Genomic DNA, 57,671 nt, shown 5'->3' on the forward strand with positions numbered 1-57,671 from the left:
TGCATCTGGACGCAGTTGCAACGCGCTAGTCTTTGCCATCCAGCATCATCCCGCCCCAGCCCCAGTTCTCTTCTTTGGTCTCATCAAAATTCACCACCACATACTGGCGCGGCTTGTGGGTCAGCCGCTCCATCGTGCCGGTGATTTCCTCGACGATTTGTTTCTTTTGATCGCGACTCAACACTCCGGCGATCTTGATATTGACTAACGGCATGACAGTTGCTCCTTGATGAAAAGGGAATTCAAACCAGCCAGCGATGCGCCGTTACGACGCGTTCAAACAGACGTTTCAAACTTGTCACAATAGGGTCACACAGGCGCTATAAGCTTGCCCGCTTACAAAAAACCGATAAGGCCAAGGGTCATGTTATTGCGCGCACTTATGCTAACCCTGTCGCTTGTTACCGTCTCAGCGCACGCTGAAATTGTAGTAGGCATTCTGGCGGGACGCGGCACCGAAGAAGCCCAGGCCGACTGGCAGCCCATTGTGGACGATCTGGCCAAAGCCACCGGGCAAAGCGCCCGGCTGGTCGCGGTAAAGACCGAACAAGAGCTGCTCAGCGAATTTGCGCAAAACCATATCCAGATTGCGCGTCTGGGCACCCAGGCGGCACTGAGTACTGTGGAACAGAACCAAGGCGAGATTTTTGCCCGTTTGGCGCTCACTGGTGGTGTGTCGGAGTTCCGCTCGGTACTGCTGACCCGCAAAGACGGCCCGGCCTCGCTGGATGAAGTGCTGCGCTCGCCCAAACGCTGGCGTTATGCCACCGGCACACGGGACTCGACGGCCGGATATCTGATTCCGCAGTACTACGCCTTTGCCAAGAACAACGTGCTGATTGAGCCATTCTTCAAGGACGTCACTTACGGCGCAAGCGAAGATAATTTCCGGGCACTGGTCGACAAGCGCACGGATGTGGCTGCAACCAATAGCGACGATCTGGAAAAGCTGCACGACAAATATCCGCGCGATTACCAGAATCTGCGCGTGATCTGGGAATCCCCGCCGTTCTCGTACGATCCGCTGATCATGCGCAAAGATTTGTCGGCCGGGCTCAAACAGAAGATCAGTAACTTTTTCTTGAACTATGGCCGCACTGGCGCCAATGCCATGCATGAAAAAGAGAAGCTGTATTACGCCGATGAGTTGTCCGGTTTTTTGCCTTCATCCAACCGCCAGTTGCGTGAAGTCACCGATCTGCAATTGTTCTACGATCTGTTCCGGCTGACGCTGGACAAGCAATCCAGCCCCGACGCCTCGGCCGGTAAAGAAAAAGCCCTCTACAAGCGCTACAACCAACTGGTTGGCGTGCTGGGCGGCGCGCGCTAGGCATCGGCGATCTGCCTCCGTCAGCTGACAAGCCCCGTTGGGGCTTGTTTTGTTTTGTGCACACAACAAGACCATCCATTACTTGAGCAGACCTGCGCCCCGCCACTCAACGGCTGTCATGGGCAAATGGCGGCCACAGTGGCAAAATCGCCCCCCGTGACTCAAGACACCTATTCTTTCGCCCCCATTGGCTATCTGCGCACGCCGTTTGCCGACAAGTTCGGCATTCCGCGCCAGCCCAGCCTGGCCCCGCACGCCACCGGTGAACTGCAACTGATCGCCCCTTATGATCGCGCAGAGGCCGTGCGCGGGCTGGAGGCCTTTAGCCACGTGTGGCTGACCTTTGTGTTTCACCAGACAGCAGGCCAGTGGAGCCCAACCGTGCGCCCACCGCGACTGGGTGGCAATCAGCGCGTTGGCGTATTTGCCTGCCGTTCACCATTTCGGCCCAACCCGATTGGCTTGTCGCTGGTTGAACTGGCTGCCATCGATACCGACGCCGGGGTGAAGCTGACTTTTCGAGGGGTGGATCTGGTTGACGGCACACCTATCCTCGATATCAAACCCTATATTCCGTACGTCGAAAGCCAACCCGATGCGCGCAGCGGCTTTGTCGGTGGCGAACCCGAACGCCTGGCCGTCGCCTTCAGTGAGCAGGCCGACCAGCAGTGCCTGGCTGCGCAGCCTAAATATCCCGACCTGCGCGAACTGATTATTGAAGTGCTTGCCCAAGACCCGCGCCCGGCGTATGCCGATGATCCGCAACGGGTTTACGGCATCCGGCTGTACCAACTCGATGTGAAATGGCGGTGCGATGGTCGTACTGCGTTTGTTGAATCCCTGGAATACCTATGAAATTGCAGCACCCGTTCAAATCCCCGACCGCCATTCTGGCTGTCACCGCGCTGCTGGCCGCTTGTGGCGCCACGCCACCGCCCGCCGTAGTCGCCCCGCTGCCGCCATTGCCACCGGTGAAGGTTCGTGTGGGTCTGGCGCTGGGTGGTGGTGCGGCCAAGGGCTTTGCCCATATCGGCGTCATCAAGATGCTGGAAGCCAATGGCATTTCGCCGGATGTCGTCTCCGGCACCAGTGCGGGTAGCGTGGTCGGCAGCCTGTACGCCAGCGGTATGGATGCTTTCGCCCTGCAGGAACGTGCTTTCTCGCTGGATCAATCGTCAGTGCGCGATGTGAGTCTATTATCCGGCGGGTTGGTCAAAGGCCAGAAGCTGCAGGACTTTGTGAACCAACTGGTTAACAACCGGCCACTGGAAAAACTCAACAAACCGTTTGCCGCCGTATCGACCGAACTGGAAACCGGTAATCGGGCCGTGTTTGTACGCGGCAATACCGGCCAGGCCGTGCGCGCATCCAGCAGCATTCCGGGCGTGTTCGAGCCAGTGCTGATCTCCGGCAAGCATTATGTGGATGGTGGCGTGGTTAGCCCGGTGCCGGTCGATGCCGCCAAACAACTGGGCGCGGACTTTGTGATTGCGGTGGATATCTCGGCCAAAGCCAACGGCAAAGCCCCGGGCAGCATGGTCAGTATCGTTACCCAGTCGATTGCCATCATGGGCCAGAAACTGGGCGAACAAGAACTGGCACGCGCCGATGTCATCATTCGCCCCAAGGTCGGGCAAATTGGCCCGAGCGACTTTGACCAGAAAAACCAGGCCATCCTCGAAGGCGAGCGCGCCACTCTGGCGGCCATGCCGGAAATCAAAAAACGCCTGGAAGAAAAACGCCAGCAGTTGATCTACAAACAACTTTCCGCCAGAACCCCGGCAGTAAAGGTGCAGTAACAGGGAAACAGCCCATCCGATAACACGCGTAGGGTGCGCATTAATGCGCACCGCACTGGACGCGTTCGCAGACAAAGTCTGCAAACCCTACGCTTTGTCGTGCTGTTTGAACGGTTTTGTTTGCGGCGCAACCCGCAAACCCGCTACAGTAGCGCCCAATAGAACGAGCGTTCACGCCCACCCGTTATGGATTTTGCGCAACTCGCCCCTGCCCTGAAAGCAAAGCTGGCCAAGCTGGGCCTGACGCGTGCTTTCGACCTGGTTTTGCATTTGCCGCTGCGTTATGAAGACGAAACGCAGTTATTCGCTATTGCCGAAGCCCCGTTTGGCGCGCCCGCGCTGGTGGAAGGCGAAGTACAAAGTTGCGATATCCAGTTCCGCCCGCGCAAACAACTGGTCGCCCGCGTCAGCGATGCCAGCGGTGTGCTGGTGGTGCGGTTGATCCACTTTTATCCCAGCCAGGCCAAACAACTCACCGTTGGCAAAAAAGTACGGCTGTATGGCGAGGTGCGCCATGGTTTTTGGGGGGATGAAATGGTCCACCCAAAAATCCGCAGTATTTCAGATCGCACCCAATTGAACGAGGCACTCAGCCCGGTTTATCCCACCACGGCCGGGCTGGCGCAGCACCAGATCACCAAGCTGATCCATCAGGCGCTGGCGGGCTGCACTCTGCGTGACACGCTACCCGAGGCCATTTACGATCCGCTGGGTCTGCCCGACTTTCGCAGCAGTGTGCTGTTACTGCACAACCCGACGCCTGACATCCCCAATATCCAGCTCACCGAACGCATCCATCCGGCGTGGCGGCGGCTGAAGTTTGATGAGTTGCTGGCCCAGCAACTGAGCCTGCGCATGGCTCGCGCGGCGCGGCGTGAGAAAGACGCGCCTGTGCTGCGCCCCAAAGGCAAACTGGCCAAACAGTTGATGGCCAGTTTGCCGTTTGGCCTGACTGGCGCGCAGAGCAAAGTACTCAACGAAATCTATACGGATCTGGGCCAGTCGCATCCGATGCAGCGTTTGCTGCAAGGTGACGTTGGCGCCGGTAAAACCGTGGTGGCCGCGCTGGCCGCCTGCCAAGCCATTGAATGCGGCTACCAGGTGGCGTTTCTCGCCCCCACTGAAATTCTGGCCGAGCAGCATTATCGCAAGCTGGCCGCCTGGTTTGAGCCGCTCAATGTCCGCGTAGCGTGGCTGACCGGCAGCCTTAAAGCCAAAGCCAAACGCGCCGCACTGGAAGATGCCGCACTCGGTACCGCACCGTTGATTGTCGGTACGCATGCGCTGTTTCAGAACCAGGTGGAATTCGCCAATCTGGGGCTGGCGATTGTCGATGAACAGCATCGCTTTGGTGTGGCGCAACGGCTGGCACTGCGCGAAAAAGGCAATAGCCCACATCAACTGATGATGTCGGCCACGCCGATCCCGCGCACGCTGGCCATGAGCTTTTACGCTGATCTGGATGTGAGCGTGATCGACGAGTTGCCGCCTGGCCGCACGCCAATTGTCACCAAACTGATCTCCGACTCGCGTCGTGATGAAGTCATCGAGCGCATCGCCGCCAAGGTCGATGAAGGCCGCCAGGTGTATTGGGTGTGCCCGCTGATTGAAGAATCCGAAGCCATCCAGCTGCAAACCGCCGTTGATACCCACGCGACGCTCACCGAAGAACTCAATGGCATTGCGGTCGGCCTGATTCACGGCCGTATGAAGACCGAGGAAAAAGCAGCGGTGATGGAGGACTTTCTCGCTAACAAAATCCAGGTACTGGTCGCCACCACGGTGATTGAAGTTGGCGTGGACGTGCCCAATGCCAGCCTGATGGTGATTGAACACGCCGAGCGCATGGGCTTGTCGCAACTGCACCAATTGCGCGGCCGTGTAGGCCGGGGTGCGCACGCCTCGCTGTGCGTGTTGCTGTACAGCGGCCCGCTATCGGAAAACGCCAAGGCGCGGCTGCGAGTGATCTACGAAAACACCGATGGCTTCGAAATCGCCCGCCAGGATATGGAATTGCGCGGCCCAGGTGAATTGGCAGGGGTGCGTCAGTCCGGCGTGCCCATGCTGCGCTTTGCCGATCTGGAACGCGATGCCGACTTGCTCGACGCCGCCCGCGAAGCCGCAGAAACGCTGCTGGCCGGGCAAAAAGGAATCGCTGAGGCTCATCTGGAACGCTGGCTGCCGGGGCGCGAGGCACTACTGAAAGTCTGAGACCCGGCGACCGCTTATCACTTGAATTTGCAAAAACCACTGACAAAGCGGGACTAAAACAGACCAATCGTTACAATAAGATGATTGGATTCAAGGAGTTCCGGCCGTGGCCAACACCGCGCCAGTGACACCAACCGCCCCGACCGTAGTCGCTGCACCGATCCTGGCGGCCAGCCTGCGTGCTCCGCTTGCGTCTGAACATGTGGCGCCGACCGGCAGCGGGACCGCTGGTGATACCCGCCAAGCCGAGGGCGAACGAGGACAGGCACGCGCCAGCCGCGACGACTCTGGCGTTGAAGCCGATGGGCACTCACAACGGCGCCAGCAAGAACACCCGTCGCGATCACCGCACGCCGACGATATCCCGCAAGAACCAAAACCCATGGCAGTGTTGCCTGGGGCACCGCGCTATCAACTGACCGTTGAGCCCGACGGCATGCGCTCGGTGGTGTTTGGCCGCAGAAAAATTGATTTGCTACGGGGGCGCACGCCAGAAGAGACGCTGCGCAAAGCCCGCATCATTATGGCCGCTACCTTAGGACCGGCAACGCCGTCACCCGAAGAACTGAGCGTGGCCGCCGAGGCGCAGGCAATGGAAGACGAAGCCATGAATAAAATTGCGGCCCGCCACACGCTGGCGGAGCGGCAAGTCAGTGCTTACCAGCCGGATTTGCCAGCCAGCTCTGCTTTTGAAGAATTGGCCTGATCTTGCTGCCGACTGCTCATGCCAGCAAAGCAAGAATCAGCGGTAGCAGTAAAGAAGTCAGCACCCCATTCAAACCCATCGCCAGCCCGGCAAACGCCCCGGCTGTTTCTGAGAGCTGAAAAGCCCGCGCCGTGCCAATGCCATGCCCGGCAACACCCACGGCCACGCCGTACACGACCTCATCGTGAATGCGCAACACTCGTAGCAGTGGCACCAACAAGATTGCAGCACAAATGCCAGTGACGATTACGATGCCTGCCGTCAGCGACGGCAAACCGCCCGCTTTGGCCGACAGCGCCATAGCAATAGGAGTGGTAACGGACTTGGGGCCGAACGATATCAGCACCTGATGTGACAAGCCAAACCACTGGCCCAACAACAATGCAGAGAGTATCCCCACCACACTGCCCACGCCAACGGCAATCAGCAGCGGCCCGGCAATGGCTTTCATGCGCTGAATATTGACGTACAGCGGAATAGCCAGCGCCACTGTGGCTGGCGCCAGCAAGAAATGAATTAACTTGGCCTGTTCGAAATACATGCGATACGACACGCCGCAGGCGAGCAGCGTTGCCATCACCAGCACAATGCCGATCAACACCGGATTAAGTAGTGGGAAACGACCGGATTTGAGATAGAGAAATTCCGCCAGCAGGTACGCCGCGCAGGTCAGCGCGATCCAGGTGGCCGGGAAGGTCTGCAGCGCTTGCCAGCCATTCATCATGCGTCGCCCTCGCCAGATGAGGGGTAATCACCCTGAGGGTTGCGTCGGCGCAGCAACCACGCCAGCACCAATGCAGTAACCAGCAAGGTGATCGCGGTGGACAACACCAGCACCGCAGCCATGGCAGCGCCCTGCTCGCGCAGCAAACCAGATAGCTCGAGCAAGCCTGCGCCTGCAGGCAAGAAGAACAGTCCGAGATAACGCAGCAGACCGGTAGCCGCTTGGGCCACTCGCTGATCGGCGCCTTTGCGTAGCAGGCACCAGACCAGCAACAGAATCATGCCTGAGACGGTGCCCGGCAGCGGCAAGTGCAGAAAGTTACTGGCAGCTTCACCGGCGACCAGAAACCCGAGAATGATCGCCAGCCCGTATAGCATGGCGGCCCGGTATCAGGCGGCCAGCGGGGTGGAAGCGGCGGCCTCGCGGCGACGGGCAGCGGCGTCAGCGCGACGATCCAGCGCGGCCTTGCCAGCCACCAGCAAACCGAGGCCAATGAATGCGCCCGGTGGCAGGATCATGAACAGGAATTGATAGTTCCAGTCTGCCGGAATGATGTGCAGCACCCAGGCTTTGGCCGAGGCACCAAACACCAGATCAATGCCCGAGAACAGCGTGCCTTTGCCGAGAATTTCACGCGCGCCGCCCAGCATTGCCAGCACTACGGTGCCGCCTATCCCCATCATGAAACCATCCATGGTGGACTGGATCACGCCGTTCTTGGAGGCAAACGCCTCAGCCCGGGCCAGCACAATGCAGTTGGTCACGATCAGCGGAATAAAAATGCCCAGCACGTTGTACAGCGCATGCATATAGGCATTCATGGCCAGCTGCACCACGGTCACCACGGCGGCAATGATCAGGATGTAGATCGGGTTGCGCAGTTCGTTCGGCACAAACTGGCGTAACAGCGCTACGGCGCCGCCGGAACATGCCATGACCAGCGCAGTGGCAATGCCCAGACTGGTGCCATTGACGAAGGAAGTCGTCATCGCCAGCGTTGGACACATACCCAGAATCTGCACTACGCCGGGGTTTTGCTTCCACACCCCGTTGTTGGTGATCGCACGGACTTCGTCGCGGGTAATCATGATGCAGCGCCTCCAAACAACTGCGCTTTGTGCGCAGTGACGTAAACCAGGGTTTTGCCCAGCGCTTTAACGACCGCGCGCGGGCTGATTGTTGCACCGGCGTGACTATCAAAGTCACCACCATCTTTTTTCACTTTCCAGCGTTCCAGCGGGGGATTACCCAAGCCTTTGCCATTGAACTGGTCTATCCAGTTCGAAATCTTGGAATCAATATAATCGCCCAGACCGGGTGTTTCTTTGTGATCTACCACGCGCACACCCAGGACCTGGCCATCAGGTGCCACGCCGATCAGCAATTTGATCTTGCCGGCATAACCATCCGGGGCGGTGGCTTCAACTACGGCACCTACTGTTTTCCCGGCTTTTTTGGCCAGATAAATCGGGGACGCGTCGGCGTTACCCAATTCGGCCGCTTCAGCCTTGGGCACCATGGTTTTATCGGCTAGCAGATTATTGTCGTACGACCCGGCCGGAAGTACCTGGGCAATCAAGGCGCGTTCTGCATCCGCCTGGTTCTTGTCCACAATGTCTTTGGTCAGCGCGTAGGTTCCCGCCATCAAGGCCGTGAACACACTCGTAAACGCCAGCAAAGTCAGCGCGCCACGCACGCCATTGGCAACCATCGTCTTCATGATTTGGCCCCGGCGTTTTTCTGTTTGCCTTTGCGACCAAACACAGCAGGTTGGGTGTATTGGTCAATAAACGGTGCGGCCAGGTTCATGATCAGCACGGCAAACGCCACGCCGTCCGGATAACCACCAAACACGCGAATCAGATACGTCAGCAAGCCAATCAGCGCTGCAAAAATAACGCGTCCCAGCGGCGTAGTCGGGCCTGTTACCGGATCGGTCACAATGAAAAACGCGCCGAGCATGGCCGCACCGCTGAACCAGTGGAACATCGGCGAAGTGTAGTGCGTCGGGTCAACCAGGTGGAAAATCCCCGCCATGCCGCCCAGCACCGCCAGGAAAGTCACCGGAATCTGCCAAGGGATCAGCTTTTGCCACAACAGGTACAAACCACCCAGCAAGTACGCGGCGGTAATCCATTCTGTACCCACGCCGCCGATCATGCCAAACAGCGGCTCGTGAAAGATATTGCTCATGCTGGCGTGTTGCATCAGCTGAGTCTTGACGGTATCCAGCGGCGTGGCCGAGGCCACGGCATCAAACGTCAAACCGGCAGGCAACTGGCCGGAGAAAATCCACGACAATTGCGCGGACCAATCCATGCTCTGCGGTGCCACACCCAATGGCGCGGCCCAGCGCGACATCTGCGCCGGGAAAGACACGATCATGATGGCAAAACCAACCATGGCCGGATTGAAGGTGTTCTGGCCCAAGCCACCGTACATGTGCTTGGCCAGACTGATCGACAACGCAGCAGCCACCACAATCATCCACCATGGAGCCAGCGGCGGGAACGACAACGCCATCAACCATGCAGTGACAATGGCCGAGCCATCAGTCACAAACGGCTTGATCGGATAGCCGCGCAGCTTCAGGCAGAACGCTTCAGTCGCCAGCGCAGTGGCCGTCGCCAGTGCAATTTGCACCAGAATGCCAATGCCGAAGGACCATGCGTAAACCACAATCGCCGGGACCAGCGCGGCGGCGACCTTGAACATGACCACTTGCAGTGGCGTGGGTTTGATAAAGAACGGGGATGTGTTCATCGTCGGTTGAGCTTTTCTTTATGTTTTGGGCTGCGTGCGGACATCAGGCATCAAGCGGTTACTCGCTCTTGTCTTGCTGTGCTTGCGCTGCGGCTTTTTCCGCTTTCCTGGCGGCAGCAGCCGCCATCGCAGCTTCAATTTTTGCTTTCTTTTCAGCGTCACGCGCCGCTTTTTCTTCCGGGCTCAAGGCGTCCAGTGCAGCTTTTTCGGCGGCGCGTTTTTCCATGGCCAGACGAATGCGTTCGGCTTTTTCCGGATCAAGCTGGCTGACTACCGGTTCTGGCGCAGGTGCGGCAACGGCTTCGCTCACCGGTACACTCACGGCATCCGGATCAACCGGCGTCAGCGGATCAGCCCCCGCTTGCGCGGCAGCGGCTTCTACCTTCTTGGCTGCAGCGCGTTCCATGGCGGCTTTGATCTTGGCAGCGCGTTCGGCATCGGCCGGATCGCTGGAAGCTGCGGCTGCATCATGCTTCTGTGCAGCTTTTGCGGCCAGGCGTTCGGCCTTTTCACGCTTCTCGCGTTCTTCACGGAAGATGCGGAATTCGTGGCGTTCACGCGCTTGATCGGCGGATTTCTTCAGTTTCTCGGCGGACCAGATTTCCGACTTGGAAAAGCGGAAGTAATCCACCAACTGGATATTGGACGGGCATACATACGCGCAAGCACCGCACTCGATGCAATCAAACAAATTGCGTTCTTGCGCCTTGCCAAAGTTCTTGCTCTTGCCGAACCAGTAAAGATCCATTGGCTGCAATTCTGCCGGGCATGCATCAGCGCATTTACCGCAGCGTATGCATGGCATTTCCACCGGCTTGGGCGGGAATAGCGCGCCACTCTTGGCGATGATGCAGTTACCGGCCTTGGACAGACCGACATCTGTACCGGGAATCTCGAAGCCCATCATCGGGCCGCCGTAGATATAGGCATCCGAATCAGCTTTGTTACCGGCAAAGGCCAGCAAGTCATCAATCGGCGTACCGATCAGCGCCTCGACATTGCCCGGACGCTCGACATTGCCGGTCAGCGTTACCACGCGGCTAATGACCGGTTCGGCGTGTTCCATGGCGCGATAAATGGTGTAGATCGTCGCCACGTTGAAACACTGCACGCCCAGATCGGTAGAGCGCACACCGGACGGGACTTCTTTGTTGGTCAGCAACTTGATCAGTTGCTTAGCGCCACCGGACGGGTACAGCGTCGGCACCACAACCACTTGAATCGGGAATTCGCACACCGCAATGGCCGCGCGCATGGCGTCGACAGCTTCGGGCTTGTTGTCTTCCACGCCAATCAGCACCTGCCGCGCTTGCAGCAGTTGCTGAACAATCTTGATGCCTTCGACAATCTGCACAGCGCGTTCGCGCATCAGCATGTCGTCGCAGGTAATGAAGGGTTCGCATTCGGCCGCGTTGATGACCAGCGTATCCAGGCCTTCTTTGGCCCCGCCAATTTTCAGGTGCGACGGAAATACCGCGCCGCCAAGACCCACCACGCCCATATCGCGCAAATAATCGCGAATCGCCCGGCCATCGGCATTGCGCCAGTCAAAGCGGTTGCGTTCAATCCAGCGGTCTTCACCATCGCTTTCGATGGTGATGCAATGCTCCAGCAAGCCGGATGGATGTGGCACCAGTTGCGGACCAACCGCTACTACTTTGCCGGATGTGGGCGCATGCACGGCGGCGGAGACAGAGCCATCCGCTGCGGCAATCATCTGCCCTTTCAGCACCAGATCACCCACCGCCACCAGGCTCTTGGCGATATTGCCAATGCTTTGATGCAGCGGCACCACCAGTTGCTTGGGGATTGGCCCTGCCACAATTGGCGTGCCGGTGGATTCATTTTTGTGTTCCGGTGGATGTACGCCACCGTGAAACGGAAAGAAATTATTGGCCAGTTCAGCGCGGGCGTTCATGCGGCGGCCTTTACAGTCAATGGAATGACGGGATAACGCCATTTCCAGGTCGTCACGGTTTCGCCAACGGTTTGCATGGAGATGCAATCCACCGGGCATGGCGCGATACACAGCTCGCAACCAGTGCACTCGCTTGAAACAATGGTATGCAGATGCTTGGCGGCGCCAACAATTGCGTCCACCGGGCAAGCCTGGATGCACAAAGTGCAGCCAATACAGGTGGCTTCGTCAATGATCGCCACTGCGCGGGGTTTTTCTTCGCCGTTTTCTGCGTTCAGCGGTTTGAATTCTTTGCCGAGCAAATCGGCCAGCTTGCGAATACCGTCTTCGCCACCCGGCGGGCAGCGGTTGATGTCTGCTTCGTCATTGGCAATGGCGGTGGCATACGGTTTGCAGCCAGGAAAACCACACTGACCGCACTGCGTTTGCGGCAGCACGGCGTCGATTTTATCAACCAGCGGGTCTTCGTCGACCTTGTAACGAATGGCAGCCCAGCCCAGCACTGCGCCAAGCAGTACCGCCAAAGCCGCCATGATGGCGAGAGCAAGAGTAAAGGTAAGCATAGATAGACGTTACTTCACCAGGCCTGCGAAGCCCATGAACGCCAGGCTCATAAAGCCGGCGGTAATAAATGCGATTGGCGTGCCCTTGAACGGCGCAGGCACGTCAGCGCCATCCAGTCGTTCGCGAATTGCCGCAAACAAGATCAGGATCAGGCTGAAACCGAAGGAGGAACCAAAGCCGAAAACCAGTGACTCAGTGAAGCTGTAACGTTGCGCCGAGTTGATCAGCGGCACGCCCAGCACTGCGCAGTTGGTGGTGATCAGCGGCAGGTAAATGCCCAGCACTTGGTACAGCACCGGGCTGGTTTTGTGGATGAACATCTCGGTGAACTGCACGATCGCGGCAATCACCACAATGAAAGACAGTGTGCGCAGGTATTCCAGATGCCAGCTCACCAGGAGTTGGTCAATCAGCCAGGATGAGCCCGAGCCCAGTGTCAGCACAAATGCGGTGGCAATGCCCATGCCGATAGAGGCTTCCAGTTTTTTGGAAACCCCCATAAACGGGCACAGGCCAAGAATACGCACCAGCACCACGTTGTTCACCAGCACGGCACCGACCAGCAATAACAGGTAATGATTCAATGCCATCGTCAGAATGGTCGCTATATCGATAAATCAGTCATTCGAGGCCCGGATTATCTAACTTCAGCATATACCGGGCAAGCTTTATATCCTGCTATTCATATAACCGATATGGCTTATCGAGTAAGCCAATTAAGCTATATGAATCAATGAGAAAGCGCCAGCGCTTGAATCCGGCCTGCTTTGGCCGGAAATTGAATCTGGCGCGGCGCCTTGGCCAAGGCGCGGCAAACCGCGCTTAATAACGGATTGAAGCGATCGCCTCAGCGCACTCTTCAACCAATACCGGCCCGCGATAAACCATCCCGCTATAGAGTTGCACCAGCGCGGCGCCCGCGTGAATTTTCTCGACCGCATCGTCACCCGACAAAATACCGCCCACGCCAATAATCGGCAGCGCGCCATCCAGCGCTTCGGCCAGTTCGCGAATCACCGAGGTCGACTTGGCCCGCACCGGCGCGCCAGACAAACCACCCGCCTCGGCCCCGTTCTTGTGATGCTCGACGCCCACACGAGACAAGGTGGTGTTGGTGGCGATCACGGCATCAATCTTGTGGGTGATCAAACGTTCGGCCACTTCCTGAATCTGATGTGAATCCAGATCAGGTGCGATCTTCAACGCCAGCGGCACATAGCGGCCATGTTTGTCGGCCAGTTCTTGCTGACGTTGTTTCAGCGCGGCCAGCAAGCTGGACAACTCATCGGCCTGCTGCAATTGCCGCAAGTTCTTGGTATTGGGTGAAGAGATATTCACCGCGACATAACTGGCGTGCTCGTACACCTTGTCGAGGCAAATCAGGTAGTCCTCAACCGCACGCTCAATCGGCGTATCAAAGTTTTTGCCGATGTTGATCCCGAGAATGCCCTTGTATTGTGACTTGCGAACATTCTCGACCAGCTTGTCGACACCTTCGTTATTGAAGCCCATGCGGTTGATGATGGCTTCTGAATCCGCCAGCCGGAACATGCGCGGCTTGGGATTACCCGGTTGCGGGCGCGGCGTTACGGTGCCGATTTCAATAAACCCGAAACCCAGATCGGCCAAGGCGTCGATGCAATCACCGTTTTTGTCCAGACCAGCCGCCAGCCCCACCGGATTGGGAAACTCGATCCCCATTACTGTGGTCGGGCAAGACACCTGCCCCGGCAAAAAGGCACGCAGCAAACCCAGGTCATGCATGAAGTTCAGACCGCCCATAGTGAAATGGTGCGCCGTCTCGGGCTTGAGCATGAATAACAGGGGACGAACGAGAGGATAAGGCATCAGGTTTCGATTTTATTAGTAAGTCGGTTTGCAGCAGCGCCAGCCCGCATCAGTCATAAGACTCGGGCCGACAGGTCATCAATCAGGGCTTGCGATTCACGGCAGCATCAAAGGTATTCTGCATCAATGTGGCGACCGTCATCAGGCCAACACCGCCCGGCACTGGCGTAATCCACGCCGCGTGTTGTTTTGCGACATCAAATTCGACATCGCCGCACAATTTGCCATCGGGCAGACGGTTGATACCGACGTCAATCACAATTGCGCCGGGCTTGATCCACTCGCCCTTCACAAAATTGGGAATACCGACACCGGCCACCACCACATCAGCACCGCGCACCTTGCCGGCCAGATCTTTGGTCTTGCTATGGCACACCGTCACCGTGGCCCGCGCGAGCAATAGTTCGAGCGCTTGCGGGCGACCGACAATATTGGATGCGCCAACCACCACGGCGTCCTTACCGATCAGATCAATACCGGTTCTTTCCAGCAAGGTCATTACGCCACGCGGAGTGCACGGGCGCAGCAACGGCATCTTCAGCGCCAGGCGACCAATGTTGTATGGATGAAAACCGTCGACGTCTTTAATCGGGTCGATCAATTCAATAATCTTTTCGGCATTGATATGTGCTGGCAGCGGCAATTGCACCAGGATGCCATCCACCGCGTCGTCTGCATTCAGTCTGGCTACCAGCGCCACCAGTTCAGCTTCGGTCGTGCTTGCCGGCAAATCAAACGCCAGCGAGGTAATACCCGCGTTTTCCGACTGGCGCTTTTTATTGCCAACATACACTTGCGAGGCTGGATCACTCCCCACCAGCACCACGGCCAGCGCCGGGGCGCGATGACCGGCGGCCTTGCGTGCTTCAACCTGAGCCCGGACTCCCTGAATGATTTCTTGCGAAATAACTTTTCCGTCGAGAATTTGCGCTGTCATGGGGCGGGCTCCGGCACTGTTTTTTAAGTTAAGGAGCGCATTCTCTCATTTTTCCTGCAATTCTCTCAATCTTCGGCTTGACGCCTCGAAACAAGGTCGTTATAGTCTCGCTCTCTTGTTCGGGGCGTAGCGCAGTCTGGTAGCGCACCTGGTTTGGGACCAGGTGGTCGTGAGTTCGAATCCCACCGCCCCGACCCGACTTCCATGCTAACTGCATGATAAAAAGAAAATGTAGCCTTATCTTGGCGCCCGTAGCTCAACCGGATAGAGCAACGGCCTTCTAAGCCGTAGGTTACAGGTTCGATTCCTGTCGGGTGCGCCAACTAATATTAATTAGGTGGCATATTCCGGACTAGATATCTGTTCAGTTAGTTAGTACTTGTTTCAATGGTGGCTGTAGCTCAGTTGGTAGAGTCCAGGATTGTGATTCCTGTTGTCGTGGGTTCGAGCCCCATCAGCCACCCCAAGCAATTCAAGCATTTAGCCCAGCTCTTCGAGTTGGGCTTTTTGTTTTCTGCTGCGTGCAAAGTCGCTTTGCAGAAACCGGTTGGCACTTTGCCATCTTGGTAAATTTGCGACAACGAATCAAATTCCTTTTGTTCCTCTTCTGTATTAAAAGCTCCCACCGCGCACAAAGCCAGCATGATGCCCTGCCCTCGCGCCCTTCCCGGCTCGCCCCTCTCTCTTGTCCACTGTTTTGCCTGCCAGCGCCCACATTCCTTTCGTTCCAGTTATGCCTGCGAATCGCCTGCACCTTTGCAACGTTAGCCGGCTTTAACGATTTTTAGCCCATCGTGCGACGGCTTTCCAGTAATTCACCAGCCTGTTTCTGAGTCGCTGCAGCAAGAAATGCCTTTGTTTTTAAACGTCTTGTGCTCCTGTCATAACTCGCCATGTTCATAAGAAGCCAGGCGATCCGGGCAGGTGTTGCATATGGCTGGATCAATTATCACGGTCTGGAAAGCCGCTCCCCAATGCCGGTACCTACCGATGTTTTCTTGCGCCAAGCCTACGGTTCAACATCTGTCATGCTGAGGTATTGGCGCCGTGAACCAAGGGCTGTTGCGGATTCGCATCCTATTTGTACGACAAGATACGGTCCCCCGAGCAACGAGCAAGCATCAATTGCTACTCCCGTCGCACCGTCGACCGTTCGACGAATTCCATATCACCGGGATGCCAATTTGCCTGGCCGCTTACCAGGAGAAAAGCGCGGCCGGAGCCTTGGGTTTCGGGGCATTCCGTTTCAGCTTGCTGTCAGCCATAGCAAGCAACAACTGGTCGACGTCGTAACCGGACAATAAATAGTGTTTATTCCAGAGCGGCCGCTGTTTACAACATACAACACTATTCAAGAGTGCTGGATATGACATGTGAAATACGAAATCATGGCGTCACGACGACCGTCCACCAAGGGACCAGATAGTTTATATGCAGCTCAAACCCCGCACTGGATTCGCATTCAGTCGTCTTTCGATTCCGCTGCGGGTTGCCATCGCTTTGCCGGTGGCGCTCATCCTGGCGGCGTCCGTGGGTTTGCAGGCCATTACCCAACATGACAACACCACCCGCCTGATCGACACCACCAGCATCCGCATCGTGGATGCGCTGACGGTCACCACCAGCAATCGCCTGGCCAATTTTCTGGAAGTCCCCTTCGCTGCGCAGCGTGCCGTTGCCGATAGCATCGTCCGGTACAACCTCTACACGCCCGGCGATATGCAGCCGATTTATCGCCATATCTACGGCACGTTTCACAATCTCTATCAGGACCAGACCCAGATCAGCGTGCTGGCGTTTGGGGGCGAGAACACCGATTTTGTCGGCATTCGCCGCAAGGATGAGCATTACAACCTGATGCTCAAAGACGCATCGACCCACGGCGACCTGCGCATCTACAAAGAAGAAATTCCCGGCGCCACCGCTGCGGCCTATCCGCAATACGACCCTCGCACGCGCCCGTGGTATGCGCCGTTTGCCAAATCCGGGCAGCCGGGCTGGTCGGATATTTATGCCAATTACGACGAATATGCTGAAGTCACCATCAGCGCCGCCAGCCCGGTCAAGCAAGGCGACAAACTGATCGGCGTTACCGTGGCCGATGTAAAACTGACCGATTTGAACAAATTTCTGCGCGAGGAATCCTTGCGCGGCTCAGGCCAGGTTGCCATTACCGACGCCGCCGGACTGCTGGTGGCCCATTCGGGAACGGGTTCGGTACTGGCCGATGGCAAAGGCAAAATTGCACGCGGCCAACGCCTGAGCCTGGCGCAAAGTGATGACCCGGCCCTGCGTGCGGCGGCCCCGCTGGTGGCCCAGGCGCCGCTGGACAAGGCCACCGGTTTTCACGAAACCTTCGATGGCAGGGCCTATAGCGGTCGCGTTACGCCATATATAGATACCCGTGGTCTGCACTGGCGCATTGTGACGCTGGTGCCGGATTCAGATCTGGTGGGCGATATCCGCGCCAGCACCCGACGCACAACGAAGTGGATTGCCGGTTTTGCCCTTGCCGGCCTGTTGCTGGGGCTATGGGCTATCGGTCTGGTAACTCGCCCTATCCATCGGGCCGCGCGCGCTGCCAACCGCCTGGCAGACGGCGACTGGCAGACCAAAATCGACAAACGCAGTGCGATCCGTGAAACCGCCACGCTGGTCAAAGCATTCAATACCATGGCGCAGCAGGTGAAAATTGCTTTCAACACCATGCGCGACCAGCTACGGCTGGATGGCCTGACTCAGCTGCTCACCCGCCAAGGCCTGCTGGAAGAAGTCTACTGGCCGCGCCCGCGTCCGGCGGTGCTGTGTTTGATCGGTCTGGATGGCTTTCGAGCCATCAACGACAACCTTGGCTACGAAACCAGCAATCGCTTGCTGCAGGCCATTGCCGAGCGCATGCGCGCCAGCCTGCCGGATTCCGTGCTGCTGGCCCGCGTCGGTGGCGACGAATTTGCACTGATCCATCTGGAGCCGACCACCGCAACACCGGAAATCAGCGCGCAGATTCAGGCGCTGTTTGCAACGCCATTTACCTCTGGCGGCGACGAGATCATGGTGGGCGCTTCGATCGGCATCGTCGAAGGACTGCTCACTTCTGAAGCCTTGCCGGAGTGGCTGCGCAATGCCAGCGTGGCCTTAGGCGAAGCCAAACGGCGGGCACGCATGTCCTGGGTGATCTTTGAGCCGGACATGATGGAACAGTCCCGCGAGCTGGCCTTGCTGACCAATGATTTGCGCCACGCGCTGGAACACGAACAGTTCCTGGTGCATTACCAACCCGTCATCCGTATGGCCGATGGTCAAATCTGCGGTGTCGAAGCCTTGGCCCGCTGGCAGAGCCCGACGCGCGGCATGGTGCCGCCCGCAATGTTTATTCCGATTGCCGAAGCGTCGGACCTGATCCTGACCTTGGGCGGCGTGATCTTGCGTACCGCAGCCCGCGATATCGCCCAGCTGCAGGATCAATTGCCAGCTGGATTTGAACTGCATGTGAATGTGTCGGCGCGGCAGCTGATCCAGTCTGACTTCATCACCACGCTGCATCAGGCCCTGCACGAAAGCGGTTTGCCACCGCATCATCTGACACTGGAACTCACTGAATCGGTACTGCTGGAACAAGGTGGCCAAACCGTGGAACGCCTGCGCGAAATTCGTGCGTTGGGTGTGAAGATCGCCATTGATGACTTTGGCACTGGTTATTCCTCGCTTTCCTACCTCGGCAACCTGCCGTTTGATTGCCTCAAGATCGACAAGAGTTTTGTAAAAAACCTCTGTGATTCATCACAAGATGCCGCCATCGTGGCGGCCGTGCTGCAAATGGCCGCAGGCTTTGGCGTCACAGTGGTCGCCGAAGGCGTAGAAACCGCAGCCCAGGCGCAACGCCTGCAAGAACTGGGTTGCAGCCACGCGCAAGGTTACTGGTTTGGTCGCCCCGGGCCGCTGGCGGCAATCAAGTGGAGCTAGCCGTATCACTCCAGCCCGCGCTGGCTTGCGCGCGTTGATTCACGCCAGCTCCGGGCGGAGCATGCTATGTTTGTGCTTTCCGCCCATTGCTGCTGGAGCCTGCCCGTGCAACGAATGATCTCGCTGGAGGGCGCACGCAATGTGCGCGATCTGGGCGGACTGATTGGTCAGTCTGGCCAGCCGCTGCGCCGGCATCGCTTTGTGCGGGCCGATAGCCTGGAAAGCCTGCATGCCATGGATGTGATCCGCCTGCTGGAATACGGCATCACCATCGACATTGATCTGCGCAGCAAACACGAACGCCAGCAATGGGGTGACGCGCTGAGTAATATCGCTGAAGTCGATTACGTACCGGTGCCACTGCTGGATGGGCTGGAACAACATCTGGCCAGCTTGCCCGCCAGCTTGGGCGAGTTATATGTGGCGGCGCTCCAGCATTGCCAGCACGGTTTTCGCGATATTTTCCAGACCATGGTGGCGCAACCCGACGCCGGGATTTTGTTCCATTGTTCGGCCGGGAAAGACCGCACCGGCATGATCGCCGCCTTGTTGCTGGATCTGGCTGGCGTGTCACACTCGCAGATTGTGCTCGATTACGCGCAAAGCGCCTCCAACCTGACGGGCCTGCTCGACAAACTGGCCGAACAAAATGCCTCTGAACTCAAGCACCTGCTGGGTTCTGAACCTGAACACATGGCGCTGTTCTTGTCCGAACTCTCTCAACAGCATGGCGGCGCGCCAGGTTATCTACGGCATATCGGGCTGGATCAGGCAGCGGTCGCCACTTTGCGCAGCAGCATGTTTGAGGCCGCTTGAGAGACTTTTGGTGAATCACATTTGCTGGCGTAAACGGTCTATCCACCAACGCAATGCCGGGCCGACCGGTTGCCCAATGCGTGATGCCACGTGCATCGCCAGTTGCATGCCCTCCTGCGGATGCATCGGCAAAGGTAAAGTTACCAATCTTCCTGCCGCCAGATCATCAGCCACCCAATGCGTGGGCATATAACCCCAACCCATCGCCGCCAGCAGCATGGCGTGTTTGACGCCCAAGTCAGATAGGCGCCACGTGGTCGGAGAGATCACGCCGTAATCCTTGCCTTCAGTCAGCGCGCTGCGATCGGTCAGCACCAGTTGCACATGTTCTTGCAGCGTGGCGCGGTCCAGCGCCCCGGCGTATTTCACCAGCGGATGGTCGGGTGAAGCTACGGCAATCACCCGAATTGGCGCCAGTGAAAAACCGTCCAGCCCGTCGGGCAACTCAGGCATGGTCGCCAAGATGCCCAGTTGCGCGCTGCCACTGAGGACGCGCTCGGCCACCGCGCCCAGGGCTTCAACATACAGTTTGAAGGTCACACTGGGAAAGGCCGCGCGAAAGTCATTCAAACACCCCAGCAATTGCTGCAGCGGGTAATACACATCCACTGCGAGCGCGAGTTCGGCTTCCAGCCCATGCTCGATGGCCGAGGCGCGCGCCTGCAGGCGGTCAACGCGTTCCAGAATGGCGTGGGCATCACGCAGTAAGGCCTCGCCAGTGCTGGTGAGCTTGGGGCGATAGCCACTGCGGTCGAATAGCAAAATGCCCAACTGTTGTTCCAGCGTGGCGATGGTGTAACTGACCGCCGACTGGGTGCGGCCAATGCTGCGCGCGGCGGCCAGGAAGCTGCCAGCGCGGACCACTTCGGCAAATACGCGCAGTTGTTCTAACGAGATGCGTTCAAGATTCATGAGTTATTTATATCAAATTTTTCGATATAGATCATAAAGAGATGCATAGTTTGTTCATACATCCGCCCGGACTAAGATACGTCTAACGCTCCAGCAAGGAGCCGTAACCGACACGGAGATTCACCATGACCAAGCTGCAATTCCCTACCGTTGCCCATTCGCGTGAAGTCGAGCGGCTGGTCAATGGCGTACCAACCACCGACGGAGCCGGGGTGCGCCTGACCCGCGTGCTTACACACGACCTGCAACGGCGCCTTGACCCGTTTCTGATGCTCGATGCCTTCCGCTCCGATAACCCGGACGATTACATCGCCGGCTTTCCTAGCCATCCGCACCGTGGTTTTGAGACCGTGACTTATATGCTGAATGGCCGCATGCGCCATCGCGACAATGCCGGTAACGAAGGCTTGCTGAGCGAAGGTGGCGTGCAATGGATGACCGCTGGTCGCGGCATCGTGCATAGCGAAATCCCGGAACAACAAGACGGCATGATGGAAGGCTTTCAATTGTGGGTGAACCTGCCCGGCAAGAACAAGATGATTGCGCCGTGGTATCGCGACATTCCGGCAGCCGACATCCCGGTGTATCCGCTGGAAAACGGCGGCGCGGTGAAGCTGATTGCGGGTTCGCTGCATGCGGCGCCAGGTGCCATTACGCGTGACGACACTGAACCGCTGTATCTGGACATCACGGTGCCAGCAGGCGAGTCGGTGAGCATTCCGGTGGCGGCGAGCCATAACGCCTTTATCTACGTCTATCGCGGCGAGGTAAGCGTAGGTGGGCGTGCGGTGAAGTCCACGCAGATGGGTTTGCTCGGCAACGGTGCCGATTTTGATGGCGTAACTGTTAGCGCCGGTGGGCAAGAAGCCAAACTACTGCTGATTGCGGGCAAGCCATTGAATGAGCCAATTGTGCAATGGGGCCCGTTCGTGATGAATTCACGTGAGCAGGTAGAACAAGCCATTCACGACTATCAAGCTGGCCGGTTCTGAGCCATATTGAACTGACTCATACACTCACAACGCCGGGCGTTACCGAATACGCCCGGCGTTTTCCTGTCTGCGGAGATTTTCATGTCTGAATTGATCCATATCACCGGGCGCGCCGAAACCGTTGGCGGCCTGCCGATTTCACGCCTGCTGCCCGCATTGCAACGCCGCGCTGTCGGTCCGTTTGTGTTTGTTGATCACATCGGCCCCGCCACACTGGTGCCAGGGCAAGGACTGGATGTGCCGCCGCACCCGCATATCGGGCTGGCGACCGTGACTTACCTGTTCGAAGGCATTCAGTTGCACCGCGACACGTTGGGCAATGAAGTCACCATCGTGCCGGGCGACGTAAACCTGATGAGCGCCGGGCGCGGCATTGCGCACTCCGAACGCACTCCCGCCGATGCCCGCAATGGCGGCAATCTACATGGCGTGCAAACCTGGCTGGCTTTGCCACGCGAACTGGAACAAAGCTCGCCGCATTTCGAACATTACGATTCGGCGGTGTTGCCGCGCTTTGGCGAAGATGGCGTCAGCGTGCATTTGTTGATCGGCCAGATGTTCGGGCATATCTCACCAGTGGCCGTGCCCTCTTCCACGCTCTACGCGGTGATTGATCTGGCTGAGGGTGCCGAGTTGGTTATTCCCGCCGATTATGCCGAAAGCGCTGTGCTGTTGATTAGCGGTGCAGCTACCGCCGCAGGCGAAACTCTGGGCGCCAACGAACTGGTACTGCTGGCAGCGGATTCCGCTACACCGCTGCGTGCCAGCGATGCCTCGCGCATCTTGTTATTGGGTGGCGCACCGCTGGATGGTCCACGCACCTTGTGGTGGAATTTTGTCGCCAGTGATCGTGAATTGATTGAGGCCGCCAAAGTCGCCTGGCAGGAAGATCGCTTTGGCAGCATCCCCAACGAAACCGAGCGTTTGCCGCTGCCGATCAAACGTGCCAGCGTAGATTGACCGACGCTCGCCGCGAGCTTGCTACAATGCTCGTGAATCACCGTATCTAACCGGGAGTGCTCCGGGCGATACCGCGTGATTCACGAGCATTTTTTATGTCTTCTTTTCAATCCATCTGAATCAGGCAACCGTAATTCATGGCCGATCTCACCTTCTTCTGGCACGACTACGAAACCTTTGGCGTGGTGCCGCGGCGTGACCGCCCGGCCCAGTTTGCCGGTATCCGCACCGATGCCGAGCTCAACGAGATCGGTGAACCCATCGAGCTGTTTTGCCAGCCCGCGCCGGACTTTCTGCCCGATCCGCAATCGTGCCTGATCACCGGGATTACCCCGCAGCATTGCCAGCAAGTGGGCGTGCCCGAGTACCAGTTTGCCGCTGCGGTTGAACGCGCGCTGGGCGAGCCGGGCACGGTGGGCGTGGGTTACAACTCGATCCGCTTTGATGATGAAGTCACCCGCTTCATGTTCTGGCGCAATCTGCTCGACCCGTATGCCCGCGAGTGGCAAAACGAATGCGGTCGCTGGGATTTGCTCGATACCGTGCGTACCGCCTATGCCTTGCGCCCGGAAGGCATTGAGTGGCCGACCAATGAGGAAGGCAAGGTCAGTTTCAAGCTGGAAAACCTGACTCAGGCAAATGGCCTGGCGCATGAAGCGGCACACGACGCCTTGTCTGACGTGCGTGCCACCATCGCGCTGGCCCGGTTGATCCGTGAGAAACAACCACGCCTGTTTGATTTCTGCCTGAATCTGCGCAAGAAAGATCAGGTGCTGAAAGAGATTGGCAGCGAACCCCGCGCCTTTTTCCACGTATCCGGCATGTTCGGCGTGGAACGCGGCTGCATCGCGCTGGTATGGCCGCTGGGCTGGCATCCATCCAACAAGAATGAACTGATTGTGTGGGACCTGGCATTTGACCCAGCCGAGCTGGCTGGCCTGAGCCCGCAAACCATCCGTGAGCGCATGTTCACGCGGCTGGCCGATCTGCCCGAAGGCACCAGCCGCTTGCCGATCAAGACCATCCATATCAACAAGTCGCCTATCGTGATCAGCAACCTCAAGATTCTCACACCGCAAATGGCCGGAAAATGGGGCGTCGATATGCAGCAGGCTCTGGCATATGCAGACGCGTTCGCCAGCCAGAGCAAGGTGGATTGGGCCGCGGTTTATCAGCGCGAACCGCTACCGCCGCTGGATGTGGATGAAGATCTCTACGGCGGGTTTATCAATAACAACGATCGACGCACGCTCAACCAGTTGCACGGGCTGGATGGCGCGGCGCTGGCCAGCAAGCGCGTGCAGTTTGAAGATCGTCGGCTGGAAGAACTGCTGTTCCGCTATCGCGCCCGCAACTTCCCCGAATCGCTGAACGAAGAAGAACAAAACCACTGGCAGCAATTGCGGGTGGAGCGGCTGATTCAGGGTCGCGACGGTTATCGCACATTGGAAAGCTTTGCCGAGAGCATCGACACGCTCTCCGAAACTGTCGATGACCGTGGCGCGGTAGTGCTTGAGGCCCTGTATGACTACGCCGAATCCATCGCGCCAGAGTGGTAACAGGTGCGCAACCCGCGCCGCAGGGTGCGGGTTGCAGTGGCAAAACAAAGCAGTAAGATGAGCGGACCTAAAACAACAAGCAGCGCGATAGCCGCTGACTAAGGGATCCGACTCATGCTCGCCAGAATCACCCGCCTGTTTCCGCTGTGGGCAATACTGCTTTCCGTCATCGCTTACCGCAGCCCCGCCACTTTCAGCCCGATTCAATCGCATACCGCGCTGCTGCTGGCGACCATCATGTTCACTATGGGCCTGACGCTCACGGTGGCTGATTTCAAACGGGTGCTGACCCGGCCAGCACCGGTAATCGCCGGGATTGTGCTTCATTACATTGTCATGCCGTTGGCCGCCTGGTGTCTGGCCAAGGCCTTCCATATGCCCGCAGACCTGGCGACTGGCATGATCCTGGTCGGCAGCGTAGCCAGTGGCACGGCATCCAATGTGATCATCTATCTGGCGGGCGGTGACGTCGCATTGTCGGTCACCATTTCTTCGCTCTCTACGCTGGTCAGCGTGGTGGCGACGCCACTACTGACACGGCTGTATGTAGATGCATCCATCACTGTCGACATGCTGGGCATGCTGCTCAGCATTCTGCAGATCGTGATCCTGCCGATTGCGTTGGGTCTGGTGATCTACCGCTTTTTCAGCAGTGCCGTGCGCAAAATCGAGCCATGGTTACCGTTGATCTCGATGACGGCAATTGTAGTGATCATTGCCGCCATCGTCGCGGGCAGCCAGAAGAACATCGCCTCGGTTGGCGTGGTGGTGATCATCGCGGTGATGCTACACAACGCCATCGGTTTGCTCGGCGGATACTGGGGCGGCAAATTGCTGGGTTTTGAGGAATCAGTCTGCCGCACCTTGGCGATTGAAGTCGGGATGCAGAATTCCGGGCTGGCCGCGCAATTGGGCAAGACCTATTTCAGCGCGCTGGCAGCATTGCCCGGCGCGCTGTTTTCGGTCTGGCACAATATTTCTGGCGCGCTGCTGGCTGGCTATTGGCAAGGCAAACCGGCAAAGACTGCTCGTGCGGCAGCCGCCGAGTTGGCCGAGCAGCAGTGAAACCTCTAGCAACATCAGGTTCGTACTTCAAAGCGCAAACCTGACTGCGGCGGCAACATTGAGCGGTGGGTTACGCCGGAGGGCTAACCCACCCTACGCTTGGCGAGCAATCCCGCCCATCAATCCTTCAGACCTTCCCACAATGTGGCCAGTAGCGTATCGGTGTGGTCTTCGGTGTATTCCCAGAAGAACGCTCCGGCCAGCTTGCGCTCTTTGAGAAACGCCAGTTTGTGGCTCAGCGATTCGGCATCTTCGTAGCTGACAAAAGTGTCGTTGTACAACAGCCACGGCGCTTTGGCGTCGTCGTCCCAGTAGCGGACTGCGCCGTCCGGCAGCAACTTGCCGACGATATCGTCGTAGTTGATTGAGGTATTGCTCTTGGGCGTGCCCGGCGCGCCCAGACCAGCCTTGCCAACACCATCCAGACCTCGCCCGTAAAACGCGCAACCGAGCACCAGCTTGTCCGCGGGCAGGCCGTTGGCGATAAACAAATCCACCGAACGCTGGCAGCTGTCGCCTTCCGGATCGCCCAGCGTGTTGAACAGATTGGTGTGATGACCGGCCTTGGTGGCCCAGCCGTTGTAGTAGTCGTAGGTCATCAGGTTTACGAAATCACACAGCCGCGCGACCTCGGCCATTTCGACGCCATCCAGATAATACTGGCCAGCACCGGCGGCAATCGTCAGCAGGTAGCGCGCTTTGCCTGTGCGACCTTCAGCATCGGACAATTGATCGAGGCGCTCACGCAGCGCGCCCAGCATCAAGGTGAAGTTATGTTGATCTTCTGGCCGCGCCACGATGCTGGCCATGTTGTTGGACGGGTATTCCCAATCCAGATCGATCCCGTCCAGCCCACGTTGAGTCATGAACGCAATGGCAGAATCAGCAAAGATGGCGCGCGATTCGTCCGTCAACGCGGCATCGGAAAAACCATCCGCGCCCCAGCCGCCAATCGAGATCAGCAGTTTCAGTTGCGGATTAACGCCGCGCAGTTCATGCAACTTGGCAAAGTGTTCTTCCGAGCGCGGTTGGTGGCCCGCGTCATCCTCACCGGTCAGCAACACCACCTTGCCGTCGCGGATGTTGGCGAAGGCATAGCAAATATGAGTCAGACGCTGGGCATCGCGCAGCAGCGGCAATGCGCTCCAGTCGCGCCATCCAGCAAAATACGCCAGCAAGATATTCGACATATGAAACTCCACTCTCAATCGGTTTCGAATTGGCCGGGATGATGTGCATCCTCTTGTGGACATTATGCGATGAGCCATCTGCGGTCAGGCAGAATGGGGCAAGCCGGGTCAATTCTGATAACGGTCGCATTCGGGGAGCAGGCCTCTGTGGCATTGCCAAAAGCAGAACACCTCGTGTTAGACGAGGTGTTCTGGTCAGAGCCAATCCTGCAGGCACGACGTTACAGCGCGGCGATGACCGTAAATTCAACCTTGTAGCGTGGATCAGCCAGTTTGGCTTCAACCGTGGTGCGGGCTGGCGTGTGGCCCGGCGCTACCCAAGCCGACCATGCGGCGTTCATTGCATCGTATTCGTTGATCACGTCGGGCAGGTAGATGGTGACCGTCAGAATTTTGGTTTTATCAGAACCCACTTCGGCCAGCATGCGATCAACCGCCGCCAGCGCCTCTTCGGTCTGGCCTCGGGTATCTTTGTCGAGCGACTCGGCGATCTGGCCGGCCAGGTAAACCGTGTTGTTATGTACCACGATCTCCGACATGCGCGGCCCGACGTGATAACGCTGAATACTGGACATGGGTTTTCCTTCCAATGCAGATAGAGGTGGGATCGTTGCTCTGCCCCTTGTTTATGCCTCAGTGCGGGCATGGCGGGCGAGCTACCAGACGTATTGTCGCGCCAATAAACAAAAAGGCGAACCCGAAAGTTCGCCTTTTATATTTTGCCAGTCAGTGATGACAGCAAATCAGACTGCAGCAACCCGGCGCAGACGCATCGAGAAATCATGCAGTGCCGCGATACCGCTAGCCTCAGCACGGGCGCACCAGTCTTGCAGATGCACCAGCAGTTCAGCACGGCTCAGGCTGGAACGCTCCCACAGACGGGTCAGTTCCTGGCGCATCTGGTAAACCTGATCCAGCACGGAGCTTTGGGCCAGTAGTTTGTCCAGGTGCGGCTTGTCGTCAGCCGGTGTGTCTTTGGCATCTTGCTTGAGCCACACCTTCATCTGCCGTGCCGGATTGAAATCGGCAGTCGGCAATGCGGCGTTGGCACGCAATTTATCCAGTTCTTCACCCACGGTTAGCTTGAGCGATTTGGCATAGTTGGCGGCGATGGTATAGCGATTGGCAATAATGGCGGCTAGCGCGTGTTCATCCAGCTCCATGCGGCCATCAACCATCTTCATGCGCGGCGCAACCTTGCGCACTTTGGCCATTTTCAGAACGGACAAACAGCGGATATACGCCCAGCCCAAGTCGAATTCCCACCACTTGTTGGAGAACTTCGCCGAAGTCCCGAAGGTGTGATGGTTGTTGTGCAGTTCTTCGCCGCCAATGATGATACCCCAAGGCACCAGATTGCGGGATGCATCTTCACATTCGAAATTGCGGTAGCCAAAGTAGTGACCGATACCGTTGATCACGCCTGCGGCCCAGAACGGGATCCACATCATTTGCAGCGCCCAGATCCACAAGCCGTTGGCACCAAACAGGGACAGGTTGATGATGGCCATCAACGTTGGGCCCATGATGCTGTGTGGGGTATAGACATTGCGCTCAAGCCAGTCGTCAGGCGCACCAACGCCGTACTTCTCGATCGTCTCTTTGTTCTTGGATTCCTGGCGATACAGTTCCGCGCCTTCCCACATGACCTTTTTCAGGCCCAGTACTTGCGGGCTGTGCGGATCTTCAGCGGTTTCGCAACGCGCGTGGTGTTTACGGTGAATCGCCACCCATTCTTTGGTGACCATGCCGGTGCTCAGCCACAACCAGAAGCGGAAGAAATGGCTGGGAATTGGATGCAAATCCAGGCCGCGATGGGTCTGGTTACGATGCAGATAAATCGTTACCCCTGCGATCGTGATATGGGTAAAAACCAGCATAACCACGATATAGCCCCACCAGGGCAGGTCGATCAGGCCGTTCAGCCATTCCATCAAGAAACTCTCCAGAACAAAGGGTGCCGTTGTCATATTTCTTAATATGAATCAAAGGCGAACGAGATATTACAGAATAATTGCTTGCAGCGCGCAACCGTTCGTATGTTTAGAGCCACAGCCTGGCTAGTTGTCGGGCGCTCCAACGGTTTTATTGGGTTCCGGCGGGGCATAACCTTGCAAATTACCATCGCCAGCGAGCTTGTTCGATGGTTCAAAGTGCACCACATCCAGGCGGTTGAACGGAATATTGATGCCATGCCGCTTGAACAGGTGCCAGACCCGCAGGTTGATTTCTGACTTCAAACTACCCTGCCCGTTCTCCGGATCCTTGATCCAGAAGCCCACCGATACATTCACCGCACTATCGCCAAAGCTGTCCAGATACGGGAAGGGTTTGGGGTCTTGCACCACCCGCTCAAGCCCTTCTGTGGCTTGGACCAGCAACTGCAGTACAAGGTCCATATCCGACTCATAACCGACGGTGAACGCCAGCTTGGTCCAGATTTTCTTGTCGGTGTAAGACTGGTTGACCACAGTGGACGTCACCAGTGTGTCGTTTGGCACCAGTGCTTCCGTACCATCCAGCCCTTTGAGCACGATATAGCGTGAGGTCAGGCGCGAGATCACACCCTGGCGATCGCCAATCTGCACCAGATCACCCAGACGTACCGAGCGATCCAGCAAGATGATGAAACCCGACACGTAATTGGAGGCAATCTTTTGCAGACCCAGCCCCAAGCCAACACCCAGAGCGCCGCCAAAGACCGACAGTACGGTAGGGTCGATTCCCACCAGTGGCAGCGCAACCAATACGGCCATCACCACCAAGAGCGTCTGGATGATCTTGGTCAGCATCACCCGCAAACTGGTGTCGAGCATGTCCGCGCGCATCAACCAGCGTTCGGCCAGACGACTTAACCACATCGCCACCAGCATGGTACCGGCGACGGAAGCCAGACCTTGCAGGATGGTGAGCACAGAAATACGCTGGTGGCCCAGATGAAAGCTGATGTCGTCCAGCGAATCAGCAATCTCCGGCAGGATGCCAACCACGTGCAAAGCGTACGCAAGCCAGATTAGCGCGGCGATGCGCCGTTCCCACCGCCCAACCCATGGCGCCTCGTTGAATACATGGCGCAACAGATAGGCAATGACGCTGATGTTGACCATGGCCAACAGCAGCACATCGGCCACACCGATCAAGCGAAAGGCAATAGTCGGGTAGATCGTCGCCAGCACCACCGTACCGAGTTTGGTTACGGTGAGTGCTGTAAGCGGGAAAATCAGCCGGATAACGCCCTGCCCCAGCCACTGCCAACGCGATTGCTCGCTATATAACTGCGGCTTGAGGAAATGGTAGAGGATCACCCCAGCTAGCACGGCGACCAGCACCACGCCCATCTGGCTGACCAGATCTGGCCGGATCCAGCCATGCTGATTGATATCGCCGATCAGCTCGGCGACCAGATTCTCACGCGGGGTCATTGCGACTCGCGAATGCGTTTAAGGGTTTCGGTCGTTGATGTGGCATACATGAAGGGAATGGAATGAACCTGGCCGCCCCAGCCCAACACTTCAGTGCTACCGACAATCCGGTCTATGGCCCAATCGCCACCTTTAACCAGGATATCCGGCCGGATCTGCATGATCAGATCATAAGGCGTATCGGCATCAAACCAGGTCACCAGATCGACGCTTTGCAACGCAGCCATGACGCTCGCGCGTTTGATCTGGTCGTTGATCGGGCGATCCGGCCCTTTGCCTTGCCGACGCACAGAAGCATCGGTGTTGAGCGCAACAACCATCGCCGCACCCAGCGCCCTGGCTTGAGCCAGGTAAGTGACATGCCCACAATGCAGGATGTCAAAACAGCCATTGGTAAACACCAGTGGCCGCGCCAGATGCGCGATTCGCCCGGCCAGTTGTTCTGGCGGGCAAATCTTCTTTTCAAAATCCGGGTGAGGGTATTGCGAGACTGTCATTGACTCAGGCCTGACCGAGGTTCGCGACCAATTGTTTGCGGTAGCGATTCAGATCAGTGGCAGTTTCAAAGGTTTCACCAAACAGGCTCGAAAGATTGCGCAAGATACCGCCCACTACGCGACCTTCCCATTCCTTGCCAAACTGGATTTGTGTATCCAGCCAGTTTTCCAGCCATTCCGGATCAGGCAAACGGCTTTGAATGGTGTCGTTCGGGTACAGCTCTTTATTGACGTGCAGATTGGTCGGATGCAGTGGCTTGCCGGTCCGGGCGGACGACGCCATCAACATGCCGATCTTGGCAAAGGCCAGACGGGCTTCATCACCCAGCTTGTCTATCGCACGCTTCATGTACTTGAGATATGCGCCACCGTGACGGGCTTCATCGGTAGACAGCGTTTTGTAGATTTGCTTGATGACCGGCTCGGTATGCCATTCAGAAGCACGGCGATACCACTGGGTCAGGCGCACTTCGCCGCAGAAATGCAGCATCAGCGTTTCCATCGGCGGAGCCGGATCAAACTCGAAACGCACGGCATGCAGTTCTTCTTCGGTCGGTGCCAGCTCCGGACGGAAGCGGCGCAGGTATTCCATCAATACCAGCGAGTGCTTCTGTTCTTCGTAAAACCAGATCGACATGAAGGCAGAGAAGTCGGAATCATCTTTGTTGTCGCGCAAAAACATCTCGGTGGCAGGTAAAGCGGACCACTCGGTGATTGCGTTCATCTTGATCGTCAACGCCTGCTCGTCGCTCAACTTGCTCGCGTCAAACTGATCCCATGCGATATCGTCCGCCATATCCCAGCGGGCTTTCTCAAGATCAGCGAAAAGTTGGGGGTAAAGCATTCAATCGACTCCTGCGGCGACAGTTCTAATTAGGAAAGTGAAACTTCCTAATTAGACAGGCAGATTCGGATCAGGGCAAGGCATTTCAAACGCCATACATGAGAATGTAAGGCATTACCAAACCATTGTGGTGCGCACGCCAACACTGTAATCGGGGATACACCCCAACTTGCGCCAAGTAAAAATCCTCAGACAAACGGGCTTACAGCAGCGGTGAAAACAGCCTGGCCCACGCTTCGCCGAACGCTGCCACACGGGTAAGTTTGCGCGGATGCACCACGCGCGTGCATTCAGACAGATCATCGTAAAAACGCTGGGCGAGTGCATCCGCCAAGGGCGCACCATAGGCCAGCACGCTCACTTCGAAGTTGAGTCGAAAGCTGCGATTATCAAAATTGGCGGTGCCAATGGCCGCATATTTATCGTCCACCACCAGTGTTTTGGAATGCAGCATGCGCCCGGTGTATTCCCAAACCCGCACACCAGCGATGATCAGTTCGTCAAAATAAGAACGCGCCGCCTCGGTTACAATCCAGGAGTCGCTGCGATGTGGCACCATAACCTGTACATCTACCCCGCGCAAAGCGGCATTAGTCAGCGCGATCATCGCGCCTTCATCGGGCACAAAGTAGGGGGTTGCCAGGCAAATGCGTTTTTCTGCCGTATTTATCGCGGCCAGATACGCACGGTAAATCGGCGCCCAATCATTGTCAGGGCCCGATTGCAGCACTTGCACTATGTGCTTGCCTTCAGGTGGCTCAACATAAGGCAGGGGCTGGGGGCGTTCACCGGTGGTATAAAACCAATCCTCTAGAAACACTTGCTGCAACTGCTCAACTACTGCGCCTTCAAGTCGCAAATGCAGATCGTGATAGGCGAGCGGATTGCTGCGTTCATCTTCTTCGTCAGTGATATTGATACCGCCGGTAAACCCAACGGTGCCATCACAAATCACCAACTTGCGGTGAGTGCGCATGTTAATGACGGGGCGCAAGCTGCGAAAAGTAGTCTCATGGAAAAAAGCAAGCTCTCCACCGGCTTGCAGCAGCGGCGCCAGAAAGCGACGGTTACAGCGCTTGGAACCAAGTGCATCCAGCAATAGCCGGACCTGCACACCCTGGCTGGCTTTACGGGCCAGCAAGTCACGCAAGGCAGTGCCAATCTGGTCTGGCTCGTAGATGTAATACTCAAGATGCACTTGCTGGGTCGCGGCTTCAATAGCGGCGAAAATGGATTCGTAAGTTGCGCCGCCATCCACCAGCAAATCAAACCGGGTACAGGTGACTGGGGGCATCTCGGTGGTTGCCTGGCCCAAACGCGCCATTTGCGTGGCATACACCGGCGGAGAGCGGCCTTGGGCACTCCCCTGCTGACTCAAGCCAAGCCGACGCTTACTCGCCGCCCGGCGCAATCGCTTGCGTTTGATTTTCTGCGGGCCAAATACATAGAAAATCAGCAAGCCAATCCACGGTAGCGCAGCCAGAGAAAGAATCCAGCTGAGCGTAGCGACCGGCGCCCGACGCTGCCAGATAATCATGACCGACAATACCAGCAGGTAGAACACCCACAAGGTGGAAACGACCCAAGTGATAGTCACACGACATCCAGGACTTGTTTTTGATTGCCCAGAGAGTAGCAGGCGTGTGCAGGAAGGGTAAGGGGAAGGGCAGGTTTTGCCTTGCGCGCCTTGCGCACGGTGCAAAGCAAAACGCCCGGTACAGGTTCCTGTCCGGGCGTTCAAAGGGGTGTCTGGCAATGACCTACTTTCACACGGGTAATCCGCACTATCATCGGCGCTAAGTCGTTTCACGGTCCTGTTCGGGATGGGAAGGCGTGGGGCCAACTCGCTATGGTCGCCAGACGTAACTGGTTAGAGTCACGACTGTTATTCGTCGCTGCTCTGATTCTGGAAGAAGCTGCAGGCAAAGCCTGCTGTTTAGCGTGGCCGGTCCGGTTTTCACCCTGACCCACCACCGACTCAATTCGTTCGTATCGTATTACTTGGGGTTGATTCGTACTTTCGTACTTCTGTTCGAGCTCGTCACCAACACAACCCGAAACAACGCTCAGGTTATAGGATCAAGCCTCACGGGCAATTAGTATCAGTTAGCTTAACGCATTACTGCGCTTCCACACCTGACCTATCAACGTTGTGGTCTCCAACGACCCTTCAGGGGAATCAAGTTCCCAGGGAAATCTCATCTCGGGGCAAGTTTCGCGCTTAGATGCTTTCAGCGCTTATCTCTTCCGCATTTAGCTACCCGGCGATACCACTGGCGTGATAACCGGTACACCAGAGATGCGTCCACTCCGGTCCTCTCGTACTAGGAGCAGCCCCCCCTCAAATTTCCAGCGCCCACTGCAGATAGGGACCAAACTGTCTCACGACGTTTTGAACCCAGCTCACGTACCACTTTAAATGGCGAACAGCCATACCCTTGGGACCGGCTACAGCCCCAGGATGTGATGAGCCGACATCGAGGTGCCAAACTCCGCCGTCGATGTGAACTCTTGGGCGGAATCAGCCTGTTATCCCCGGAGTACCTTTTATCCGTTGAGCGATGGCCCTTCCATTCAGAACCACCGGATCACTATGTCCTGCTTTCGCACCTGCTCGACTTGTCAGTCTCGCAGTCAAGCCACCTTGTGCCATTACACTATCAGTACGATGTCCGACCGTACCTAGGTGACCTTCGAGCTCCTCCGTTACACTTTGGGAGGAGACCGCCCCAGTCAAACTGCCTACCATACACGGTCCCCGATCCGGATAACGGACCAAGGTTAGAACCTCAAAGGGGTCAGGGTGGTATTTCAAGGTTGGCTCCACACGAACTAGCGTCCATGCTTCATAGCCTCCCACCTATCCTACACAAACCACTTCAAAGTCCAATGTAAAGCTACAGTAAAGGTTCACGGGGTCTTTCCGTCTAGCAGCGGGGAGATTGCATCTTCACAAACACTTCAACTTCGCTGAGTCTCAGGAGGAGACAGTGTGGCCATCGTTACGCCATTCGTGCGGGTCGGAACTTACCCGACAAGGAATTTCGCTACCTTAGGACCGTTATAGTTACGGCCGCCGTTTACTGGGGCTTCGATCAAGAGCTTGCACCCCATCACTTAACCTTCCAGCACCGGGCAGGCGTCACACCCTATACGTCGACTTTCGTCTTGGCAGAGTGCTGTGTTTTTGATAAACAGTCGCAGCCACCTTTTCACTGCAACCTCTTCACGCTCCACGAGCAAGTCGCTTCACGCTACAGAGGCACACCTTCTCCCGAAGTTACGGTGTCAATTTGCCGAGTTCCTTCTCCTGAGTTCTCTCAAGCGCCTTGGAATTCTCATCCTGCCCACCAGTGTCGGTTTGCGGTACGGTTCCGTATTGGCTGAAGCTTAGTGGCTTTTCCTGGAAGCATGGGATCAATCACTTCGGTCCGAAGACCTCGTTATCACGCCTCAGTGTTAAAGGGGACCGGATTTGCCTAATCCCCACACCTACACGCTTGAACCGGGACATCCAACACCCGGCTGACCTACCCTTCTCCGTCCCCACATCGCACCAATACAAAGTACAGGAATATTAACCTGTTTCCCATCGACTACGCTTTTCAGCCTCGCCTTAGGGGCCGACTCACCCTGCGCCGATGAACGTTGCGCAGGAAACCTTGGGCTTACGGCGAACGGGCTTTTCACCCGTTTTAACGCTACTCATGTCAGCATTCGCACTTCCGATACCTCCAGCACACTTTACAATGCACCTTCACAGGCCTACGGAACGCTCCCCTACCACGTGCAATAAATTGCACATCCGCGTCTTCGGTTACATGTTTGAGCCCCGTTACATCTTCCGCGCAGGACGACTCGACCAGTGAGCTATTACGCTTTCTTTAAATGATGGCTGCTTCTAAGCCAACATCCTGGCTGTCTGTGCCTTCCCACCTCGTTTTCCACTTAACATGTCATTTGGGACCTTAGACGGCGGTCTGGGTTGTTTCCCTCTTGACAACGGACGTTAGCACCCGCTGTCTGTCTCCCAGGCTGATACTTGACGGTATTCAGAGTTTGCCATGGTTTGGTAAGTCGCGATGACCCCCTAGCCATAACAGTGCTTTACCCCCGTCAGTAATACCTGAGGCACTACCTAAATAGTTTTCGGGGAGAACCAGCTATTTCCAGGTTTGTTTAGCCTTTCACCCCTATCCACAGCTCATCCCCTGATTTTGCAACATCAGTGGGTTCGGACCTCCAGTGCGTGTTACCGCACCTTCATCCTGGCCATGGATAGATCACCTGGTTTCGGGTCTACGCCCAGCAACTGTGCGCCCTGTTCGGACTCGGTTTCCCTGCGCCTCCCCTATGCGGTTAAGCTTGCTACTGAACGTAAGTCGCTGACCCATTATACAAAAGGTACGCAGTCACCCCATTTTCAGAGGCTCCCACTGTTTGTATGCATCCGGTTTCAGGTTCTATTTCACTCCCCTCCCGGGGTTCTTTTCGCCTTTCCCTCACGGTACTGGTTCACTATCGGTCGATCACGAGTATTTAGCCTTGGAGGATGGTCCCCCCGTCTTCGGACAGGATTTCTCGTGTCCCGCCTTACTTGTCGCATGCTCAGTACCACAATTCTCTTTTCGTGTACGGGGCTATCACCCACTGTCGCCGGCCTTTCCATGCCGTTCCACTAAGAGTACTGCTATCACATGCAGGCTCTTCCGGTTTCGCTCGCCACTACTTCCGGAATCTCGGTTGATTTCTTTTCCTGCAGCTACTTAGATGTTTCAGTTCGCTGCGTTCGCTTCTCATGACCTATGTATTCAGTCATGGATGACCCAAAAGGGCCGGGTTTCCCCATTCGGACATCTACGGATCAAAGCTCGTTTGCCAGCTCCCCGTAGCTTTTCGCAGGCTACCGCGTCCTTCATCGCCTGTGATCGCCAAGGCATCCACCAGATGCACTTATTCGCTTGATCCTATAACCTCAGACTTGTCTCAGGTTACAAAATCGTGTTTGCGACGTTACATCGAAACCATATAAAACAGTCTCGATTCACTCGATACAATCAAACCCAATTTATTACTACTAAATTTGAGTCTTGCTTCTTCCAGTTTGTTAAAGATCAGATACGGTGCCTTGCGGCAAGCAGTGATTAAACTGCTCTAATTGAAGCAATTAGAAACAAATATCCTCCCGCACTTTGCAGGACACTTGTTTATAAGTGCTTTTACGATTGCCTCACCGCCAGGTGATGGTGGAGGTTGACGGGATCGAACCGACGACCCCCTGCTTGCAAAGCAGGTGCTCTCCCAGCTGAGCTAAACCCCCAATCGTGTTTGCTTTTTGTCAGAGCACTTCCATCCACCTTCTTCCGTCTTTTGCGCGGCAGTGACCGAGCAAGACAAGGAAGGCACAACCGACGTGTACTGTTTCGTACACGAGGTTTTGCATGACGCCGTATTGCGACGGTCAATGTCGTGCAAATGGTGGGTCAAGCTGGAATCGAACCAGCGACCCCCGCCTTATCAAGACGGTGCTCTAACCAACTGAGCTACTGACCCAGCTCCACAAATTACGGCGTCTTCGCAGACGCCGCTTTCCGTATCTTCAACCTACAGCCGATGAGTGTGAGTACTTGGTCCAGACCATTCTCTTGAAAGGAGGTGATCCAGCCGCAGGTTCCCCTACGGCTACCTTGTTACGACTTCACCCCAGTCATGAATCCTACCGTGGTGACCGGCCCCCCGAAGGTTAGCCTGGCCACTTCTGGTAAAACCCACTCCCATGGTGTGACGGGCGGTGTGTACAAGGCCCGGGAACGTATTCACCGCGACATGCTGATCCGCGATTACTAGCGATTCCGACTTCATGCACTCGAGTTGCAGAGTGCAATCCGGACTACGATCGGTTTTGCAGGATTGGCTCCCCCTCGCGGGTTGGCGACCCTCTGTACCGACCATTGTATGACGTGTGAAGCCCTGGTCATAAGGGCCATGAGGACTTGACGTCATCCCCACCTTCCTCCGGTTTGTCACCGGCAGTCCCATTAAAGTGCCCAACTGAATGCTGGCAACTAATGGCAAGGGTTGCGCTCGTTGCGGGACTTAACCCAACATCTCACGACACGAGCTGACGACAGCCATGCAGCACCTGTGTTCTAGCTCCTTGCGGCACTCCCAAATCTCTTCGGGATTCTAGACATGTCAAGACCAGGTAAGGTTTTTCGCGTTGCATCGAATTAATCCACATCATCCACCGCTTGTGCGGGCCCCCGTCAATTCCTTTGAGTTTTAATCTTGCGACCGTACTCCCCAGGCGGTCTACTTCACGCGTTAGCTGCGTTACCAAGGTCCGAAAACCCCGACAACTAGTAGACATCGTTTAGGGCGTGGACTACCAGGGTATCTAATCCTGTTTGCTCCCCACGCTTTCGTGCATGAGTGTCAGTATCAGCCCAGGGGGTTGCCTTCGCCATCGGTGTTCCTCCACATCTCTACGCATTTCACTGCTACACGTGGAATTCCACCCCCCTCTGCCGTACTCTAGCGAGCCAGTCATCAATGCAGTTCCCAGGTTGAGCCCGGGGATTTCACATCGATCTTAACAAGCCACCTGCGCACGCTTTACGCCCAGTAATTCCGATTAACGCTTGGACCCTACGTATTACCGCGGCTGCTGGCACGTAGTTAGCCGGTCCTTATTCTTCAGGTACTCTCATCCCCGGGACGTATTAAGTCCAAGGATTTGCTCCCTGACAAAAGGGCTTTACAACCCGAAGGCCTTCTTCACCCACGCGGCATTGCTGGATCAGGCTTGCGCCCATTGTCCAAGATTCCCCACTGCTGCCTCCCGTAGGAGTCTGGGCCGTGTCTCAGTCCCAGTGTGGCGGGTCGTCCTCTCAGACCCGCTACGGATCGTTGCCTTGGTGAGCCTTTACCTCACCAACTAGCTAATCCGACATCGGCCGCTCGTATGACAAGAGGTCTTGCGATCCCCCCTCTTTCCCCCTCAGGGCGTATGCGGTATTAGCCAACCTTTCGGTTAGTTATCCCCCATCACACGGTACGTTCCGATGCATTACTCACCCGTTCGCCACTAACTTGTGGAGCAAGCCCCACAAGTCCGTTCGACTTGCATGTGTAAAGCATGCCGCCAGCGTTCAATCTGAGCCAGGATCAAACTCTTGAGTTCAATCTCTGTTACTTAAATTTCGCACTCGCTTAAAACTCGAAATTACAAAGTAAAACTTTGCAAATATTCTCATCTAAGTGCGAGTACTTGTTTTGTCCTTCCCAAGCACTCACACTCATCGGCTGTAATTTGTTAAAGATCGTTTGCCACCAGACCCGGAAACCCTGCTAAACTCTTCGTTTTCGCCGTTTCGCTGTTGTGTCTGCAGCGGAGAAACCGAACTATACGGACCAGACCGGAACCCGTCAACACCTTCCCCCGCAATTTCTGCAATTTTCCCGCCAAGTGACTGATCGGCAAGCAATCTTTCGCAAAAACTTTTATTCCCCGCCCTAAACCCCCTCTTGTTACACCCGATTCCACCCTCATAATCTGTGTCATGTGGGGCGTTTTTCGCCCGAATTCGCGCGTTTCTGCGCACATATATATAGATAAGGTTGTTCAGTCGATGCCTAAAGTCCTGATGTACAGCACCGGAGTGTGCCCTTACTGCGTAATGGCAGAACGTTTACTCGGCCAGCGCGGAGTCACCGAGATCGAGAAGGTTCGGGTTGATCTGGAAGCAGGTCGCAAAGAAGAGATGATGTCCCGCACCGGTCGGCGCACCGTGCCGCAGATTTATATCGGTGAGACTCACGTAGGCGGTTATGACGATCTGGCCGCGCTGGATCGCGCTGGCGGGCTGATGCCGTTACTGGCCGGCGAGCCGACATAGCACGCATATATATATGTGCATATATAAAGACAAACCCCGCAGTTGCGGGGTTTGTCTTTATATAACGTGTTGCACACGCTCTTTGGTCAGGAGGCGCCCAACTCACACGTGCCAGGAGCCCTTGATCCAGACCCAGCCACCATGGCCGTTGTATTGCCACACCCAATGGCCCGGCACCCAATAATGGCGCGGTGACGGCGCAACAGTAATCTGTTCAACGATGATTGGCGGCATCGGCGCTACAGCTTGTTCTATCCAGCGACCATGAACCCAGAACCAGTTATTGCCTTCCCATTTCCAGTGGCCAGGCACCCAGTTCCAGTCCGCGCCAGGCGAGCGCCCTTGATCTTCGCGAATAGGCGCAGGCATTTTGTGCACAACAGGCTGGGCGACAACTGTCTCTCGCACCACGACCTTCTCATGCGTGGCACAGCCAGAAAACGCCCCCAGAATACATGCAGCGACAACCGCCATTGTCAGTACCTGACCCATGCGATTGCCCTTAATGACCGAACCTGCTGTCGACTTCATATAGAAAACACTCCTCGCTACTTTCAATTGTTGTATAGGCGCAGTCGCTCGGGCGGCGAGTTCTTATATATAAGCCGCCCGCCATTACGCGACATTGCGACACAATCAACGCCAGCCGTAGCGTCGGGTTGACCCTGGGATGGGCCTGAGCCTGTAACCAATTGCATGGATCACACCAACATTGGCCGTTCATTGCCAATAGGGAACCTCCAGACATGACGAGGAACCAACCACTTGTCATGGTAACGGGCGGCGCGCTGATCCGTCTCGCCGAATTGCTGCCCAATGCCCCCACTACACCCGGTGCATGTTGCAGCGATTCGTGCGATGATTTCGCCCGCGGGTGCGCTCGCACAGGTATCTATACATATATGTATTTTGATTTCGAATGATTTGAACGAGTGGCGCCAACCAGCGCAATACCAAGGAAGGGAATCGCGATGAGCGAAGAGAATCAAGAAGCGAAGCAACCGGTCTTCGCAATTCAGAAAGTGTACGTAAAAGATGTTTCGCTGGAATCGCCCAACAGCCCGCAAAGCTTCATGGAGCAAGAACAGCCGGAATTCAACGTACAGTTCCGCAATCAGGCGACCAGCTTTGATAACGGCTTTTACGAAGCCTCGCTGACCAGCACCGTGCAAGCCAAGGTTGGCGACAAGACCCTGTTCCTGGTTGAGATCACCCAGGCTGGTCTGTTCAGCATTGAAAACATTCCGGCAGAAGAACTTGATCCGCTGCTGGGCATTGGTTGCCCGAGCATCCTGTTCCCGTACCTGCGTGAAGCGGTGTCGGATCTGACCACTCGTGCCGGCTTCATGCCATTCTTGCTGCAGCCGATCAATTTTGAAGCAATCTATCTGCAACAACGCGCTCAGCAAGCTGCCGCACAAGACAATGCCGAAACACCTACAACCCACTAAGGCGTTGTGGATTACCGCACTGCTGGCAGCCATTGCCAGCAGTGCGGTACACGCGCTCGATATCCGTTCGGTTGCCCGTCATGGCGTGGTGCTTTACCAGGCACCGCAGGACAACAGTAAAAAGCTGTTCGTGGTCAGCCGCGATACTCCCCTCGAAGCCTTATCGGAAACCGACACCTGGGTACGTGTGCGGGATCGGGATGGCTTGCTGGCTTGGGTACACAAGGCAGATCTCTCTACCCGGCATTTTGTTCAGACAGTAAAAACGCTGGATGTCCGCCAGCGTGCAGATGCCGATTCACCCGTCTTGTTGCACGCCGACAAAGATGTCTTGCTGGAACTACTCGAGAACAATCACGCGGGCTGGCTCAAGGTCAAACATCGTGATGGCGTCATCGGTTATGTCCGGATCGAAGAGGTTTGGGGCGCATGAAGTTAGCAGTTTTAGGTGCAGGTGCCTGGGGCACCGCACTGGCTATCCGCTTTGCAGAGCAGCATCAGGTGGTGCTTTGGTCGCGCGACGTCGACCAGGCCGCAGAGATGTCCGCTGCCCGCAGCAACCCGCGCTATCTGCCGGGCATCATTTTCCCCGACAACCTGAGCATTCAGGCCGATTTTGGCCTCGCAGTCAGCGCTGCTGATCTGGTGCTGGTGGTTACGCCGCTTTCCGGCTTACGACCCACGCTCAAAGCCTTGCGCACACTGGATCATCGCGCGCCGGTGCTGTGGGCTTGCAAAGGTCTGGAGGCCGGGACGATGAAGTTTCCGCATCAGGTTGCCGAGGAAGAAATGGCCGCCGACGTGCCGCGCGGCATGTTATCCGGGCCCAGCTTTGCGCAAGAAGTTGCTAAAGGCCAACCTGCGGCTGTCACCATTGCCTCGACCGACAAAGCCTTTGCCCAGAATACGGTCAACGCCCTGAATACCAGCGTGTTGCGACTGTATGCCAGCGATGACTTGATCGGGGTGGAAATCGGCGCCGCAGTCAAAAACGTACTGGCCATTGCCGCCGGGATTTGTGACGGCCTGTCGCTAGGCCTGAACGCACGCGCAGCGTTGCTGACTCGCGGGCTGGTTGAAATGGCCCGTTTTGGCGCCGCCTTGGGTGCAAAGCCAGAAACCTTTATGGGACTGGCGGGCATTGGCGATCTGTTACTGACTGCCACCGGCGATCTCTCGCGCAACCGGCGTGTCGGTTTGATGCTGGCGCAAGGCCTCAAGCTGGATGATGTCCTGAAAAACCTGGGGCACGTGGCGGAAGGCGTTCCGGCAGCGCGCGAAGTGCTCAAACAGGCGCAAGCGCTTGGGGTCGATATGCCGATTACCGAAGGCGTTTGCCGTTTGTTGTTTGAAAATGCGCAAGTAAAGGAAGTGCTCAGTACGTTGATGGAACGCGCTCCACGCATGGAAAACGGCCTTTAAGGCCGTTTTTTGTAGCTGAACATAACCATCAGCCAACCGTCATGCCAGCATCATCAACTTGCAACAAATCGTGAGTAGTTTCAGGGGGTTATTCTACCCCGGAGAACTACCATGTCAGACGCTACCACCGCTGATGCCGCTCTGGCTGGCAGCGGCCGCCTTCAGCTCGAAAAAAAGAATGGCCCGTTTGCAGTTCTGTTATTTCTGGTTCTTCTGGTAGCGGGCCTGGCTTTCACCACGGTCAGCCTGGTCAATGACATCGACACCACTGCCGCGCCGCTGGCCAGCTGGCTGCCGTATGGCTTGTTAGGCTTGGCACTGTTGATCGCGCTGGGCTTTGAATTCGTCAACGGCTTTCACGATACCGCCAACGCCGTCGCTACCGTCATCTACACCAACACTCTACCTGCCACTTTTGCGGTGGTCTGGTCTGGCTTCTTCAACTTTCTGGGGGTGCTGCTCTCGAGCGGCGCGGTGGCTTTCGGGATTATCTCGTTGCTGCCGGTTGAGTTGATTTTGCACGTCGGTAGCAACGCGGGCTTTGCCATGGTGTTTGCACTGCTGCTGGCCTCCATTATCTGGAATCTGGGCACCTGGGCGCTCGGCCTGCCCGCATCCAGCTCGCACACCTTGATCGGTTCGATTATTGGTGTGGGTCTGGCTAACCAGTTAATGGCCTCGGGCGCGGCACATACCAGTGGCGTTGATTGGGGTCAGGCACTGAACGTCGGCAAGTCGTTGTTGCTGTCGCCCTTGGTCGGCTTTGCCTGCTCGGCCTTGCTGCTGATCATCCTCAAAAAGCTGGTCAAAGTGCCTGCGCTGTACCAGGAACCGAAAAACGGCAAAGCACCGCCGTGGTGGATTCGTGGCCTGCTGGTGCTGACTTGTACCGGGGTAAGTTTTGCGCACGGCTCCAACGATGGCCAGAAAGGCATGGGCCTGATCATGCTGATTCTGATCGGCATCTTGCCGACTACCTACGCCTTGAACCGCGCCATGCCGACCAAAGACGTACTGACCTTTGAAGCGGTGTCGCAACAAGCGTCGCACACGCTGAGCCGTTATGCCCAGGCACCTGCAGCGGCGAATTTCCGCAATTCCGTTGAAACCTTTGTGCAATCCCACAAAATCCAGCCGGATACCGCAGCATCCGTAGCCGCACTCTCCGACGCTGTTTCTGCACAGATTGGCCAATACGATAATCTGCAGCAAGTGCCGCATAACGTGGTGCAGAACGTGCGCAATGACATATATCTGAACTCGGAAGCCTTGCGTGTGCTGCTCAAAGACGACAACAGCCCGATCAACGCTGCCGACAAGGCCGTGCTGACCAACTATCGCAAATCGCTGGATAGCGCTACCAAGTTCATCCCGACTTGGGTGAAAGTGGCCGTGGCCATTGCCTTGGGCCTGGGTACGCTGGTGGGTTGGAAACGCATTGTGGTCACCGTGGGCGAGAAGATTGGCAAGACCCACCTCACCTACGCCCAAGGTGCCAGTGCCGAACTGGTGGCGATGATGACCATTGGCGCAGCTGATGCCTATGGTTTGCCGGTCAGCACCACACACGTGTTGTCCTCCGGCGTGGCGGGCACGATGGCGGCCAATCACTCCGGCCTGCAGATGTCGACGGTGCGCAATTTGTTGATGGCCTGGGTGCTTACATTACCAGTGGCGATGCTGTTGTCTGGATCGCTGTACTGGTTGTTCAGCCGCTTTGCGCACTGAGTAGTAGCCTTCCCCTGCTCTCGGTTGAGTTAAACCGACCGCAGAAAGGCGCGCTGTGCCGTGACGAACTCGTCCAGATGCGAGAGAAACGGCACATGCGCCGCCCCGCGATAGGTATGCAGCTGCGCACCTTTGATGGTTTGCTGCAGCCATTGTCCGGCGCTGAGTGGCGTCATGGCGTCGCGATCCCCGTATTGCAGCAGCACCGGTAAATCCAGCGCGCCCACTTTGTTGCGCAAATCGGTATCCCGCAAGATTTCCAGCCCGGCTTTGAGCGCCGCACTGTCTGGCTCGCCATGGCTGAAGAGGTCGTCCACCAGTTCACGGGCAATGGCCCGCGCCTCGCCACCACCCATGGTTTGCAGCGAAATAAAGCGTTTGAGTGTGCCTTTCCAGTCGCCGGAAAGATTATCGGTAAATTGCTGCAACACCGGCATCGGCGTGGCACCGGGCCAATCCGGGCGTTGGGCAAAGCTGGGCGATGAAGCCACCAATGTCAGCGAGCGGATTTTCTCCGGTCGGGCCAATGCCCAGCTCGCCGCTGCAGCGCCGCCCAGCGACCAGCCCACCACATGCACCGGCCACGGAAAAGTCTCGTCGATGGCCTGAACAATGCGCTCCAGCGAGTACGGTTCAACCATCGCACTGGCGCCGCAACCTGGCAGATCAGCCAGATGGCAGGTGAAATCATCTGCCAGCTTTTCTGCCACACGCTTGAACACCATGCCATTCATGGCCCAGCCATGCAGAAACACCACGTCATCGCCGTGGCCGACGCTATCAAAATAAAGACTCAAGAGTTACTCCGTTTCAGTTACTGGCCGACTGTGCCAGCAACTCACACAAATCTGCGATCAGGTGTTCGACATCAGCGGTTTCATGCGCCGCCGACAAGGTGATACGCAAGCGCGGCGTCGGCACGGTGGGTGGCCGGATCGCCGCCACCCAGTGCCCGCGTTGTCGTAACGCGGCAGACAAGGCGAGCGCCGATTCGCTGTCCGGCATCGCCAGTGGCTGGATCGGCGTAGTCGAAGGCATCAGCGGATGACCCGCATCGGCCAGCGCATTACGCAGTAACTGGATGTGCCCGGTCAGACGCTCACGCCGCCAATCCTCAGAAGAGATCACGTCCAGACTGGCGCTCACCGCCTCGGCAATTAATGCGGGTGCCGCCGTGGTGTAGATATATGGGCCTGCCATGTTGATCAAATAGTCGATCACCACTTGTTCGGCCGCGACAAACGCCCCGGCCACGCCCGCCGCTTTGCCCAAAGTAGCCAGATAGATAATGCGCGGCGAATCGATCCCGGCCTCTGCCAGCGAGCCGCGCCCATCACCCAATACGCCAAAACCATGCGCGTCATCCACAAACAACCACGCGTCAAACTGTTCGGCCAGTGCCAGCAAATCTGCCAGCGGCGCGCAATCGCCATCCATGCTGAACACGGCGTCGACCACAATCAGCTTGCGTCGGGCAGTGGTGGTAGCCAGCAAGTGTTCCAGCGCAGCCAGGTCATTGTGCGGATAGCGTTTGAATGCCGCGCGAGATAACAAGCAGGCGTCGTTGAGTGACGCATGATTGAGCTTGTCGGCAAATACGGCGTCTTCACGCCCTACCAGGCCAGTGATCACACCCAGATTGCCCAGGTAACCCGTGGCAAACGTCAACGCGGCCGGTTTACCGACAAACGCCGCCAGTTTGTGTTCGCATTCTTCATGCGCGCTCTGGTGCCCACATACCAGATGGGACGCCCCGCTACCCACGCCCCAGCGCTGCGCTCCGGCCATGGCTGCCGCAATAATCTGCGGATGATTGGCCAGCCCGAGGTAATCGTTGCTGCAAAAATTGGCCAGCCGCTGGCCATCAACCTCAACGTACGGGCCTTGCGCGCTGGTTACAATCGGGCGCCGCCGATACAGATGCGCGGCACGGCGGGCAGCCAGATCGGCTTCGAGTTGGGAAAAAGGCATAACGGATGATCTCGGGATCAGATGCGCAGCACGCTGCGCCAAGGCACTCATTGTAAACGGGATAGTGCAGGAATCCGGCGGGACCAGCAGCGCTGGTTAAATGATCCAGTGCCACGCCGCAAACACGATCAATCCGCCACCAATGCCCGCCAGCAAATGCCGGGTGCGCCAGACGATCAAACCAGTCACCAACGCGCCCACCAATTGCGCGTTATGCCAGTCCAGATAAAGGTGCTCGTCTTTAAGCAGCACAATCGGCACCACGATGGCGGTGAGTACGGCGGTGGGCACAAACGCCAGCGCCTCTTTCACGCGGGCGGGGATATGCCCTTTACCCAGCCACAATCCGGCACGCACCGGATAAGTTACTGCGGCCATACCCAGAATCAATAACAGGATATTCATCATTTTTTAGGTGACTCCATGCTGGCTACGCTCATGCCCGCGACGATGCCGGCAAAGGCGGCGGCCATTAGTCCCAGCTTGTAGGGCAGCCCGTTTGCCAGCAGCGCCACCGCACCCGCGCTGAGTGCGGCCGCCACCTGTGCGCGGCTTTTGAGCAAGGGCACCACAATGCCGACGAAGGTCGCCACCATGGCAAACTCCAGTCCCCAGTTGGCAATACCGGGAACACTGCGGCCAATCAAAATGCCGACGATGGTCCAGAACTGCCAGTTGCAATACATGGCCATCGCCGAACCGAGGTAATACGGGCCAATGCGCAATGGCTCGCCGCTATCGACTTTGTGATACACGATGGCAAAGGTTTCATCGGTCAGAAACCACGCCAGCAATGCGCGCCAGCGCTTGGGCAGCGCACTGATATGCGGCAGCAACGTGGCACTGTAAAGGGCGTGGCGCAGGTTGACGATCAAGGTGGTGGCGATAATCACCAGGCTCGACGCGCCGCTGGCCAGCAAAGTGACAGCCACAAACTGGCTAGAGCCACCGTACACCAGCAACGACATCAAAACAGTCGCCCACGGCGGCAAACCGGCAGTAGAGGCCAGCGTGCCAAAGATCACCCCGAAGGGTGCGGCGCCGACCAGCATGGGAATGGTATCGCGGGCGGCCTGCCAGAATCCGGCGGCCGGCGCGAGAGAGGTATCAGGGGATTTCGCGTTCATGGCCATATGATAAACGAGGCTCCCGCGCTTGCCTCGCCACAGTTGCGCCGAACTCTTGTATAAACAGTGCATAATTACGCACCGGTAAGTCACCCCCACGATCCATGCCCCACCAATCCCGCTGGTATCACCCCTTATGCATTGCACCGCGCTCGCTCAAACCCTGGTTGACCGAACGCGGCTCACTGACCGCGCGGTTGGTGGCGCACTTTCCAGGGTTTCATGTTCGCGTATTGCGCCAGATGCCCCGCTCCGTGCACCACGACGAACTACGTAGTCTGAAAATCCAGCGCCAGCAAAAAGCCATTACCCGCGATGTGGTGTTGATGAGTGGCGATCTGCCGCTGGTCTACGCCCATAGTGTGGCCACTCGCGCCGCCACTCGCCGTGGTTTTCGACGACTGCGCGGTATCGGCAACCGTTCGCTCGGTTCAATGTTGTTTGCTGACCCCACCATCCGGCGCAGCCCACTGGCTTGGCGCCGGGTGGATCGCCGTCATCCATTGTGGCAACAAGCCCAGGCTGCAGTCGGCCCGATGCCGCCTCGCTTGTGGGCGCGGCGCTCATTGTTTGCGACCGGCAATGATCTGCTGCTGGTAACAGAAGTATTTTTGCCTCCGGCTTTTGCCGTACCCTCGGCTAACCCTCACACACCGGGCTAACCGCCACGCTCCCGATAAAAAACCCCGGCCAGGTATCCCGCCGGGGTTTTTCATGGTCGGCCAAAAAAACCGCCGATATCGCCTTAATACGAGATCACATTGGTACCGGCATTGCCCAGCGCCAGCAAGCGATAGAAATCAAAGCTGAGCGAATGCAAATCCTGACTGGTGCCCGAACTGGAAGCCGTCCAGGCCGTGCCAGCGGGAGTGCCATTCAGCGTTACACCACCTGCACCCGCCGCAGCAAATTGTGAGCCATACACCACCGAATACAGGCTCTGATTGGTCGGCGACGATTGCTGTGCCCAAGTCACGCCATCCGCACTTTGCATGATGGTGCCGTTCGCGCCCACTGCCACGAACAAGGCATTACCAAAGGCAATGCTGTACAGATCGTTGGTGGTATTGGATGTCACCAGCGTCCACTGCCAACCATCGGTACTGGACAAGATCACGCCGCCAGAACCCACCGCGTAGAAAGTGCTGTTGGTGCTGTCATAAGTAATGCCGTAAAGATTGGCCGTCGTCGGCGGCGTTTGTACGGTCCAGGTGTAGGCATTGGTAGAAGTCAGCACCGCGCCGTTATCACCCACGGCCACGTAGTAGGTGCCATTGAACGAAATGGCTCGCAGATTGGCCGCAGTACCCGACGCTTGCACAGTCCAGGTGACAGCGTCCGGGCTGGTCACAATGGCACCGTTGGCGCCGACGGCTACAAATACGTCGGCCAGCGTGGCGGTATAGGTCGCCGCGTACAAATCATTGGCCGTGCCAGAACTGCGCGCCGTCCAGTTGATGCCATCCGGGCTGGTATTGATCGCACCGCCCGCACCAACCGCTGCATACAGGTTAGTCCCCCAGGCTTGCCCATACTGATTGGCCGCTGAGAAGGCGTTTGCGTTCTGCCAGGTATAGCCCGACGCTTGCGGTACCACCGTGACCGCAGCGGTGGCCGAACCCGCAGGGCCACTGTCTTTGGTCGCATTCATCAGGAACGAATAGGCACTGCCGTTCGTCAAGCTGGCCACCACGTAGGGCGAACTCACGCCAGACAGAATCATGTTGTGCGGCTGATCCAGCACGTTACTCACCGTTAGATTGCTGGTCATCGCGCCAAACAACCAATAGCTCAGGCCCGATTGCTGGTTCCAGGTCACGATGGCGGCGCCATCGGCAGCGGTCACACTAAAGCCGCTTGGGGCAGAGGGCGAAGAAGAAGAGGAAGTACCGTTGCAGGCAGCCAATGCAATACAGGCGCCCAGGGCAGCGCCCCAGCTATAAAACTTGTTCACGATGAGCGGATTCCATTCATGGATGGTTAGTCAGCATAAGCAGGCGGTCATCGGGGGAACCGGACCGGCCAGATCACGCTGGTTTTGTCTGTTCCGCACGCGTAGCGCGCGGGCTGGAGCTTTAACGCTTGATCCAGGCAACGGAATACAACGCGTTTGTATCTGGCTGACACATTGCACCGGCCTTTTCAGCCACGCCCGCTTTGCGGCACACTGCGCACTCAAAACTGCGCTATGAAAAAACATGACCACTACCGCTAAACCGTCGCGCCTGACGCTGTATCTCAAACTCACCCGCATGGATAAACCTATCGGCAGCCTGCTGCTGATGTGGCCGACCTTGTGGGGCTTGTGGTTTGCCGGTGCCGGCAAGCCCGATGTGCTGGTGGTAATCATCTTTATCATCGGTACCGTGCTGATGCGTTCGGCCGGTTGTGTGATCAACGACTACGCCGACCGCGACTTCGACGGCCATGTCGAGCGCACCAAAAACCGGCCCATGGCCGCCGGACTGGTCAGCACCCGAGAGGCGCTGTGGCTGGCTACTATCCTGGCGCTACTGGCTTTTGCGCTGATTCTGCCGCTGAACGCGTTGACCAAATGGATGTCGCTGCCTGCGGTTTTTGTCGCGGCAAGTTATCCGTTTACCAAGCGTTTTCTGGCGATTCCGCAGGCTTATCTGGGCATTGCCTTCGGCTTTGGCATTCCCATGGCGTTTGCCGCGCTCACCAACAGCCTGCCGCCGCTGGCCTGGTTGCTGTTGCTGGCCAACGTGTTCTGGAGCGTGGCCTACGACACCGCCTACGCCATGACCGACCGCGCCGACGATCTGAAAATCGGCATCAAGACCTCCGCCATAACCTTTGGCCGGTTTGATGTGGCCGCGATCATGCTGTGTCACTTTGCCTTTCTGGGCCTGATGGCTGTGGGCGGCTGGCTGATGGGGCGCGGCGGTGTGTATCTGGCCGGTCTGGCGTTGGCCCTGGCGCTGATGCTGTTCGATCAATACCGCTTGATCCGCGAGCGCGACCCACAAAAATGCTTCAAGGCTTTCCTCAATAACAACCGTATCGGCGCAGTGATCTTTGTGAGTCTGCTGCTCGACTACTGGTTGCACTGAATTGCGTCTTGATCCGCGCCAGGTCGCGCTGACTCTTTCTGATCTGGAATCCGGCACCCCGCGCCAGTGGTACTGGCTGGAAATCGCCGCGCTGCACCCCAAGGCAGAGCAGGCATCCAGCCGCTTCGGTCTGGCTTTGCTACGCCGTTTCGGGCCAGCGGTGTGTTGGCGACTGTTGCAGCAAAGCGGTGTCGATGGGACCGCGCTGTATGCGCCACAAGTCCAGACCTTGCAACGGCGCTCACGGCAGACGTTGCAAGATGCCGCCCTGTTTACCGCTACCTTGCCATTGCTGCTCGCCGGGTTTCAGCGCTTGCCCGCCACCATTACTTTTGTGCTGTGGCTAGGCGTGTTTCTGGGCAGCGTATGGCAAGCCGGGGCGGTGTTGCGGCAAATCCAGCCGCCCGCCATTGCAGAGCCCATTAACGACGATGAAGTGCTGGATGAAGAAGCGGGTCCGGAAGACGTAGTGGGCTTGCAAGCCATGCTGGTCGCGGTCGGGATATCTGTTCAACAGGCCGGGCAACTGATCACCCAATTGCACACCGACCCGGTACTGGCCCTGCCCGCGCTTAATACCCTGTTGCCCAATCTGCCGCCGCCCCCACCTGGCCGCCGTGAACATCTGCTGGTCGCTTTGCGCGCCTGGCTCACCGTTCTGTTGCCGGTGACGCTGGCGTTTGGCTGGTTGCCCCTGCTGGCAGGACTGGCGTTGTGTGTGGTGTGGAGCAGCGCAATCATTTGGCTCTCCGGTCGCCACCGCGCGGCGCCGCTGGTCGTCGCGAGCGGGTTGATGTCATATGGCTTTGGGCGTTTGTGCCACTGGTTATGAACAACGGGCATTTGTCCGCCTGTCTTGCCCGATAGCCCCTGTGCTAAAATCCCCGGCTATTCTATTAACCGAATTCAGGAACCTGCATCATGGCCGGCCATAGCAAATGGGCGAATATTCAACACCGTAAAGGCCGTCAGGACGCCAAGCGCGGCCAGGTTTTCACGCGACTGATCAAGGAAATCACCGTTGCCGCCAAAATGGGCGGAGGTGATGCCAACATGAACCCGCGCCTGCGTCTGGCTATCGACAAGGGTCTGGCGGCAAATATGCCCAAGGACAACATCCAGCGCGCAGTGGATCGGGGCACGGGTAATCTGGAAGGCGTGGATTACGCAGAAACCCGTTACGAAGGCTACGGCATCGGCGGCGCAGCAGTGATGGTCGATTGCCTGACCGACAACAAAGTGCGGACCGTGGCCGATGTGCGTCACGCTTTTGCCAAGTACGGCGGCAATATGGGTTCTGATGGCTGTGTGGCATTCCAGTTCAAGCATTGCGGTTATCTGATCTACGCGCCGGGTACGAACGAAGACGCACTGATGGAAGCCGCATTGGAAGCCGGCGCCGAAGACGTGGTCACCAACGAAGACGGCTCGATTGAAGTCATCACCCCGCCGTACGAGTTTGTTGGCATCAAGGAAACACTGGAAGCCGCTGGCTTCAAGGCCGAGATCGGCGAAGTGTCGATGAAGCCGCAGGCCGAAACCGAATTGACCGGCGACGACAGCATCAAGATGCAAAAACTGATTGATGCGCTGGAAAGCCTGGATGACGTGCAAGAGGTGTACACCACCGCCGTCATGGATGAAGAAGAGTAAGTCAGTCTGTCTTTTCGACTACCTGGAAGCCCGCACCGATCAAAATGCGGGCTTTTTCATGCCCACCGTGGGTAGAAAAGGCGTGAATTGATCGAATCGGCACCAAAATTGACGACAGCAGAACCAAGCCCAGGATCGCGGCGGTTGATACTGGATGCGTGTTCAATCCATCGGCGAGGAGCCTGTCATGTTCAAGCGTATTGTGCCGTTTGTGTTTTTCTTCAGCGCCATGGGCAGCGCTTTTGCAGCGGATTTTGAAGTCCATAGCGACGACCTCAAAACCGGCGTATTCAACCAGACCCAAATCGCCAACGGCTTCGGTTGCCAGGGCGGCAATGTCTCACCCCAAATTGCCTGGAGCGGTGCCCCGGCAGGCACCAAAAGTTTTCTGATCACCATGTACGATCCGGATGCGCCGACCGGTTCTGGCTTCTGGCATTGGATACTGGCCAACGTGCCAGCCAACACGCAATCGCTGCCGCGCGGTGCGGGGAACGACAGCAACCAGTTGCCAGCAGGCACGCTGCAGATCAGCAATGACACCGGCAAGCCAGGTTATCTCGGCCCCTGCCCGCCCACCGGCGAGACTCACCGTTATCAGATTTCCGTGATCGCCCTGAAAGTCGATAAACTGGATATCGACCCGCAGGCCACTCCGGCAGTGACCGGCTTTACCGCCCATTTTCAGACGCTGGGTAAAGCCACAATGACAGCCCGCTTCGGGCGTTAACACTGGAAGACCGCCTTGTTCGCCCGTGCCGCCAGATCACACTGAACTGGCGGCGCGTTTGCCAACCCGTTCTGGAATCCGCATGAGCCGCACGATTTTTGCCCGCCCCGGCATTGGCGCCACCGCCCGTATCCTGCAGCATGGGGAGCAGGAGATGGTGCGCATGCCCATGGATCATGCGGTGCTGATCATGGTGCGCCAGGGTTCCAAGATTTTGCGCTGGCAAGGGCGCGAATGCCTGATCAAGCAAGGTGAAGCGGTCGCCATTGCCGCAGGACAAGTACTCGACGTCACCAATCTGCGCCCGCATGAGGGTGTTTACGAATCGGTCTGGTTGAATTGGCAACCGGAGTTAATCGAACAATACGCAGCCGATTACGGTCATGCCCGCGATTACGTGCGGGATGTTTTGCCAATCGGGACACTGCCAGCGGCATTCAATCTGGCTTATGACGGCGCGCTGGCCGCCTTGAGTGACGCCCACAATGTACCCGATGCCATCGCCCGGCATCGACTGACCGAAATGCTGCTCTGGCTGGCTGGGCAAGGCGTGCATTTTCGGCCTGGCACGCCGGTCACTTTGCATAGCCGCATCCGCGGTCTGATCGCCGCTGCGCCCGCTGATGCGTGGAACGGGCCAGCCCTGGCAGCGCAATTGGCCATGAGTGAAGCCACTCTGCGGCGCAGACTGGCTGGCGAGGGCATGTCATTGAGCGAGTTACTGATTGATGTGCGCATGTCTTATGCGCTGACCTTGCTGCAATCAACCGATCGCCCGGTGTCACAGATTGCGCTCGATGCCGGTTACGAATCGCCTTCGCGCTTTGCCATTCGTTTTCGCAAACGCTTTGGCTTTGCACCGACGGCAATTCGCGGCCATCAACGGACTTTTGCCACGGGCGCTGTCATCGCATAAAGATTGCGATAAATCCTGCCACTGATTGCGAGCGCTGCAATTGGGCAAACCACAGCCTCATGCTATAAACCTGCGCAAGACCTTTTCTGGCTGCGCTCATGCCGCAACGCTCTGCTTTTGTTTTTATTCTGGTTTTTCTGACGGCGCTGATCGCAGCCGACTACGGCGGCTGGCGGTTGACCCGACCAGTGGATCATTGGGTGAACGACCGTTTACTGGCCCGTCACGCGCCGCTGCACGCGCCATCTGCCGATATCGTCATCATTGATATCGACCAGAAAAGCCTGACCGCACTGATAGACGAAGCCGGTAGCTGGCCGTGGCCGCGTGCAATGCATGCCGAATTGCTGGATGCGCTAGCCCGGCAACAGCCCAAAGCCGTGGTGTTCGACTTGATGTTCAACGAGCCCGATACCTTTCGCGCCGACAGCGACAAACTATTTCAGGACACGGCGCGTCAACATGCCGACGTGTTGTATCTGCCCAGCGTGCAACTGGCTGATGGCACAGGCCCGTTGTTGCGTAACCTGCCGCCTTCTCTTGGCCTGATCAAAACGCCAACGGCCAATCTGAATGCCAGCTTGCCGCTATTGCTGCCGTGGGCCATGCCGCAAGAAACCTGGCGTGGCGGGCTGATCAATTTTCTGGCTGATCATGACGGCGTTGGCCGCAACTACTTGCTGCGCCGCAACTTCGAAGGCTGGCAGATTCCTGCGCTGGCCGGGCAACTGGCAGCAGATCAGCATTGGCAAATCCCGCCGCAAGATCGCATCACGCTGAACTGGACAGCGCCACATCGGCGAATCAGCTTTAGCGACTTTTATCTGGATTTCAACAGCGAACACCCCAAGCGCGCCAGCAATGAATTTGCCGGCAAGATCATCCTGATCGGCACCGCCGCGCCTGGTCTGCAAGACTTGCGCCCGACGCCCATTGCGGCCGCGTATCCCGGCGTAGAGATTCTCGCCACCGCCATCGACAACCTGCAGCATGGCGACTGGCTGCGTAGACCGCACCACGTCTGGTTCGGCTTGTGGGCGCTGGCTTTGTGCGGCTTGCTGGTGCTCGGTTTCTGGCGCGGTATCAACATGCTTTGGCTAGGCGTGACACTGATCATCACCAGCGTTCTGAGCGTTGTTGCTGGCTGGCTGGCGCTCGGGCAAAACTGGCTACTTCCGCTGTATGGTCCGCTGGCTTGGGGCTGGCTCTGCTATTGGCTGTGCGCATTGCAAGCCTGGTTATCTGAAAAGCGCCGCCGCGAGCGCGCCATGCAGATGTTTGGACGCTTTCTGGACCCGCGCGTGGCCCGGTCGCTGGTCGATAGCGCTGATCTGGCCGTGAGCCAGCGTGCCCACAGCCAGCAGATTACCGTGCTGTTTTCGGATATTCGCGGCTTTACCAGTTTGTCCGAGGCGCACCCGCCAGAATTTGTGGTCGATTTGCTCAACCGCTACTTCACCCGCCAGGTCGCCGTCATTTTCAAGCACGGTGGCACGCTGGATAAATTCATTGGCGACTGCATCATGGCATTCTGGGGTGCACCGACTGATGATCCAGACCACGCCCGTCACGCCGTCGCCGCCGCACTGGAAATGGCTGCGGAACTTGCGGCATTCAAACAGACACTGAGTGAACTGAATCATCTGAATACGGAGTTTGATGTCGGTATCGGCATCCACACCGGCACCGCAGTGGTAGGGTTCATCGGCGCACCGTCACGGCTGGATTACACAGTGATTGGCGATACCGTGAATCTGGCCAGCCGCATTGAAAGCCAGACCAAAGGTATCGCCCGGATTCTGGTTTCAGACGCCACCCGTCAGGCGTGCGGCGATGCGTTCGGATTTGTAGATTGTGGAAGTCACCACGTCAAAGGCCGTGAACAAGCCGTACAGTTGTTCGAGCCCAAGGAAAAATAATGAAAACACCCGTCAACCGTTATCGCTCAATCCTTAGTGTGCTGCTGCTATGTACCGCTGCGCTGGTCCATGCCGAAAGTGGCACACTGATTCGCCAATCCGATCTGAAACAAAAACCGTTTCTGGATGCAGCCACCGTCACTCGCGTGTCCGTCGGCAGTAGCGTCACAATTACCGGCCGCCAGGGCGCATGGATGCAGGTGAAAACTACATCTGGCCAGAGCGGCTGGATCAAGCTGCTGAATGTGCGCACTTCGTCGGGCACGGCCAGTAGTGGCTCCACGCTGGGCACGCTGGCCAAGGTGATTACCACCGGTTCATCCGGCACGACCGTCACTACCGGGGTGAAGGGTCTGACCAGCTCGGAGGTGACTTCCACTCACCCCAATCCGCAGGAACTGAACAAGCTCAACGGTTACGCCGTCAGCAGCAGCAAGGCCGCGCAAGCCGCCCGCGCGGCGAATCTGACCAGCAAATCGGTACCGTATATTGACCCGACCACGGCAGCTACCACCGGCAATGCACCAGCACGCGGAGGTAACTGACATGCGCAGCCATATTCGTCGTTTCTTCGTCGTCGCCCCGCTGTGCGTCTGGTTTTTGGCACAGCCCGCTGCGGCACTGGATCTGAATAACCTTTTCAATCAGCTCAACAACAATCCCGACCTGGTCAACGCCATTGGCAGCACGGTCAAAAACCTGAGCGACGCCAACCGCACTATCGGCCCCAAAGAGGAACAGGAAATCGGCAACGGACTGGCCTCGAACATGCTCGGCGCCGCTCCGCTGGTGGCCGATGCCTCGCTGCAACGTTATGTGAACGATGTCGGCGTGTGGGTGGCCAGCCAGAGTGAGGCTGTGGGCGTGAACTGGCGCTTTGGGGTGATCGACACCAACACCATCAACAGCTTTGCCATGCCGGGCGGCATTGTGTTCATCACCAGGGGCTTGCTGGCACAGATGCACAGCGAAGCCGAACTGGCTTGCGTGCTGGGACACGAAACCACGCACGTGCTACGCCATCATCATGTGCGCGCCATTCAGTCTGGGGCTGGGAAAGATGCGCTGGGCAATGCCTTGCAAGGCGTGGTCGCCTACAAGGGCAATCAGCAAGCGCAGCAGATCGGTGCCAATCTGGCTTCCGGGTTTTCTGAAGTCTATGTGCGCGGGCTGGATAAAGACGACGAATTTGCCGCCGACATCACCGGCATGGTGTTGTGTGCCCGCGCCGGTTACAACCCCTACGCCCTGCCCGCCGTGCTGCAAACGCTGGACGCCTTGAACCCGCAAGACAGCAATCTGCAGTTGATGTTCAGCACCCACCCCAGCCCGCGCGCGCGGCTGGACAAGATTGATCAGGTGGTCGGTGACCGGCTGGAACCCTGGGCCAGCGGCACCGAGAACACCTTGCGGTTCAATGCGATTGCGGCAAAGTATGGCGTGAAGACAGCACCGTAGCCGCTGGTAGCCCGCTGGCATTGGGTCCAATCATGACGGCGGGTGGTCACCGTATGTCCTGTTTCCTCCAGGCACCGCACCGGCGCTGGCTATGCTTGAAGCCACCGCCGTCCCGCCACTTTGGGCCACCGGTTCCATTAGACGGCCAGCAAGGAGCTCAATTCATGTCGCAATCCACCTCTAATAACCGCCGCATCTTGCTGGCCTCGCGCCCGCATGGCTTACCGGTCCCTGCCAATTTTGATGTGGTCTCCAGCGCAATCCCGACACCGGCTACCAACGAAGTTTTGCTGCGCACGGTGTATCTGTCGCTCGACCCCTATATGCGCGGCCGGATGAGCGACGCGCCGTCGTACTCTCCACCGGTACAAATTGGCGAAGTGATGGTAGGCGGCGCAGTGAGTCGGGTAGTAACTTCAAGTCACCCTGACTTTGCACCCGGCGACTGGGTGCTGGGCTACACCGGCTGGCAGGATTACAGCGTGGCCAATGGTAAAGCGCTGGTGAAACTGGATGGCAAATTGCCGCCGTCGTGGGCCTTGGGCGTGTTGGGGATGCCCGGATTTACTGCCTACATGGGCTTGCTCGATATCGGCCAGCCCAAAGCGGGCGAGACCGTGGTGGTTGCAGCGGCCTCTGGCGCAGTCGGCTCAGTGGTCGGGCAGATTGCCAGGCTCAAAGGTTGTCGCATTGTCGGCATTGCCGGTGGCGCCGAAAAATGTCGCTATGTAGCCGAAGAACTGGGCTTTGACGCATGTATTGATCATCGTTCTTCCGATATGGCGCAGCAGCTGGCCGCCGCCTGCCCCAAAGGCATTGATGTTTATTTCGAGAACGTGGGCGGCGCGGTGCTGGATGCCGTGTTGCCGCTGCTCAATACCGGCGCTCGCGTGCCAGTGTGCGGCTTGATCGCCAACTACAACGCTACCAACCTGCCCGATGGCCCGGATCGTCTGGGTCTGTTGATGGGCACTATTCTGAAGAAACGCATGAAGATGCAGGGTTTCATCATTTTTGATGATTACGGCCATCGCATCGGCGAATTCCAGCAGCAAATGGGCGCGTGGCTGCAGGAAGGCAAAATCAAATATCGCGAAGACGTGGTCGACGGACTGGAAAATGCGCCGCAGGCATTTATCGGGCTACTGCAGGGCAAGAACAACGGCAAGCTGGTGATTCGCGTCGGCGCAGACTAACGCTTAAGCCAGACTTATCCTGCAGCCATCACCTTGGTTCTGCACGGTAGTCCTAAGCCGGGTCGCCTTAAAAGCCACCCGGTTTCATTTGCATGGCCAAGTTCAAAG

At 57.3% G+C, this 57,671-nt stretch carries 51 protein-coding genes, 5 tRNA genes and 3 rRNA genes; 29 read left to right on the plus strand and 30 right to left on the minus strand.

Annotated elements, in window-relative coordinates; translation table 11 throughout:
• Positions 1-25 precede the first annotated feature (25 nt).
• On the minus strand, positions 26-214 hold the full coding sequence (locus tag N7220_RS06835; RefSeq protein ID WP_283150714.1) for a tautomerase family protein: 189 nt from the start codon (positions 212-214) through the stop codon (positions 26-28).
• A 168-nt stretch (positions 215-382) separates the two neighbouring features.
• Between N7220_RS06835 and phnD the strand changes: the two genes are divergently transcribed.
• From phnD to N7220_RS06860, 5 genes are all read left to right on the plus strand, one after another.
• Entirely contained in the window at positions 383-1,330 is a 948-nt protein-coding gene (phnD, locus tag N7220_RS06840) for a phosphate/phosphite/phosphonate ABC transporter substrate-binding protein (RefSeq protein ID WP_283150715.1), read from the plus strand.
• Between the two features lie 138 nt (positions 1,331-1,468).
• Positions 1,469-2,185, plus strand: coding sequence for a tRNA (N6-threonylcarbamoyladenosine(37)-N6)-methyltransferase TrmO (tsaA, locus tag N7220_RS06845; RefSeq protein ID WP_283150716.1), 717 nt, complete (start codon positions 1,469-1,471; stop codon positions 2,183-2,185).
• Entirely contained in the window at positions 2,182-3,129 is a 948-nt protein-coding gene (locus N7220_RS06850) for a patatin-like phospholipase family protein (RefSeq protein WP_283150717.1), read from the plus strand. The genes tsaA and N7220_RS06850 overlap by 4 nt, the downstream gene beginning before the upstream one ends.
• Positions 3,130-3,315: 186 nt before the next feature.
• Entirely contained in the window at positions 3,316-5,340 is a 2,025-nt protein-coding gene (gene recG / locus N7220_RS06855; RefSeq protein WP_283150718.1) for an ATP-dependent DNA helicase RecG, read from the plus strand.
• Positions 5,341-5,446: 106 nt separating this feature from the next.
• Positions 5,447-6,046 (plus strand): hypothetical protein, encoded by a 600-nt coding sequence (locus N7220_RS06860; RefSeq protein ID WP_283150719.1) that lies wholly within the window; start codon positions 5,447-5,449, stop codon positions 6,044-6,046.
• A gap of 16 nt (positions 6,047-6,062) precedes the next feature.
• On the opposite strand, the gene N7220_RS06865 is transcribed toward N7220_RS06860, so the two are convergent.
• The 10 genes from N7220_RS06865 to folD form a co-directional block, all read right to left on the minus strand.
• Complete coding sequence (locus N7220_RS06865; RefSeq protein WP_283150720.1) at positions 6,063-6,770, minus strand: LrgB family protein; 708 nt, start codon at positions 6,768-6,770, stop codon at positions 6,063-6,065.
• On the minus strand, positions 6,767-7,147 hold the full coding sequence (locus tag N7220_RS06870; RefSeq protein WP_283150721.1) for a CidA/LrgA family protein: 381 nt from the start codon (positions 7,145-7,147) through the stop codon (positions 6,767-6,769). Before N7220_RS06870 ends, N7220_RS06865 begins: the two co-directional genes overlap by 4 nt.
• Positions 7,148-7,159: 12 nt before the next feature.
• Positions 7,160-7,858, minus strand: a complete 699-nt coding sequence (locus N7220_RS06875; protein ID WP_283150722.1) for an electron transport complex subunit E — start codon at positions 7,856-7,858, stop codon at positions 7,160-7,162.
• Positions 7,855-8,490, minus strand: a complete 636-nt coding sequence (gene rsxG, locus N7220_RS06880; RefSeq protein WP_283150723.1) for an electron transport complex subunit RsxG — start codon at positions 8,488-8,490, stop codon at positions 7,855-7,857. The genes N7220_RS06875 and rsxG overlap by 4 nt, the downstream gene beginning before the upstream one ends.
• The gene (locus tag N7220_RS06885; RefSeq protein WP_283150724.1) at positions 8,487-9,533 is read right to left on the minus strand and encodes an RnfABCDGE type electron transport complex subunit D; all 1,047 of its coding nucleotides are present in this window, start codon (positions 9,531-9,533) and stop codon (positions 8,487-8,489) included. Before N7220_RS06885 ends, rsxG begins: the two co-directional genes overlap by 4 nt.
• A gap of 58 nt (positions 9,534-9,591) precedes the next feature.
• The gene (rsxC, locus tag N7220_RS06890; RefSeq protein ID WP_283150725.1) at positions 9,592-11,451 is read right to left on the minus strand and encodes an electron transport complex subunit RsxC; all 1,860 of its coding nucleotides are present in this window, start codon (positions 11,449-11,451) and stop codon (positions 9,592-9,594) included.
• Complete coding sequence (rsxB, locus tag N7220_RS06895; protein ID WP_283150726.1) at positions 11,448-12,014, minus strand: electron transport complex subunit RsxB; 567 nt, start codon at positions 12,012-12,014, stop codon at positions 11,448-11,450. Before rsxB ends, rsxC begins: the two co-directional genes overlap by 4 nt.
• A 9-nt stretch (positions 12,015-12,023) precedes the next feature.
• Entirely contained in the window at positions 12,024-12,605 is a 582-nt protein-coding gene (gene rsxA, locus N7220_RS06900) for an electron transport complex subunit RsxA (RefSeq protein WP_283150727.1), read from the minus strand.
• 232 nt (positions 12,606-12,837) lie between these two features.
• Positions 12,838-13,863 carry a quinone-dependent dihydroorotate dehydrogenase gene (locus tag N7220_RS06905; RefSeq protein ID WP_283150728.1) on the minus strand — a complete coding sequence of 342 codons (1,026 nt, stop codon included), beginning with the start codon at positions 13,861-13,863 and terminating at the stop codon, positions 12,838-12,840.
• Positions 13,864-13,945: 82 nt separating this feature from the next.
• Complete coding sequence (gene folD / locus N7220_RS06910) at positions 13,946-14,800, minus strand: bifunctional methylenetetrahydrofolate dehydrogenase/methenyltetrahydrofolate cyclohydrolase FolD (RefSeq protein ID WP_283150729.1); 855 nt, start codon at positions 14,798-14,800, stop codon at positions 13,946-13,948.
• 120 nt (positions 14,801-14,920) lie between these two features.
• On the opposite strand from folD, the gene N7220_RS06915 reads away from it, so the two are divergent.
• From N7220_RS06915 to N7220_RS06935, 5 genes are all read left to right on the plus strand, one after another.
• Positions 14,921-14,994, plus strand: a tRNA-Pro gene (locus N7220_RS06915).
• Positions 14,995-15,045: 51 nt separating this feature from the next.
• Positions 15,046-15,122 (plus strand) — tRNA-Arg (locus N7220_RS06920).
• A 68-nt stretch (positions 15,123-15,190) separates the two neighbouring features.
• Positions 15,191-15,266 (plus strand) — tRNA-His (locus tag N7220_RS06925).
• Between the two features lie 965 nt (positions 15,267-16,231).
• Positions 16,232-18,763, plus strand: coding sequence for a bifunctional diguanylate cyclase/phosphodiesterase (locus tag N7220_RS06930; protein ID WP_283150730.1), 2,532 nt, complete (start codon positions 16,232-16,234; stop codon positions 18,761-18,763).
• 114 nt (positions 18,764-18,877) lie between these two features.
• Entirely contained in the window at positions 18,878-19,579 is a 702-nt protein-coding gene (locus tag N7220_RS06935; RefSeq protein WP_283151409.1) for a tyrosine-protein phosphatase, read from the plus strand.
• A 15-nt stretch (positions 19,580-19,594) separates the two neighbouring features.
• Here the strand turns inward: N7220_RS06935 and N7220_RS06940 are convergent, their stop codons facing one another.
• A complete protein-coding gene (locus N7220_RS06940; protein ID WP_283150731.1) occupies positions 19,595-20,491 on the minus strand; it encodes a LysR family transcriptional regulator in 897 nt (298 codons plus the stop codon).
• Positions 20,492-20,616: 125 nt separating this feature from the next.
• Here N7220_RS06940 and N7220_RS06945 point away from each other — a divergent pair, with 125 nt between their 5' ends.
• The 4 genes from N7220_RS06945 (at position 20,617) to panS (ending at position 25,067) form a co-directional block, all read left to right on the plus strand.
• Positions 20,617-21,483 (plus strand): pirin family protein, encoded by an 867-nt coding sequence (locus N7220_RS06945; RefSeq protein ID WP_283150732.1) that lies wholly within the window; start codon positions 20,617-20,619, stop codon positions 21,481-21,483.
• Positions 21,484-21,564: 81 nt separating this feature from the next.
• Complete coding sequence (locus tag N7220_RS06950; RefSeq protein ID WP_283150733.1) at positions 21,565-22,443, plus strand: pirin family protein; 879 nt, start codon at positions 21,565-21,567, stop codon at positions 22,441-22,443.
• Between the two features lie 137 nt (positions 22,444-22,580).
• Positions 22,581-24,002 (plus strand): exodeoxyribonuclease I, encoded by a 1,422-nt coding sequence (gene sbcB / locus N7220_RS06955; protein WP_283150734.1) that lies wholly within the window; start codon positions 22,581-22,583, stop codon positions 24,000-24,002.
• A gap of 114 nt (positions 24,003-24,116) precedes the next feature.
• Positions 24,117-25,067, plus strand: coding sequence for a ketopantoate/pantoate/pantothenate transporter PanS (panS, locus tag N7220_RS06960; protein ID WP_283150735.1), 951 nt, complete (start codon positions 24,117-24,119; stop codon positions 25,065-25,067).
• A gap of 119 nt (positions 25,068-25,186) precedes the next feature.
• On the opposite strand, the gene N7220_RS06965 is transcribed toward panS, so the two are convergent.
• The 12 genes from N7220_RS06965 to N7220_RS07020 form a co-directional block, all read right to left on the minus strand.
• Complete coding sequence (locus tag N7220_RS06965) at positions 25,187-26,257, minus strand: glycoside hydrolase family 18 protein (RefSeq protein ID WP_283150736.1); 1,071 nt, start codon at positions 26,255-26,257, stop codon at positions 25,187-25,189.
• 221 nt (positions 26,258-26,478) lie between these two features.
• A complete protein-coding gene (locus N7220_RS06970; protein ID WP_283150737.1) occupies positions 26,479-26,832 on the minus strand; it encodes a RidA family protein in 354 nt (117 codons plus the stop codon).
• Positions 26,833-27,000: 168 nt separating this feature from the next.
• Positions 27,001-28,191 carry a DesA family fatty acid desaturase gene (locus tag N7220_RS06975; RefSeq protein WP_283150738.1) on the minus strand — a complete coding sequence of 397 codons (1,191 nt, stop codon included), beginning with the start codon at positions 28,189-28,191 and terminating at the stop codon, positions 27,001-27,003.
• A gap of 126 nt (positions 28,192-28,317) precedes the next feature.
• Positions 28,318-29,679 carry a mechanosensitive ion channel family protein gene (locus tag N7220_RS06980; protein ID WP_283150739.1) on the minus strand — a complete coding sequence of 454 codons (1,362 nt, stop codon included), beginning with the start codon at positions 29,677-29,679 and terminating at the stop codon, positions 28,318-28,320.
• Entirely contained in the window at positions 29,676-30,176 is a 501-nt protein-coding gene (gene rfaE2, locus N7220_RS06985; protein ID WP_283150740.1) for a D-glycero-beta-D-manno-heptose 1-phosphate adenylyltransferase, read from the minus strand. Before rfaE2 ends, N7220_RS06980 begins: the two co-directional genes overlap by 4 nt.
• Positions 30,177-30,180: 4 nt before the next feature.
• A complete protein-coding gene (locus tag N7220_RS06990) occupies positions 30,181-31,020 on the minus strand; it encodes a ferritin family protein (RefSeq protein ID WP_283150741.1) in 840 nt (279 codons plus the stop codon).
• Between the two features lie 202 nt (positions 31,021-31,222).
• The gene (cls, locus tag N7220_RS06995; protein ID WP_283150742.1) at positions 31,223-32,617 is read right to left on the minus strand and encodes a cardiolipin synthase; all 1,395 of its coding nucleotides are present in this window, start codon (positions 32,615-32,617) and stop codon (positions 31,223-31,225) included.
• 150 nt (positions 32,618-32,767) lie between these two features.
• A 5S ribosomal RNA gene (gene rrf, locus N7220_RS07000) occupies positions 32,768-32,881 on the minus strand.
• Positions 32,882-33,095: 214 nt separating this feature from the next.
• Positions 33,096-35,987, minus strand: a 23S ribosomal RNA gene (locus tag N7220_RS07005).
• 277 nt (positions 35,988-36,264) lie between these two features.
• Positions 36,265-36,340 (minus strand) — tRNA-Ala (locus N7220_RS07010).
• Positions 36,341-36,496: 156 nt separating this feature from the next.
• Positions 36,497-36,573: transfer RNA gene (locus tag N7220_RS07015), tRNA-Ile, on the minus strand.
• Between the two features lie 95 nt (positions 36,574-36,668).
• Positions 36,669-38,203: ribosomal RNA gene (locus N7220_RS07020) — 16S ribosomal RNA — on the minus strand.
• The 16S, 23S and 5S rRNA genes sit together here with 2 tRNA genes alongside, the layout of an rRNA operon.
• Before the next feature lie 448 nt (positions 38,204-38,651).
• On the opposite strand from N7220_RS07020, the gene grxC reads away from it, so the two are divergent.
• Positions 38,652-38,918, plus strand: coding sequence for a glutaredoxin 3 (gene grxC, locus N7220_RS07025; protein WP_283150743.1), 267 nt, complete (start codon positions 38,652-38,654; stop codon positions 38,916-38,918).
• A 102-nt stretch (positions 38,919-39,020) separates the two neighbouring features.
• Here the strand turns inward: grxC and N7220_RS07030 are convergent, their stop codons facing one another.
• A complete protein-coding gene (locus N7220_RS07030; RefSeq protein WP_283150744.1) occupies positions 39,021-39,449 on the minus strand; it encodes a hypothetical protein in 429 nt (142 codons plus the stop codon).
• 440 nt (positions 39,450-39,889) lie between these two features.
• Between N7220_RS07030 and secB the strand changes: the two genes are divergently transcribed.
• From secB to N7220_RS07050, 4 genes are all read left to right on the plus strand, one after another.
• Entirely contained in the window at positions 39,890-40,369 is a 480-nt protein-coding gene (gene secB / locus N7220_RS07035; protein WP_283150745.1) for a protein-export chaperone SecB, read from the plus strand.
• Positions 40,344-40,802, plus strand: a complete 459-nt coding sequence (locus N7220_RS07040; RefSeq protein ID WP_283150746.1) for an SH3 domain-containing protein — start codon at positions 40,344-40,346, stop codon at positions 40,800-40,802. Before secB ends, N7220_RS07040 begins: the two co-directional genes overlap by 26 nt.
• Positions 40,799-41,791: an NAD(P)H-dependent glycerol-3-phosphate dehydrogenase gene (locus N7220_RS07045; RefSeq protein ID WP_283150747.1), complete on the plus strand. Its 993-nt coding sequence runs from the start codon at positions 40,799-40,801 to the stop codon at positions 41,789-41,791. Before N7220_RS07040 ends, N7220_RS07045 begins: the two co-directional genes overlap by 4 nt.
• Positions 41,792-41,902: 111 nt before the next feature.
• Complete coding sequence (locus N7220_RS07050) at positions 41,903-43,519, plus strand: inorganic phosphate transporter (protein WP_283150748.1); 1,617 nt, start codon at positions 41,903-41,905, stop codon at positions 43,517-43,519.
• Positions 43,520-43,548: 29 nt separating this feature from the next.
• On the opposite strand, the gene bioH is transcribed toward N7220_RS07050, so the two are convergent.
• The 4 genes from bioH to N7220_RS07070 all read right to left on the minus strand — a co-directional run bounded on the left by bioH (position 43,549) and on the right by N7220_RS07070 (position 46,617).
• Positions 43,549-44,316, minus strand: a complete 768-nt coding sequence (bioH, locus tag N7220_RS07055) for a pimeloyl-ACP methyl ester esterase BioH (RefSeq protein ID WP_283150749.1) — start codon at positions 44,314-44,316, stop codon at positions 43,549-43,551.
• A 13-nt stretch (positions 44,317-44,329) separates the two neighbouring features.
• Positions 44,330-45,490 carry an 8-amino-7-oxononanoate synthase gene (gene bioF / locus N7220_RS07060; RefSeq protein WP_283150750.1) on the minus strand — a complete coding sequence of 387 codons (1,161 nt, stop codon included), beginning with the start codon at positions 45,488-45,490 and terminating at the stop codon, positions 44,330-44,332.
• A 96-nt stretch (positions 45,491-45,586) separates the two neighbouring features.
• Positions 45,587-45,898, minus strand: a complete 312-nt coding sequence (locus N7220_RS07065) for an AzlD domain-containing protein (protein ID WP_283150751.1) — start codon at positions 45,896-45,898, stop codon at positions 45,587-45,589.
• Positions 45,895-46,617 carry an AzlC family ABC transporter permease gene (locus tag N7220_RS07070; protein WP_283150752.1) on the minus strand — a complete coding sequence of 241 codons (723 nt, stop codon included), beginning with the start codon at positions 46,615-46,617 and terminating at the stop codon, positions 45,895-45,897. The genes N7220_RS07065 and N7220_RS07070 overlap by 4 nt, the downstream gene beginning before the upstream one ends.
• Positions 46,618-46,721: 104 nt before the next feature.
• Here N7220_RS07070 and N7220_RS07075 point away from each other — a divergent pair, with 104 nt between their 5' ends.
• Positions 46,722-47,279, plus strand: coding sequence for a chorismate--pyruvate lyase family protein (locus N7220_RS07075; protein ID WP_283150753.1), 558 nt, complete (start codon positions 46,722-46,724; stop codon positions 47,277-47,279).
• An 83-nt stretch (positions 47,280-47,362) separates the two neighbouring features.
• On the opposite strand, the gene N7220_RS07080 is transcribed toward N7220_RS07075, so the two are convergent.
• Positions 47,363-48,571 carry a sialidase family protein gene (locus N7220_RS07080; RefSeq protein ID WP_283150754.1) on the minus strand — a complete coding sequence of 403 codons (1,209 nt, stop codon included), beginning with the start codon at positions 48,569-48,571 and terminating at the stop codon, positions 47,363-47,365.
• A 244-nt stretch (positions 48,572-48,815) separates the two neighbouring features.
• Between N7220_RS07080 and ubiA the strand changes: the two genes are divergently transcribed.
• From ubiA to N7220_RS07125, 9 genes are all read left to right on the plus strand, one after another.
• Positions 48,816-49,691 (plus strand): 4-hydroxybenzoate octaprenyltransferase, encoded by an 876-nt coding sequence (ubiA, locus tag N7220_RS07085; RefSeq protein ID WP_283150755.1) that lies wholly within the window; start codon positions 48,816-48,818, stop codon positions 49,689-49,691.
• 1 nt (position 49,692) lies between these two features.
• Positions 49,693-50,523, plus strand: a complete 831-nt coding sequence (locus N7220_RS07090; RefSeq protein WP_283150756.1) for a hypothetical protein — start codon at positions 49,693-49,695, stop codon at positions 50,521-50,523.
• Between the two features lie 89 nt (positions 50,524-50,612).
• The gene (locus tag N7220_RS07095; protein ID WP_283150757.1) at positions 50,613-51,344 is read left to right on the plus strand and encodes a YebC/PmpR family DNA-binding transcriptional regulator; all 732 of its coding nucleotides are present in this window, start codon (positions 50,613-50,615) and stop codon (positions 51,342-51,344) included.
• 187 nt (positions 51,345-51,531) lie between these two features.
• Positions 51,532-52,074: a YbhB/YbcL family Raf kinase inhibitor-like protein gene (locus N7220_RS07100; protein WP_283150758.1), complete on the plus strand. Its 543-nt coding sequence runs from the start codon at positions 51,532-51,534 to the stop codon at positions 52,072-52,074.
• Positions 52,075-52,156: 82 nt separating this feature from the next.
• Positions 52,157-52,990: a helix-turn-helix transcriptional regulator gene (locus N7220_RS07105; RefSeq protein WP_283150759.1), complete on the plus strand. Its 834-nt coding sequence runs from the start codon at positions 52,157-52,159 to the stop codon at positions 52,988-52,990.
• 98 nt (positions 52,991-53,088) lie between these two features.
• On the plus strand, positions 53,089-54,909 hold the full coding sequence (locus N7220_RS07110; protein ID WP_283150760.1) for a CHASE2 domain-containing protein: 1,821 nt from the start codon (positions 53,089-53,091) through the stop codon (positions 54,907-54,909).
• Positions 54,909-55,454 (plus strand): SH3 domain-containing protein, encoded by a 546-nt coding sequence (locus tag N7220_RS07115; protein WP_283150761.1) that lies wholly within the window; start codon positions 54,909-54,911, stop codon positions 55,452-55,454. The genes N7220_RS07110 and N7220_RS07115 overlap by 1 nt, the downstream gene beginning before the upstream one ends.
• A gap of 1 nt (position 55,455) precedes the next feature.
• Positions 55,456-56,367 carry a M48 family metalloprotease gene (locus N7220_RS07120; protein WP_283150762.1) on the plus strand — a complete coding sequence of 304 codons (912 nt, stop codon included), beginning with the start codon at positions 55,456-55,458 and terminating at the stop codon, positions 56,365-56,367.
• A gap of 164 nt (positions 56,368-56,531) precedes the next feature.
• Positions 56,532-57,563, plus strand: a complete 1,032-nt coding sequence (locus tag N7220_RS07125) for an NADP-dependent oxidoreductase (protein WP_283150763.1) — start codon at positions 56,532-56,534, stop codon at positions 57,561-57,563.
• Positions 57,564-57,671 lie beyond the last annotated feature (108 nt).

The sequence above is a fragment of the Silvimonas soli genome (assembly GCF_030035605.1).
Taxonomy (GTDB): Bacteria; Pseudomonadota; Gammaproteobacteria; order Burkholderiales; family Chitinibacteraceae; genus Silvimonas; species Silvimonas soli.

What these genes read in the sequence shown, in the direction of transcription:
- N7220_RS06835 (WP_283150714.1), bottom strand. Translation starts at nt 214, where the DNA reads ATGCCGTTAGTCAATATCAAGATCGCCGGAGTGTTGAGTCGCGATCAA.
- phnD (WP_283150715.1), top strand. Translation starts at nt 383, where the DNA reads ATGCTAACCCTGTCGCTTGTTACCGTCTCAGCGCACGCTGAAATTGTA.
- N7220_RS06850 (WP_283150717.1), top strand. Translation starts at nt 2,182, where the DNA reads ATGAAATTGCAGCACCCGTTCAAATCCCCGACCGCCATTCTGGCTGTC.
- recG (WP_283150718.1), top strand. Translation starts at nt 3,316, where the DNA reads ATGGATTTTGCGCAACTCGCCCCTGCCCTGAAAGCAAAGCTGGCCAAG.
- N7220_RS06865 (WP_283150720.1), bottom strand. Translation starts at nt 6,770, where the DNA reads ATGATGAATGGCTGGCAAGCGCTGCAGACCTTCCCGGCCACCTGGATC.
- N7220_RS06870 (WP_283150721.1), bottom strand. Translation starts at nt 7,147, where the DNA reads ATGCTATACGGGCTGGCGATCATTCTCGGGTTTCTGGTCGCCGGTGAA.
- N7220_RS06875 (WP_283150722.1), bottom strand. Translation starts at nt 7,858, where the DNA reads ATGATTACCCGCGACGAAGTCCGTGCGATCACCAACAACGGGGTGTGG.
- rsxG (WP_283150723.1), bottom strand. Translation starts at nt 8,490, where the DNA reads ATGAAGACGATGGTTGCCAATGGCGTGCGTGGCGCGCTGACTTTGCTG.
- N7220_RS06885 (WP_283150724.1), bottom strand. Translation starts at nt 9,533, where the DNA reads ATGAACACATCCCCGTTCTTTATCAAACCCACGCCACTGCAAGTGGTC.
- rsxC (WP_283150725.1), bottom strand. Translation starts at nt 11,451, where the DNA reads ATGAACGCCCGCGCTGAACTGGCCAATAATTTCTTTCCGTTTCACGGT.
- rsxB (WP_283150726.1), bottom strand. Translation starts at nt 12,014, where the DNA reads ATGCTTACCTTTACTCTTGCTCTCGCCATCATGGCGGCTTTGGCGGTA.
- rsxA (WP_283150727.1), bottom strand. Translation starts at nt 12,605, where the DNA reads ATGGCATTGAATCATTACCTGTTATTGCTGGTCGGTGCCGTGCTGGTG.
- N7220_RS06905 (WP_283150728.1), bottom strand. Translation starts at nt 13,863, where the DNA reads ATGCCTTATCCTCTCGTTCGTCCCCTGTTATTCATGCTCAAGCCCGAG.
- folD (WP_283150729.1), bottom strand. Translation starts at nt 14,800, where the DNA reads ATGACAGCGCAAATTCTCGACGGAAAAGTTATTTCGCAAGAAATCATT.
- N7220_RS06930 (WP_283150730.1), top strand. Translation starts at nt 16,232, where the DNA reads ATGCAGCTCAAACCCCGCACTGGATTCGCATTCAGTCGTCTTTCGATT.
- N7220_RS06935 (WP_283151409.1), top strand. Translation starts at nt 18,878, where the DNA reads ATGATCTCGCTGGAGGGCGCACGCAATGTGCGCGATCTGGGCGGACTG.
- N7220_RS06940 (WP_283150731.1), bottom strand. Translation starts at nt 20,491, where the DNA reads ATGAATCTTGAACGCATCTCGTTAGAACAACTGCGCGTATTTGCCGAA.
- N7220_RS06945 (WP_283150732.1), top strand. Translation starts at nt 20,617, where the DNA reads ATGACCAAGCTGCAATTCCCTACCGTTGCCCATTCGCGTGAAGTCGAG.
- N7220_RS06950 (WP_283150733.1), top strand. Translation starts at nt 21,565, where the DNA reads ATGTCTGAATTGATCCATATCACCGGGCGCGCCGAAACCGTTGGCGGC.
- sbcB (WP_283150734.1), top strand. Translation starts at nt 22,581, where the DNA reads ATGGCCGATCTCACCTTCTTCTGGCACGACTACGAAACCTTTGGCGTG.
- panS (WP_283150735.1), top strand. Translation starts at nt 24,117, where the DNA reads ATGCTCGCCAGAATCACCCGCCTGTTTCCGCTGTGGGCAATACTGCTT.
- N7220_RS06965 (WP_283150736.1), bottom strand. Translation starts at nt 26,257, where the DNA reads ATGTCGAATATCTTGCTGGCGTATTTTGCTGGATGGCGCGACTGGAGC.
- N7220_RS06970 (WP_283150737.1), bottom strand. Translation starts at nt 26,832, where the DNA reads ATGTCCAGTATTCAGCGTTATCACGTCGGGCCGCGCATGTCGGAGATC.
- N7220_RS06975 (WP_283150738.1), bottom strand. Translation starts at nt 28,191, where the DNA reads ATGGAATGGCTGAACGGCCTGATCGACCTGCCCTGGTGGGGCTATATC.
- N7220_RS06980 (WP_283150739.1), bottom strand. Translation starts at nt 29,679, where the DNA reads ATGACCCCGCGTGAGAATCTGGTCGCCGAGCTGATCGGCGATATCAAT.
- rfaE2 (WP_283150740.1), bottom strand. Translation starts at nt 30,176, where the DNA reads ATGACAGTCTCGCAATACCCTCACCCGGATTTTGAAAAGAAGATTTGC.
- N7220_RS06990 (WP_283150741.1), bottom strand. Translation starts at nt 31,020, where the DNA reads ATGCTTTACCCCCAACTTTTCGCTGATCTTGAGAAAGCCCGCTGGGAT.
- grxC (WP_283150743.1), top strand. Translation starts at nt 38,652, where the DNA reads ATGCCTAAAGTCCTGATGTACAGCACCGGAGTGTGCCCTTACTGCGTA.
- N7220_RS07030 (WP_283150744.1), bottom strand. Translation starts at nt 39,449, where the DNA reads ATGAAGTCGACAGCAGGTTCGGTCATTAAGGGCAATCGCATGGGTCAG.
- secB (WP_283150745.1), top strand. Translation starts at nt 39,890, where the DNA reads ATGAGCGAAGAGAATCAAGAAGCGAAGCAACCGGTCTTCGCAATTCAG.
- N7220_RS07040 (WP_283150746.1), top strand. Translation starts at nt 40,344, where the DNA reads ATGCCGAAACACCTACAACCCACTAAGGCGTTGTGGATTACCGCACTG.
- N7220_RS07045 (WP_283150747.1), top strand. Translation starts at nt 40,799, where the DNA reads ATGAAGTTAGCAGTTTTAGGTGCAGGTGCCTGGGGCACCGCACTGGCT.
- N7220_RS07050 (WP_283150748.1), top strand. Translation starts at nt 41,903, where the DNA reads ATGTCAGACGCTACCACCGCTGATGCCGCTCTGGCTGGCAGCGGCCGC.
- bioF (WP_283150750.1), bottom strand. Translation starts at nt 45,490, where the DNA reads ATGCCTTTTTCCCAACTCGAAGCCGATCTGGCTGCCCGCCGTGCCGCG.
- N7220_RS07065 (WP_283150751.1), bottom strand. Translation starts at nt 45,898, where the DNA reads ATGATGAATATCCTGTTATTGATTCTGGGTATGGCCGCAGTAACTTAT.
- N7220_RS07070 (WP_283150752.1), bottom strand. Translation starts at nt 46,617, where the DNA reads ATGAACGCGAAATCCCCTGATACCTCTCTCGCGCCGGCCGCCGGATTC.
- N7220_RS07075 (WP_283150753.1), top strand. Translation starts at nt 46,722, where the DNA reads ATGCCCCACCAATCCCGCTGGTATCACCCCTTATGCATTGCACCGCGC.
- ubiA (WP_283150755.1), top strand. Translation starts at nt 48,816, where the DNA reads ATGACCACTACCGCTAAACCGTCGCGCCTGACGCTGTATCTCAAACTC.
- N7220_RS07095 (WP_283150757.1), top strand. Translation starts at nt 50,613, where the DNA reads ATGGCCGGCCATAGCAAATGGGCGAATATTCAACACCGTAAAGGCCGT.
- N7220_RS07100 (WP_283150758.1), top strand. Translation starts at nt 51,532, where the DNA reads ATGTTCAAGCGTATTGTGCCGTTTGTGTTTTTCTTCAGCGCCATGGGC.
- N7220_RS07105 (WP_283150759.1), top strand. Translation starts at nt 52,157, where the DNA reads ATGAGCCGCACGATTTTTGCCCGCCCCGGCATTGGCGCCACCGCCCGT.
- N7220_RS07110 (WP_283150760.1), top strand. Translation starts at nt 53,089, where the DNA reads ATGCCGCAACGCTCTGCTTTTGTTTTTATTCTGGTTTTTCTGACGGCG.
- N7220_RS07115 (WP_283150761.1), top strand. Translation starts at nt 54,909, where the DNA reads ATGAAAACACCCGTCAACCGTTATCGCTCAATCCTTAGTGTGCTGCTG.
- N7220_RS07120 (WP_283150762.1), top strand. Translation starts at nt 55,456, where the DNA reads ATGCGCAGCCATATTCGTCGTTTCTTCGTCGTCGCCCCGCTGTGCGTC.
- N7220_RS07125 (WP_283150763.1), top strand. Translation starts at nt 56,532, where the DNA reads ATGTCGCAATCCACCTCTAATAACCGCCGCATCTTGCTGGCCTCGCGC.